Source organism: Anabaena sp. FACHB-1237 (assembly GCF_014696225.1).
Classification (GTDB): Bacteria; Cyanobacteriota; Cyanobacteriia; order Cyanobacteriales; family Nostocaceae; genus FACHB-1237.
Genome location: NZ_JACJPV010000009.1, coordinates 57,672 through 115,342, shown reverse-complemented (window position 1 = coordinate 115,342; position 57,671 = coordinate 57,672). Strand labels below are relative to the sequence as shown.

Here is a 57,671-nt window from a genome sequence, read left to right as displayed (position 1 = left end):
CCCATCCCCAAAAACCGGTTTGCGAATGAAAACTTTCTGCGATAATTTGAGCTACACTCATTAAATCATCAAGGGTAGCTCTACGAATTTCCATTTGTCCAGAATAGAAATTATGACGGTTTTGATGGTGAGATGTACGGTAATGACTAGGTTGAACTGAGTTAAACCTAAACAACCAAGTGCAAAAAGCTAATAATTGCTTCATAATTCTCATATACCTACTGTTGTTCTGTAAATGCTCAATTAGTAATTTACGTTATTCTTTGTAATTACTAATCAACTTTAAAGAAAGTACTTTTTTGATAGTATACTTACACTGTCAGTTATGGGACTTACGCAAGTGTCACACTAAAAAATCTGTTGAGTGGGTGTGTCAGATATCAACAATTTGGTTATTTACATGATATATACTGTCTGACGTGGTTGGTGAGCTTATTGAACCACACCCTACCAATGTGCCAGTTGCGTAAGTCCTGAGTTATTGTCATGTATTCTGGATAACGCTATGATAGCGATGTAAAATTAGATTATACTCAAGTTATTACCCAGTTGTAATAACTTCTGCGGTAATTCCAAAACCTGTAACCTGTAAAATAGGCATCAGAAAAGTCTGAAGTACGAGTGCGGAGTTTCAGGAGTTAAAAGAAGATGGAGAAAAAATTTTAATTTTCACCCTATACCTATTCCCTATATATTATGATTAGAGATCATAAATTAATTTCATCTTTAGATTTCAGGAAACATCATGATTCACCTTTTTTGTGGATTTTTGTTACTATCACTTCCTTATCTTTACATTTATTGGTATTTTGGTTAATTCAATCATATACTATTTTTTCATCTTCTTTATCTGGCTCAAAAAAAAATATTATCTCTGTTGATTTTATTGATATTTCTAATTCTCCAATATCTCAAAAATATGGCAATTTATCCATTGCTAATGATAAGAATAGTGGTAAATCTCCCAACTATACTGAAAAACTGGCTAAAAAACCATCTAGTTCTGCTAAAATTATTTCTGATCAAGACTTACAAAATTTGGAAAATAATGATTCAAGCATAACATCCTCATCTCCTATTCCATCTTCTCAAAAAAACCAAACTACAAATTCTCAACTTGATAAAAATCAACTTAGTAAATCTCCAACCACCAAATCTGAAAATAATCAATCTCGCAATTCACAATCTCTAGTACATCAAAATCCTAACCCTCAAACTACTACTAAACCGGAAAATAAGCAACATCAAAATTCACAATCTCCAGTACATCAAAACCCTAACTTTCCACCTGATAAAACTACTAAATCTGAAAATAATCAATCTCAAAATAATTTACCAGTTAAACAACAACCATATCCTGCATTTACAAATACTCCACAACCAAAAATTACAATTCCACCACAGGAAAAACCCTGGGAACGTCGTCAAGATGTTAAATTAGGAGAAGAGAAACCTTTACCCCAAGATATTAAGCCAGAACCTTCTAAAACAGATCAAAGAGAAGATAGGGGAGGAGCTATTGCTACTATTACACCTTTAATTAAAGATGAAGTTAATGAATTAATACGACAAAGAAAATTGCTTGTAGATGCTTTGCCAGATATATTCCCAGAATATAAAGGTAGTGAAACTCAAGATATAGATATTAGTTTGCTTGCTAATGATGTTATTTTACAACCAGCAAGTATATTTGCGAGTTTAATCATTGACAAGGATGGTAAATTTAGACAATCTGTAATTGTATCTATTGAACCTGATACATTGTACACTGATAAGAAAATATATGAAAATGCATTAAATCAAATATTTCAGCAAAGTAGTTTTACATCTGCTGTAAATAAAGACGGTTCAAAGCCTGAGTTAAGTAATCTATATGTACGGTTGAAAATTGATTTAACGAATTGATAAGCAGATGTGCAGCACTCACTGTATAACTAAAAAACCTAAAATTACTGTAGTGCAAGCATTTTCCTTGCATCCCACATTCGGCACCCTCAACTATCACACAACGAAAATCAGTCATTTAGAGATTGAGAATTGGCGAACTGCTTGCAGCAGTGCTTCGCTATCCCCACGTAAGATTTAGACTATGTTGTATGAAAATTATCCTCAAATGTATTCAATGTGACATGGGAGGGTGCGGAAGGTAGGTTGCATCTATTATCCAAATTAAAACCACAACAGCTTAATTGGTGATTGGTGATTGGTGATTGGTGATGGGTAAAATGTACTTTATTCCACTAATTCATATAATTTCATAACTTGACTCAAGGATAGCCGGGAATGAACGCCTAATGTGATAGGTGATATATGTCCCCGTGAAAAGTGTTCTGCTGCTGCACAGGCTATCATGGCGGCATTATCGGTACAATACTTCAGCGGTGGAAATAAAACTCTGATATTGTGTTCTGCTGCGGCTGTTTGTAATTGTTCTCGCAGTCCACTGTTCGCTGCTACACCTCCACCTATGGCAATTGTATCTAATCCATAATTACGGGCGCAGGCGATCGCTCTTTTAGTTAAAGCTCGTACTACTGTATATTGAAAACTAGCAGCTATATCCGGTAATGATATTTCTTGGCCATCTCTTTCTAATTGTTGTACCAGGCGCATTACCGCAGTTTTCACTCCACTAAAACTACAATCATAAGGATGATAACCGCCCTGGGGTAAGGAAATTTTACCTTCTGGGAAGACGAAAGCCTGGGGGTTGCCATTACGTGCTAATTTATCAATGATCGGTCCACCAGGATAACCTAATTTTAATAATCGTGCTACTTTATCAAAAGCCTCTCCTGCTGCATCATCACGAGTTTCTCCTAAAGTTTCATAGACACCACAATCTTTAACATAAATTAAACTTGTATGACCACCGGAAACAAGTAAACTCAAAAAAGGTGGATTTAAACTGGGTTCAGCTAAATAATTTGCATAAATATGACCTTCCAGGTGATGCACCCCCAAAAATGGCTTATGATGTACCATAGCCAAAGTTTTAGCCGCCATTAATCCCACTAATAAAGCACCTACCAAACCAGGCGCACAAGTGGCTGCGATCGCATCAATATCATTCCAACCCAAGCCACTAGACTCCATAGCTTGTGTTATTTCATAGTTGAGAGTTTCTAAATGTTGACGTGATGCTACTTCCGGCACTACTCCACCATACTGCTGATGAATAGGAATTTGAGAAGATATAATATTACTACACACTTGACGGTTGTTTCCAATCGCCACAGCAGTTTCATCACAACTAGTTTCAATGGCTAAAATAGTAGGCATGGCAAATGACCAGATTTTAAATTTATGGTGTATTGTAACTTTTTCTAACAATTAAACGCCTAATTTCACCCTGTTATTCTATATTTTCATTGCGAATCTTTAACTTTTGTGGACTGAAACTTTACTCAGTTCCCAGCAAGGGAGTATGATAATTCCCTAGTTATCTCAATAAACAGTGATGCACTAAATACTAAAAGCACTAGAGATCGCAAGATATCTATGGCATTTTGGTGCGATTTAGTTCACCTGAAACATTAATGAAGGCCGCCAAAAATAAATTGATCTTTCTTTATCCTTTTGGTATTGCCCAAACCGCAACAAAAAAGGTAAAAACAAGAAAGATATTAAAATTAGAATGGCAGTTGATTAATGAACTACAACGCAAGATATTGCCGGGATAGAACTAGGTTCTATAAGGTTCTATAACGCTATGTCCGGGGATATCCAAGGATAGTCCGGGCTTGAAATATCTGTACAAGCCGCTTCGTTTTGTACACAGAACTTGTTGTTTTGTAACGGAAGGAAATAAACTTCATGAAACGATTGTTTGCTTTGATCCTGGCGATTGGTCTTTTTTTCAGCTTTGCTCCTGATGCTAAAGCTCTAGGTGCAAATCTTGTACCTTGTAAAGACTCCCCAGCCTTTCAAGAGCTTGCTCAATCAGCCCGTAATACCACTGCCGATCCCGAATCAGGCAAAAAACGTTTTGAACGCTATTCTCAAGCACTCTGTGGTCCAGAAGGCTATCCTCACCTCATCGTAGATGGCCGCTTAGATCGTGCTGGTGATTTCTTAATTCCTAGCATTCTCTTTCTCTACATCGCTGGTTGGATAGGTTGGGTAGGCCGTGCTTACTTACAAGCAATCAAGAAAGAAGCTGATGCAGAACAAAAAGAAATTCAGATTGATTTAGGTATTGCTTTGCCTATTATCACATCTGGCTTTGCTTGGCCAGCCGCAGCACTCAAGGAATTTCTCTCTGGCGAATTAACCGCTAAAGATTCTGAAATTACTGTGTCTCCACGCTAATTGATCCACTTTCATTCACCTAATTTTGGAGAATAAAATCATGGCTGACAAAGAAGACCAAAAGTATTTGGTAAAATTTCTTACCACTGCACCCGTAGCGGCTACTATCTGGTTAAGCATCACTGCTGGAATTTTGATTGAATTTAACCGCTTTTTCCCTGACTTACTTTTCCACCCCTTACCATAATTGGCAAATTAGGTAATTATTAAGCAGTTAGGAATCAGAAACCAATATATACCCAAATAACAGGTATAACCTGAAAAGGCTAACTGCTAATTACTGGTATCTGAGTGCTTGCTCATCTTTACTCAGTATGAAACTCACTAGTTATTCAATTAAATGTATATCTGTTGAGTTTCATGCTGTCAAGCAGAAACGTAACCCATCCAAAAATCTATCCAAGGAATCGAGAAATAGTTATGGCAGCAGGACTTGACCCACAAAAAGGCGACCTAGTAACTCCTATTAATTCTGCTCCTTTGGTACAGTGGTTTATTAACAACTTACCAGCTTACCGTGTTGGTTTAACCCCTTTCAGACGCGGTTTAGAAGTAGGCATGGCTCATGGTTATTTGTTGTTTGGACCTTTCCACAAATTAGGACCATTACGCAATGCTGAAAATGCAAGTTTAGCAGGTTTATTAGGAACTATTGGTTTAGTTGTGATTTTAACAGCTTGCCTATCTCTTTATGCTAATAGCAATCCTAATAAAGCTCTGGCTAGTGTAACTGTACCTAATCCTCCTGTGGATGCTTTTAATTCTAAGGAAAGCTGGACAAACTTCGCTAGTGCTTTCTTGATTGGTGGTATTGGTGGTGCTGTTACCGCTTACTTTTTAACCCTTAATTCTGGTTTAATTCAAGGTTTAATAGGTTAATTAGCTATCATTTATCAGCTTTTAGCAATTAACTTAATAAATGGTAATAGGTAATATTGCTTTTACCTGTTACCATTTTTTTATTTAAACTCAGGACTTACGCAACTGGCACATTGGTAGGGTGTGGTTTGACAAGCTCACCAACCACGTCAGAAAGTATAAATCATGTAAATAACCAAATTATTGATACCTGACGCACCCACTCAACAGATTTTTTAGTGTGACACTTGCGTAAGCCCTAAACTGTTTTATCCGCCTAAATCCCAATCAAAATGGATAACTGACTGCTAACTCCTGAATCCTATTCCTTCAACAATAAATAGAACAGTGAACCATTACCACCCGTAATACCTGCGCGATCGCCCGCTAATTTACCCGTACCCATAAAATAATCTACTCTACCAGGTCCTTTAATAGCACTACCTGTATCTTGATCTAACACGAAACGTTGTACGCTGCGTCTTTCTAGCCCTCCTCTACCATTGGGATAGGGAAAAGCATTACTAATTAATGCTAACGCTCCTGGAGGCATTAAAGACTTATCTGTAGCAATAGAACGTTCTGGAGTCACAGGAACATTTATACTACCTGTAGCCTTTGTACCACCAGTTTCCTTAAAGAAAACAAATCTTTCCCACCGAGGTAAATAATTACTCAATTCCTGGGGATGTTTACGGAAGTAACTAATTAGTTTAGGCATAGTTAAACCTTCTAATGGTAACTTACCATCTTTAGCTAACTCCCTACCTATACTAGTCCAAGGATAATCTGTACCAGCATCATAACCTACAGAAGTTCTCTGTCCATTAGTTAATTTAATTTGCGCTGATCCTTGAATGTGAATCATATACGCATCTAGGCGATTTCTAAACCAGAGAATTTCTAAACCTTGTAACCTACTTTGATTACCTAATAACCCATCTCTACCTTCTAATTCTACCCGTTTAGGATGTGGTTTAGCCCATTTGTCAAAGTCCGGAGGTATACGATACAATGGGTATTTGTACACTGAAGTTCTGACACGACTGGCCACATATTCTGGTTCATAATAAGCGGTAAACTTTACAGTACCTTTACCATCATTACCAACAGATTGATAATAGACAAATTCCCGACTTACTGCCGCTTGTAATTCAGCTGGTGAGTTAGAATTAACCAATAATTGACGAAACCGGACCAAACTACGGTGTACCCGATTTAAAGTAATCTCTTTAATGGGATAATTCGCGTATATCATTGCCGCGTTATTTGTTTCTAAATAACGCAAACTATGATCTATAGAAGCTAATAAAGCATCTTTATCACCTTTTCGTCTCCCATTATTCCAAAGTTGTTCATCCCAACCTAGACAATTTCCAGGATTACAAGTTGCTGGTACTGTAATAGGTTGTAAAGCAGGTAATGGTTGTGGTTGTTCTGTTTCCACTGTAACAGGTATTGTGATGGGTTGAGAATTAGCATCTTGAGCAAACACTAGGGATAATGGGTTTACTAAAGTTATTCCCAAACTCAAAGACAGCAAAGCAACGGTTTTTCTGATCATTTATCTTTCAATACTAGAATTAAATACAGGTTCTACTCGAATACCCACTATTCGAGACGGCCTTACTACCATATATTCTCCCTGGATATTTTTAATCGGTACACTAATAAAATCTTCTGAAGCAGATTTAGGTACAAGCTCTCCACTATACCACTTCTGAAAGTCTTGAATCGTTGGAAAACGTACCTCTTCTCGATGACCAGTTTCTAACAGTAGAAAAACAGCATATTCATTAGGAGTTCTTGGCATAAGTTTACACCATTAAAATTTCTTTTCCTTATTTATAACAGGAAATGGTGACAGGTGATGGGTCTTTTTTACACTTCTGCTATTGTAAAATCTGTCAGATTTTTAAATCTAGCCAATCAGCAAGTTATTAATTTATCAAGCGTATTGAGAGACATTTTGTGCTGATTAAACTTGTATATGCATTAAATCGTTGTCGGGACAATTGATGAATTGCTAACAAATTTTTCCATATTTCATCCTCAAAATGCTTTATTTTGACACACTGACCTTCAAAAACTTTGCAGTTGTTTAACTCAAACAAGGACTGAAATTAATTTATCTAGGTCTTGGCTTTATTCACCATCCCCTAACTAGAAAATTCGCTTGACCACAACTTTTTTGCGATCGCTTAATTATTTCCTGACTACAAATACCCGCTTTTCCATCTTTAGAAAAACAGAAAAATACCTCTTTTAAAAATCTTCCAGAATCAGAACAATAGGGAGCTATACTATTAGGAGACAATTCACTATTAGCACTAATAAAAGCAGTTTTTAAATCTTTAATTGTAGTGCGAAAAGGCTGTTTTGGAAGATGATAAGCTGAAGGAATAGCTACAGAATCTTTTAATTTTTTACTAAATGATAAATATTCCTCGGGAGTTTTACCAGAACAAGTTCCATGTTTATTCCATTGATGATTATAAAGTTTATCACTGGGAAATAAACCAGGAAATTTTTGTTTTACAGCACTGGGTAATTTTTGAGTTGTACAATTAGCAGGATAACCTTTTTCATTTTGTGGCCATAAACCATGCAATACAAAACCTAATTTTTTACCTATTTTACACTGTTGTGGATCACGACTACCATTTTTAGCGCAGTAATCAGGCGACCAAGACAAACTTAAAACATAAAAGTCAAATTTTCCTGTAATATTTTGAGATAATACTGGACTATTTATAGTTAAACTAGCCAAAAATATAGAAGATGCGACTAATAACGTTTTAATTCTCATTTTTATGGTACTCATGTCAAACTCCCCTAATAACGTTTTACTTCTCATTTTTATCGCACTCATGATAACACTCAGATACCGGACTTCTTAAAGAAGTCCGGTATCTTTTTTGAGGATCTTTTTTGAATCTTTCTCGTTCTCACTACCTTATAGTTCGGAATACACACCAAAGAATAAATTGCAAGTTTTGTAAAGATAATGTTATATTTCTTTACATAAGGAAATAAATAAAGCGAGAGGATTAAAAATGACAGTCTTAGTTATATTATTGGTTGTGGGTTGGGTATCTGCTGCGGTTATAGGTTCTTTAGCATATTTTTTAGGCGAACAATCTAAGCCCATACATGAGCGTAATTGGAACTCTTCAGAGTTTGAAAAGTTAGCTAAATCTATTACGGGATTAGATACAGACTTTATGAATCGTGTCCCTGCCTATGCAATAGATATTTACGCTATTCGCAATTTAAGTAAATAGTCATATTTTCAAAGACACTTAAATAACAAATATCCCCTACTTCCTGAGGATGTGGGGGATATTTTTTGACTAAAGTAGTAGGTTGGGTTGAGGTATGAAACCTAACAAACCCAACCTAAAAATATCTACTCATCTATTTCTAAGTCCTCCTCTGTCAATTCTTGATGAGGCACAGCCGCAATAATCGCATCTATAACTTTAGAAACTGGTAATATATCTATCCCAATATCAGGAAATTTTGTCCCTTTAGGAACTATAGCCCGTTGAAATCCTAATTTAGCCGCTTCTTTTAATCTTAATTCCATTTGCGACACCGATCGCACTTGTCCTCCTAAACCCACTTCTCCAATTAATACCGTACCAGGATCAACTATTCTATCTCGGAAACTAGCCACAATTGCTACCGCCATTCCTAAATCTACCGCAGGTTCTTCTACGTTTAAACCCCCTGCTGATGCTACATAAGCATCTAACTTGGACATGGGTACACCCACTCGTTTTTCTAATACTGCCAAAATTTGTACTAACCTATTATAATCTATTCCTGTGGCAGCCCTTCTAGGTGATGGATAACTAGTAGGACTTACTAATGCTTGTAATTCTACTACTATAGGTCTTGTTCCTTCACAAGCTACTACTATAGCTGTACCTGGTGCGGGATCATCACGGTTACCTAAAAATAACTCTGAGGGGTTAGGTACTTCCCTTAATCCATTAGATACCATTTCAAATATACCAATTTCATGGGTAGCACCAAAACGATTTTTAACAGTTCTTAATAATCTGTGGGAAGCAAAGCGATCGCCCTCAAAATACAATACTGTATCTACTAAATGTTCTAATACCCTTGGTCCTGCAATAGTTCCTTCCTTAGTTACATGACCAACTATTAACATAGTAATATCTTCATGTTTAGCTACTTTCATTAAAGCGGCTGTACATTCTCTAACTTGAGCCACTGATCCCGGTGCAGATGTTAAAGATGGAAAAAATACAGTTTGAATACTATCTATTACTGCCAAATTTGGTTTAAGAGAATCTATCTCTTTTAATATTTCTTCTAAGTCAGTTTCAGGAAGTACATATAAATCTGCACTTAAATGATCAGTAGAAATAGGATGTTGGGAAATTTCTATAACAGGATCATCATCAGAATTTTGGGAATTTTTGGAACTTTCGGCAGTTTCAGGATTTTCGGAATTAACTAGATTAACAGACTTAGAGACACCTAAACGAGAAGCCCGTAACTTTACTTGTTGTCCAGATTCCTCACCAGTAACGTAAAGAATACGATATTTTTGAGCCAATTGATTAGATACTTGCAAAAGTAAAGTAGATTTACCGATACCAGGATCACCACCAATGAGAACCATAGAACCAGGAACCACACCACCACCCAAAACTCGATCTAACTCGCCATAACCAGAGTCCCAACGAGCGATTTGGCGATCGCTAATTTGGTCAAAAGTCAAAGCAGCCCTAGCTTTGGGAGGTTTTCCAGGAGATTTAGAAGTAGGTGAACCACTTTGCCAATTACCCACTCCACCCCGGCCAGGAACATCCACCGAAGATTGAATAGTAAACTGCTCCTCCAAAGAGTTATAAGTACCACAGGAGGGACATTTACCAAACCATTGGGAAGACTCCGATGCACAATTACTGCAAATAAAGAAAGTTTTTGGCTTTGCCATGCTGAAAATCTAGGTAATAATCTTAATTTTTTATTAATTTTTGGAAAAAACCGACAGCTAATAATAGTAATAGTTATAGCATTTTCCAGATCAATTAAAGAATGATATTCTAATAATTATGATAATAACAATTAAAGATGAAAAATTTTACTTAAGGAGCATGAAAAAACTTGGAAAGTCATAAAGAAAAAATCCTGGTAGTAGACGACGAAGCCAGCATTCGCCGGATTTTGGAAACACGCCTTTCCATGATAGGCTATGACGTGGTAACGGCTGGGGATGGCGAAGAGGCTTTAGAAACATTTCGTAAAGCAGAACCGGATCTAGTAGTATTGGATGTAATGATGCCCAAACTAGATGGTTATGGAGTTTGTCAGGAATTACGCAAAGAGTCCGACGTACCCATAATTATGCTTACAGCTTTAGGAGATGTGGCAGATCGCATCACCGGTTTAGAATTGGGTGCAGATGATTATGTCGTCAAACCATTTTCTCCCAAAGAACTAGAAGCGCGAATTCGTTCTGTACTGCGTAGAGTAGATAAAACAGGTGCAAATGGTATTCCTAGTTCCGGAGTGATTCATGTTAGCACCATCAGAATTGATACCAATAAACGGCAAGTTTATAAGGGTGATGAACGTATTAGGTTGACTGGCATGGAATTTAGCCTGCTAGAACTATTGGTAAGTCGTTCAGGAGAAGCATTTTCTCGGTCAGAAATTTTACAAGAGGTATGGGGATATACACCCGAACGTCATGTAGATACTCGTGTAGTTGATGTACATATTTCTCGGTTAAGGGCAAAATTAGAAGATGATCCTAGTAACCCAGAATTGATACTAACTGCTAGAGGTACTGGTTATCTGTTTCAAAGAATACTTGAGCCAGGAGAAGAGTAGTATTCAGGTATTCTTGCTTGCGTAGTTGCGCTTTAGCGCAATCTACCAAAACAGCGCAAATACCTTAAATCAAACAAGATAATAGTAACCCATATTATAAAATACATTGTTGAATTATACTTGAGATGTCAAAATCCGATTCTAGTCGCGTTTTGCGACTTTTACCATTAGTAGCTGGAAGTTTAGGAGCTACACTATTATTTATTAACCGTCTATTAACACCGGACATTACCGACTCTCAAGCACGAGGAGATGTCTTAGGAGTTATCTTAAGTGCAGTATTAATTTTAACGGGATTAATTTGGCAACAAGTACAACCGCGCTTACCAGAAACAGTAGAACTATTGGGAAAAGAAGGTTTTACCTTAGCTGATGATTTATCAGATTCAGTAAAAACCGAATTGGCTTGGGCATCACATTTACTATTAACTAATACGGTCACGCGATCGCTCATTGTCTATTATGAAGGTAAAGTTTTATTAAGAAGGGGAATTTTACCGGAAAAATCCGTTGTCACTCCTGGGGCGATCGTCAAAAGAGTATTAGACACACATAAACCCGTTTATTTAGTAGCATTAAAAGTCTATCCAGGGAGATTTGAATTTGACTATTTACCAGAAAACACACAAGGTGTAATTTGTCAACCTATAGGCACAAAAGGAGTTTTAATATTAGGTGCAAATGCTCCACGCAGTTATACTAGACAAGATGAAAATTGGATTAAAGGTATAGCAGATAAATTAGCTGTGACAATGGATAATTAACAGGAGTTAGGAGTCAGTGAGGAGATTTCACAGTTTATAGCATTTATTAAACTCGTTACATACAAATCTAAATGATAAAAATATTGTATTGCGGGCAAGATTACCGCTAAATATTTACCTCACTTCGATAAGATTCGCTGTATCACTATCAAACCTTTGATTTATCAACATTTTGCTTATTTGTGTAAACCCCAATTAATCAAAATTTTGATGTTGAAAGTTTCACCATTCGGAGGCGTTAGTCATAACCCGATAGCTGATAGCTAAACACTGTAAAAATAAATAGTCATGTTGATGATTTATGTTAATAACTTATTGGTTGCTAGTTGCTGTAATGATTGTAGGCGTAATTGGTGCTGTAGTTCCTGCAATTCCTGGTAGTAGTTTGATTTTAATAGCTATGATTATTTGGGGTATTGTTAGTGGTTCATTAGCAGCAATTAAAATTCCTTTAATCGTCACAATAATTGTTTTAATTCTAAGTATCGGAGTAGATTTTTTAGCGGGTTATTTAGGTGCAAAACAAGCTGGCGCGAGTAAATGGGGACAAATAGGGGCTTTTGTAGGTTTACTATTAGGATTTTTTGGATTATTACCCACCTTACCCTTTGGAGGTCCATTATTAGGTATTTTATTTGGTCCTTTACTCGGTGCAATTGTGGGAGAACTTTTGTATCAACGTCAATTATGGCCCGCGATAAAAGCTGGTATTGGTATTACGGTAGGTACTGTGCTTGGGAATGTAATTCAAGGTATTTTAGCGATTACTGCGCTAGTAGTATTTTTAATCACTACATGGCCATAGAATTGTTGTATCTTGTGTGATAGTGCATAATATCCCCTTTTCTGGAAGAAATTGGGGATATTATTTTTTATGTCAAAGCCTGCTTTGCTTCATTAGCAACAACTTCGACTTCATCCTTAGCTAACTGTTCTAATAAAGGTTTTGTTTGTGCATCTGCTAAATTCACTAATGCCTGAACTAGACGATAACGAATTTGCCAATCAGGATTACTGACATAAGGAGCTAAAATATTGAGAGCATCTTCATGTCCCAATTCTCCCAAAGAACTAATAGCCGCAGTTTGCACTAAGCCATTATCAGAATTTAATGCTTCCTTTAACAAGTCAAAGCCTCGCGGATCACCTAAAGATCCTAAAGTAGACAAAATACTAAATTGTACTAACCATTCCGGGGTAGTCTCATAAAGTTCCTTGATATCTTCAAAAGCAGCCTGTAACTTCAAAGCACCTAAACAGTCTGCGGCAGCGGCTTGTACATCCGGTTCAGGATCTTTGAGTAATTTCCGCAAGACATCCAAAGCTAAATCCAAATCTTGGGATCCGAGAGTATCAAATTGACTCACAGCAGAATAACGTACACGGGCGTTTTTATCAGAAATAGCGATTTGTACTAATTCTAAGGCAGTTTTGGGTTCTAATTCTCGAATTTGATTCACTGCACGTAAGCGATCGCCAAAATTTTCCGAACTTAATAATTCTCTCACAGAATCGGCCGAAACAGTCATTAAACTAGTCCTTTTAAAATAATTGATAATTGGTGATGGGTAATTGGTGATGGGTAATTGGTAAAATTTTGATCACCTGTCACCTATAACCTATTCAGCAGCCATAGCGCGGATAATATCACCACGAGTGAGAATGCCAATGACCTTACCAGTATTATCAATTACAGGTAAACGATGAACCTTATGGTCTTGGATGAACTTTGCCGCTTGTTTGATAGACTTATCAGGAGAAATAGTTAAAGGATTTTTGCTCATTACTTCCCCAACAGTTTGGCCTAACGCTTTATGTAGATCCCGCTCATAAGTAGCAGGATTTTGTAAATAAATCACGCTATCTAACAACATAATGTATGCTGGTGGAGTTACGCCAGTTTCTTGCCACATTAAGTCTGTTTCTGAGATAATGCCCACTAATTTACCCGTGTCATCAATGACAGGTAGACCACTAATATGTTTTTCTGCCAAAATTTTGATAGCTTCTTTTAACGGAGTTTGAGGAGCAACAGAGATAGGATCACTACTCATCACCTCAGCAACGGTTTTAAGCATTTTTTGTACCTACACCTTTTATAAGTCTTTTTCATTGTTGTTTATTATTCTAGGAAATTATCGCTCATAAATAAATTATCTGATAAATAACCGTCAACTTTCAGTTTTCTTATTCTTAGCTGAAAGCTGATATGGTAGCTGATATAGTGATAGTATTTGAATTTACAAAAAATTTAACTACTTGTAAGGTGTATTAGGCAGAGCCGTAATGCACCATTAATCAAGTTTAGTGTTATCCAAATTAAAAGCACAACAGCTTACTCATTAGTTAATAGACATCTTGTGATAATTAGATAAGCTAATGTGCAGCACTCACTGTATAATTAAAAAACCTGAAGTTACAGTAGCACAAGCATCTTGCTTGTATTAATTATTCAAGTTAAAGGCACAACAGCTTATGCGTTTCTTACAACCCTTGTAGAGACGTTCTATAGAACGTCCCTACATTAATTATCGGACAGGTCTAATATGGTGGATAAGCAAAATCATCATCATCTGCATAAACATAAGAATTAGTCAGACCAGACATTTCTGCTTTGGAAATATCTGGTTTAGTTGTCTCTTTGCCAAATTCTTTATATTCTTCAAAAGTCTTACAAATTATTTCTGATTCTGGAGAATCTGACGCAATCAAATAATCTGTTAAAGTAGAAACCGTAGGATGTTTATAATCTACAGTAGAGGCAATTAAAGCAATATTTGGTTGTATTCCCCTTTCTTCACATTCAATTATCGGACAAAAAATACCATGAGCGTGAAATAATGGACCTTTAGGAGTTACTGGTTTCTTTTGAAAACCAGCATAGGCTTTTTCTAATTCTCCTGCAAAACCTCCTGTAATTCTCCCTTGTTGATATTCCATATAACTCTTACCAAAACTTGCTCCTGCTGCACCGCTCAAGGTTAATTGTAATGGTAATTGATGTAAAAATTTCTTATCTTCTCCTACTAAAAAGATTAGATGTCGAGTAAAGGTTTTAAACTTCATTTTATCTGCTAAAAAAGCATCATAATTATCCTTAAACGTTCCTAATTTATTACCCGTTTCTCGATCTTTGACAGATAAAGGACCCCTACGCACAATCACTAGTCGGGGAGTGGTGCTAATAAACACTGGTTCTGTTTCCCCAGAATTAAATTCATGTTCTACTTGTTGCCAGTTATCATCTGGTTGAAAACCTACTGCTTGAGCATTTTCCACACGAATTGCTAAACCATAACTTTGCAAACCATCTGTACCATAACGAGGGTTGATCATTAAACCCCAAGGAATGACTTGAGATGGTGGGGCGTTAAATTTTTCATCTTCAAAATCAAATTTAGCAGATGCTTTTTCTTTCATAGTCTTCTATTTATCAATTAATCAATGTTTTTTGATTTACAAGTTTGACTTACAAGTTTTTGTAAATTTACCTTCGTTCGATAATTTTAACATGAGAAATAGGTGATTGGTAATTAAGTACGGAGTGCCGACTAGGGACCACGAACCAGGGAGAAAATTCTTCATTCTGACTCCCGGATCTCCTGACTCCTCAATTATGAGTCTAGTTATAAGAAATGTTAAGCATTGTGTAACAAGGTTGTTGGGGATCAACTGTTACCTGATAAGAATCTATAAGTCTATATTCCCAAAGGCTTATAGAATAAGGAATCTATATATCTTCAAGTATATTCCGCAGGAATTTCATAGTTAGCTGAGATGAAATGTAAATTTTAGTAAAGAAATGCTCATTTTTCTCAGAAGATTCTATATACTGGATTTCACTGAAAGAAAATACAGTTAGTTCGCACTATAGCGATAAATAACTGGAAAAACTGGAAAAAATCACATTAAAACTTGCTGTGTATTAGGAGAATAAACAAATGGTTTCGGCTCAAAGTGCTAGTCTGGGTAAAACCTACTCCTTGTTAATGATGAAAAGCTTTCTAATTTGGACTTTTACATTGGCAGTGTGCTTATTAGTTGTCGGTTTTCCATTGGTTGTATTAATGGCTACTGTTGGTTGTTTATTATCTATTGTGTTACAGTCTGTAATGCCTACTACTGCTGTATTAGTAGTGGCTGGTGGTTTGGTCATGTTTAATGTAATGGCAGTATTAATTGGTGCTGGTGTATTAACTGCTAAGGGTATTCATCCTACGCAGATTAAATGGTTAAGTTGGTTACATGGTGAAGAGGAAAAAGCGCACACTGCTGTTTATGCGGCTTGTCCTTTAACTTGTAGTCTTGATAAATAATCAATAAGTAATGGTTAATTTGTAATTAATTTGTGATTAATTTCTGTTCTTTAAAACTCGACAAACAGTACATCTGCCCGGTTAGTCCGGGTTTTTTCATGTATGTAGGCTTGATAATAGCCAGGAGTCAGGGGTTGGGAGTCTTGCTCCCGCACCCTACCTATTATTTTTGCAGTTTGTTGGGAATATCTGCACAACCTCCGGGAATGGTTTTACGGGTTTTTTCTCCACCCCAACAACAGCAGTAATAACGGGCAGATTCAGACATTCTTTGGACGTTGGTAAAGTCAGCATTTTCCACTACTGCACCAGTATATTCTCCAGTTTCATAGTTAGGTACTTCCGTGCGACTACGAGGTGATGCTTGTTCCACAGTACCGTAAAATAGGCGTGTGCCATTTAAGTCTGCTGCCCTGAGATTAGCTTCATAAAGAATACTACGGGCGAGGTTAGCTTTGACGAGTTTACAATTACTTAGGTTGGCACGAACTAGGTTAGCTTCACTTAATTCTGTCCAACGGAGATCGGTTTCTGAAAGGTCTGCTGCTGCTAACATTACTCCTAAGTCTATGACTCTCACTCCTTCAAGTCTATCTTCAGCATAACCTCCTGTACCATCAAGTATAGCTCTACCTAAACGGCGATCGCGCTGTAGGGGTGTTAATAATTTAGAACGAGAGAGAAACCGCAGTATTTTAGCTTTACCACTGGCATCTACACTACTAAATATAGCGGCTGTGCGTCCTTCGGCGATCGCTCGTTCCTGTGGCCAGTCTTCTAATAATCCTTCTTCATCTAACACTAGATCGGAAACTCCTTGAAAGTAGGAGTCTATGGTTTGCTGTTGGGTGATAATATTTTGTTGGGCTGTGAGTTGGTTTTGTTGAATTGTCAGGTCTTTGGAAATTATATATTGTCGCCAAGCTACATAAACTGCTACAACGGCTATAGATATTTGTCCTAACGCGCCAAACCATTCTGCTAATGTTCCTGAAGCGTCCCAGTTTACTTTTCTTTCTAAGAGTAATAAGCGATCGCCTAAATCAGTAAATTGAAATAAACCGATAATGCCAATTATAGCTCCCACTAAACCAATAAATATAATTTTCTCTTCTGGTGAAAACCATTTTTGCACCGCATCTTTGAGCGAGGGATATAAGATGATACTTGATAATACTAAAGTTGCTAAACTGCCCAAAATTCCTAAAAGTGAGCTATTAATCAGTATAGCCACCAAAGTAATAATAATAGCTATGCTCAGTAAAGATATACTATTAAGTGTAAATTTGATTTGAAAACTAGGATTGTTTTCTCCTAGAATTTTCAGCCGAGGTTTTTTCTCATTGACCACTACTGGGGTGTTTTCACTATCGGTATACTGAGTATGATCATTAATTGGTAAATTGTCTTCCTGGTGGACTTCTGGATTGGATGAATGGGAAGATTCTGGTGGAATACTCATGTTATCTAATAAAATACCTTAATTTTACTTGTTTTTTAATATTGATATTTCTACTGGTAGATTTTACTAGATTTTACATTTTTTGCCAAGATGCCAAAATTTCTGCTAACAAATATAAATTTCTCTGATATTGCTATAACTAATTGCTATAATTAGCAATTATCTGGGGTAAAGTTCGCTTATTATGATGTCAACCTATTTGTAGGTGTAATAAATCTCTAATTCTCTATATCAGATCATTTGATTTATTGACCCTTAATATGGTATAGTATGTGAAATTTATGTTCGAGAAAAATTTTCATAAACTTTATGTAGACTTTAAATAATCAAAAAACAATTAGTAAAAAAAGGGTTGTTTTAGATACGAATTGCCTATCTCAATTTGTTCTATGATCAACATCTAATAAAAATCTAAAATTTGTCAAAATTTGTAGGTGCAATATGGTAATTTGGCGGTGCTTAATTGCCTGCGGATTAATTAGTTTTCTCACAGTTGGTTGTAATGGTTGGGTCAATTCTTCTGAAGAAAATGCCCAAGAAATTGTACAACAAAATAATGTAAATCAGTTATTAACAGAAGCACAAGACAGTCAAAAAGCAGAGAACTTATTAATCCAGGGTAATACATTATTAGATACCCATCGTTATCAGGAAGCTTTATTAGTTTATGATCAAGTCATAGCTATTAAAAATGATAGTGAAGAAACTTGGGTAAATCGAGGAAATGCCTTAATAGCTTTACGGAAATATGCAGAGGCTTTGGAGTCTTATAATAAGGCGATCGCTCTCAAACCAAATAAAGATGAAGCCTGGTATAATAAAGGTAATGCGTTAACAGCTTTACGGCGTTATCAAGAAGCAGTAAAATCATATCAACAAGCGATCGCTATTGAACCAAATAAATCGGAGGCTTGGATTAATAAAGGAATTGCTTTAACCAGATTACAACGTTATCAAGAAGCGTTAGCATCCTATAATCAAGCCTTAGTTATTACACCTAATTTACATCAAGCCTATTATAATAAGGCTTGTAATTATGCTCTACAAAATAATGTAGAATTAGCGATAGAAAACTTAAAACAAGCTATTGAACTTCTGCCAAAAAAATACAAAAAACTAGCAAGAACAGACTCAGATTTTGATAAAATTAGAAATGAAAAACAGTTTCAGGAACTATTACAATAAATTCAGCGTAATATGAAAAAACTCTTAGTTACAGGTGTAAGTGGATTTTTAGGGTGGCACCTCTGCCAGATAATCAACCGAGAAGAATGGGAAATTTACGGTACTTATGCCCATAAATTAATAGACATTTGTGGAACTAAAATCATTAAAAATGATTTAACAAACTTGGCACAATTAACAACATTATTTCAGGAGATACAACCTGATGCAGTGATTCATTTAGCAGCCAAATCTCAACCTAATTACTGTCAACTAAACCGCGAAGAATCTTATAAAATTAATGTTACTGCATCTTGTAATATAGCAGGACTTTGTGCAGATAATTCTATACCACTAGTATTTACATCAACAGATTTAGTATTTGATGGTTTAAACCCACCTTATCAAGAAACAGATAAAGTATCACCTGTAAATATTTATGGAGAACAAAAAGTAGCGGCAGAAATAGGAATATTAAATATATACCCTTCAGCCACAATTTGTAGAATGCCGTTAATGTTTGGCAATCAAACACCCACAGCAAAAAGTTTTATTCAGCCATTTATAGAGATATTAAAAAATGGACAAGAACTGAATTTATTTACAGATGAATTTCGCACTCCAGTTAGTGCCAATACAGCAGCAAAAGGGTTATTATTAGCACTAGAAAAAGTGCAGGGAATAATTCATTTAGGAGGAAAAGAACGTATTTCGCGTTATGATTTTGGGAAAATATTAGTCGAAGTATTGCAACTTCCTGGAGATAAATTAAAATCCTGTTTACAGTCAGAGGTAAAAATGGCAGCGCCAAGGCCAAAAGATGTTTCCTTGCATAGTGAAAAAGCCTTTAATTTAGGATATGAACCATTATCTATCAGAGAAGAATTAGAGATATTTGTTAAAGAATAAATCTTTAATTATGTACATAAAGTAGTGGAAGCAGGCGATTTTTAAGTTGTAGGAATATTGATTCCTATAATTGATGCTTCTGCTAATATTATATTTTTAATTATTACTCTGATGTGATTAAGATTTGATTTCATGGTTGTTGACAAAGGGGTAAGTTAATGTTATAATTCTATCTGATAAATACAAAATTTATTATCATAAAATGAACAAAAATCTTGTGGGAAAAATTGCCTTAGTCACAGGTGCTACTAGAGGAATTGGTAAAGGAATTGCCATAGCTTTGGGAGAAGCTGGGGCTACGGTATATATTACAGGACGGACTTTAGTAGCTAATAATAATGATGCTATTGGTGGTAGTTTACAAGAAACTGAAACGGCAATTATAGAAGCGGGTGGAGTTTGTATTTCTGTACAGGTTGATCATAGTAATGATGAGGAAATAAAAGAACTTTTTGCACGTATTGAGAGAGAACAAAATGGTCAATTAGATATTTTAGTTAATAATGTCTATGGTGGAGTGCAAAGGTTAAGAAATGAATTTGGTAAACGATTTTGGGAATGTGAACCTAATTTTTGGGATGCTGCTAATAATGTGGGTTTAAGAAGTCATTATGTAGCTAGTGTTTATGCCGCAAGAATGATGACAAAACGCCAAGAGGGGATAATTTTTACTATTTCTTCCTGGGGTGGAATGTCCTATATTTTTAATGTACCTTATGGTGTGGGAAAAAGTGCTTGTGACAGATTAGCAGCAGATATGGCCATAGAATTAAAACCTTATGGTGTCAGTTCTTTAGCTATTTATCCTGGTATTGTAGGTACAGAACATATTACAAATTTTGCCCAGGAACAGAGTTTAGAAAATGGTAATTCCTCATTATTTGGTGATGGTTATAATTGGGAAACACCGTTATTTACTGGGAGAGCGATCGCTGCATTAGCATCTGATCCTGATATTATCAAATATACAGGTAAAATACAAGTTGTAGCAGAAGTTGCTAAGAAATATCACATAGTAGATGAAAATGGTAATTGTCCAGTTTCATTGCGTTCTTTACGGTTTATTTTCACTATGGCAATACCTTTTTTAAGAAAATATAGTTGGTTAATTCCTGATGTAATTATTCCCGGTTGGTTATTTTCATTTTTACGTGGTTTGGTGTGAGTTATATAAGAGTGAGATTCCTGATTTATTGAAGAAGTCGGGGATTTAATTTTGTTATCAGGTTCATACAGCAGTTTCCGTTATTATGAGGTACAGATGTTAATGATAAAACCCTTGTAACACAGGCATCTTGCTGTGTTCATAGTGTACTTTATGTAGATGGAATGTGCTGTATCAATTAAATTTTGAGATTACAAATCATACAAATCCTTAAACCATTTAACAAATATTTGTGCTTTAGGATGTTGTGGATTTAGAATTTCCTCCTGAATAGCATTATGTAATTGTCTTCCTGGGGGTTTTTGCCAAGCTAACCAGGAATAAATATAGGCTTTATCAATATGTTCATCTATAAATTCTGCACCTTTAATCTTTGCTTCTGTTACTACTTCCTGTGCATATTGCCAAAGAGGTTCACTTTCGTCTTTAATCATGTAAGCTAAAAATGTTTCTAACATTCCTCTATTTTGATTATCTGGCATCATCCAAACACCGAATTTTTGCTGATTAATCATATTAATAATTAGTCCTGTTTCTGGCATTTCTTCAGGAAAATTATCTATGCTTTTTTGTATTATTTCTACCTTTAAACAAGCATTTCTGATACTTTGCCAACGATCTTGAGGATTTTCATCTGCATCTATTATTAAACCTAAGTGAGTTAATCCGCTTTCTTTCAATCTTGTAGATATTTTTTTATGATCAATAAATCCATCACTTCCATAAGATTGAATATAGACTGGTTCTTTACCTTGTAGCCAAGGAACTCCATTAGCTTCCATAAGTTCTGGAATAACTCTTTTATCTTGTTCACCTTCAACAATTAGTTTTTTATTAACAATAAGAACTTTAGATTTATCATTATTTGCCATTACTACCGCACCTCAATATTTTCTTCCGCCGCAATGACAATTTCAGATTCATCAAAGATAATACTGTTTTTTTGATCTTTCTCAATTCTGTGAATCCTAATACCATCATCAGTTACATTCTCTGTTTTTGCAATGTCAGCTAAACTCTGCCAACAATCATTACTATGTGTAGTTGCAAAAACTTGGACATTTAATCTTTTGGCTGTATCCCAAATCATTTTCCACATACCAGACATTGTAGTAAAATGAAGTCCAGTATCTATTTCATCTACAAATAAATAACCATCTTTAGCTGATACTATTGCTAATGCGAGTCCTAAAATTCGCCAAATACCATCTCCCATACTGCTAATAGGTACACGCTGTTTTTTATCACTAAGACGCACAAAAAAACCAGTATGTGAATCAGCAGCAGAGCGTAATCTCGCCATCTGACTAGTTTTTTGAACATTTGCTGGAGCAATACGTTCAATTTTTGGATCAATAATTTTAAGAGCTTCTGTTGCCAGTTCTTCTTCAGGAGTTAATACAACTTCTTCAAATAATTCTTTCATACTTGTGGTAGTTAAAGAAAAAGAATTGACAAATATAGTCCTAGAGAATTGATTTTTTTTGTCTCGACTAGAACGTTTAATAAATCTTAAAGATAAGCAATTATTATCTAATAAAGGCATATTTACAATTTCTTTAGCTTCATTTTCTCTATTCCAAACTACTCTGAAGTTCAGGCTTTTTAGATTACTGGATAATCCTTCAATCAGTTCTCTTTTAACTTCTTCATCCAAATCATCTAGTTCTTCTAAATCAGCATCAATATGTAACTTTCGGTTTCCTATATTCACAGAAAACTCTTCTTTAATATTGTCGTTAATTCCTGAAATAGAAAATTGACTATCTATATTAAATTGATGATCATAAAATAAATGAGAAATATTAAGTTCACGTTCTTCTCTTGGATCATCACTCCAAAAATACTCACCTCGGTTAATCATTATTTCGCCGAGAGGTTCAAGATTAGTTCGTGAACATAAAAGTTGAATAGCTTCTAGTATGGAAGTTTTACCGCTATTATTTTCACCAACTAGTAAGTTAATTCTGCCTAATTGCTGAATTTCAAAGGATTTGAAACCTCGAAAGTTCTCTATTTTTACACTTTTTAGCATGGTTTGTTAAATGAAGATAACAGAGAAATAATGACTAAATTTATTATATCAGATACCGTGTGAAGTTCCGTAGAATTGATCTAGGAACCCAATGCTGATTATATTTTTTCATCATGTACCTTTTATGTCACATTCTACAGTAGTAATTAAATAAATCCCCGACTTCTGTTAAAAAATCGGGGATCTAAATCCTATTTCAACGCTGCTAATAAATCATTTTTCGCAGTCTCCAAAGCCTCCGGTAACTTACTTGCATCTCTACCCCCAGCTTGGGCTAAATTCGGTCTTCCTCCACCTCCTCCACCACAAATTTTCGCTACATTACCTACAAATTTTCCAGCTTGTAAACCTTTCTGATTCACTTCCGCACTAAAAGCAGCAACTATACTCACTTTTCCTGCTTCGGGAATTGAACCTAAAACCACTGCACCATTACTAATTTTTTGCAGTAATCTTTCTGCGGCATTTTTTAATGATTCTGCATCTACATCTTCCATTTGTGCCACAATTATTCTATGTTCTCCTATCATTTCCACAGTCTGTAATAAGCTGTCAGATTTCACTATTGCTAACTGGGATTTTAGGCTTTCAATTGTTTTTTCATTGTTGCGAAGTTCGGTTTGTAATGTGGTAATTCTGTCCGGTATTTCTTCCGGTTTAACTTTAAAGCGATCGCTCAAATCTTTTACTACTTTATCACGCACATTCAAATAATCTAAAACCGCCGCACCAGATACCGCTTCTATTCTTCTGACTCCTGATGCAACTCCCGCTTCAGCTATAATTTTGAAAACGCCAATTTCCGCAGTATTATTAACATGAGTTCCCCCACATAATTCCATAGAAACACCAGGAAAATCTATCACGCGCACTTCATCACCATATTTTTCTCCAAACATGGCCACCGCACCTTTAGCTTTTGCTTCCGCTATGGGTAACACTTCAATTGTGGCAGAATGCGCTTCCGAAATCCAAGTATTTACTAAATCTTCCACCGCTTGAACTTCTTCCATAGTTAATGCACGAGGACAGTTAAAATCAAATCTCAATCTTTCAAAAGAAACTAATGAACCTGCTTGAGAAATTCCTTCATCAACCACTTTTTTCAATGCTGCTTGTAATAAATGTGTGGCGGAATGGTTAGCTTGGGAACGACGACGACAACCCCGATCAATTTGGGCGTTAATATTGTCACCAATTCTAATTGTACCCCGTTCCACATATCCGAAATGAATAAAGAAATCAGATTCTTTTTTCACATCTTCAATTCTGATTAAAACCCCATCTCCCGCAATATATCCTTTATCTCCTATTTGTCCTCCAGATTCAGCATAAAATGGCGTTTTATCTAAGACAATTTGTACTGCTGTTCCTGCTTCTGCTGTTTCTTGGGAAATACCATTAACTAACAATACTTCAACCTTTGCTGTGGTTGCTAATTCATGATAACCAATAAATTGGGTAGAATGAATATGTTCTGCTAATTTATCTAATGAACCTTGGACTGTTAAATCAATAGTTTCGTGTGCTGCTTTTGCCCGTTCTACCTGTTTTTGCATTTCCACATTAAAACCATCAACATCCACAGTTAAATGATTTTCTTCGGCCACTTCTTGAGTTAATTCTAAGGGAAAACCAAAGGTATCATATAAGGTAAATGCACTTTCTCCATTAATGACAGTTTCACCTGTTTCCTTGACATTTGCCATGATTTCTGCTAATAGTTTTTCACCTCTATCTAAGGTTTTTAAGAAGTTACTTTCTTCTCTTTGTAATTCAGCTTTAATTACTGTTTCTCTAGTACGTAAATTTGGATAAACATTTTCAGAAAGAGAAATGGCAGTTTCTGCAACTTGGTTGATAAATTCTCCGCTAATTCCTATTAGTCTTCCATGTCTAACTACCCGACGAATTAAACGCCGTAAAACGTAACCTCTACCCACATTAGAAGCGCGAATTTCATCCGCTATCATGTGAACTACAGAACGTACATGATCACCAATTACTTTTAAGGAAACTTTGGTATTTTCATCACTTTCATGATAATTAATATTAGCAATTTTGGCCGCAGTTTCTATGATGGGAAAAATCAAATCTGTTTCATAATTGTTAGGTTTATTTTGTAGAATTTGTGCCATTCTTTCTAAACCCATTCCTGTGTCAATGTTCTTATTTTGTAATGGGGTTAAATTTCCTGACGCATCCCGATTATATTGCATAAATACTAAGTTATAAAACTCAATAAACCGGTTATCATCTTCTAAATCTATATGATCTTCGCCTTGTTCTGGATGAAAGTCATAATAAATTTCTGAACAAGGACCACAAGGACCAGTGGGACCAGAAACCCAGAAGTTATCATCTTCCCCCATGCGTTTGATGCGTTTTTCGCTGACACCGATTTTATCGCGCCAAATTGTGTAAGCCTCATCATCTTCTTCAAAGACGCTAACAACGAGATTTTGCGGAGAAAAACCGAATACTTTCGTAGATAGTTCCCATCCCCAAGCGATCGCCTGTTCTTTGAAATAATCACCAAAGCTAAAGTTACCCAACATCTCAAAAAATGTATGATGTCTCTTAGTACGTCCTACATTCTCAATATCGTTTGTTCTAATACATTTCTGCGAAGTTGTAGCACGTTTATACTCTGGTGTCCGTTGTCCTAAAAATATGGGTTTAAATGGTAACATTCCCGCAATGGTTAATAATACTGTGGGATCTTCAGGAACTAAGGAAGCACTGGGAAGAATTTGATGTTGTCGTTGTGAGTAAAAGTCGAGAAAAATTTGACGGATATCGTTACCGCTTAGGTATTTGAGATTGGAAGACATGAGAGTTTACAAAAAAATAATAGTATCTATTGCTATTTTCCCACTGCTTTAGCCGGAAATTTGCAAAATCATCAAATCATCTCCTTTCTAGTATTGCAGATGAGTGAAGCAACTGGGACATTACTAGAGCGCGTTAGATATAAACAATCCGTGTATTCACATAATTTATTCATTTTGATGCACTTTGTATATTTATTAAAAAATAATGTCTATCTTTATCTAGGTTTTATATAGCACTTACCATTTATAAAAAAACCTAACTCTCTCCTAAGAAGAGAGGGAAGCGGAAAAACTTTTTTTAGCTGGAATCGGAGTTTAAAAACCTCTCCCCAACACGGGAGAGGTTTACCAAAGAGGTTTATTCATAGATTAAAAACTTTTAAAAAATCCTCTTACTCAAGATAGTTTGCAAACATTCTGATACCGTAGCACCTTGTTTCATAGCTATCACTAAATCTTGATAACTCAACCAATTTGCCTGGATGAGATTTTTAGCTTGGAGAAAATGAAAACGTTGTTTTTGCTGATAAGATGTTTCTGAAAATCCTAAAACTTGGAGAATTTCCCTTAATTTAGTTTGATCATCATTTCCACCTTCTGCAGAGTTAAAAACTAAAATTTCCGCAGCAATACCAGCCATCCAAATAGTACAATAACAATCTACAACGTGAGCAGAAATTTTACCAGTTTGGATTTGTTTTTCTATTTCTTGATCTACTAAAATAACACCACCCTGCCCTGGTTGCCCTTTTTTCCAAGCATCCCAAGCAGTTAACGTATAATCACTAATAGTAAATCCTAACAAATGAGCGACTAGAAAATGGCCAGCTTCGTGATGTATAATGCGTTCTTGATAGTTAGGAGAAAACCTAGATAACCAATCTAAAATTATTGTTCCTCCCTTACCTTGAAAGCTAAAACTATCTAAAGTTGCTATTCCTAAAAATGTCACAGTTGCTAAAGCTGGAATCGTAGGAGAAAGATGTATTAATGGTCCTAATAACGTGGAAATTGTCATTAAAAAAATAGAAATAGCGATGACATTGATAGCAGTTTGGTTCATATTTGTATATTCAGATACCTGATTTTTGAAAAAAGTCCGGTATCTAGTTCCTGGATAGTATGGCGATCGCCAAATTATAACATAAACTAATGTCACTTATAACTATTTCCACAAACTCTGGCGAATTTTATCAGTAAATTTCTCCTTTTTGGGCGCAAACTCACAACAATTTATAGCTTCTTCTGTTAAGACAATTTTAGGATTAACAGCACATTTTAAATAATGATTATTTGTGAAAAACAGACATTTTTTGCATGGTAATTTATGGTAAATATCATTTTTAACACAGTTTTTATTGTCATGATTATTCCGGAATCTTTGCAAAATTATTAATACAATAGTCCAGAGAATAACTACACCTAAAGGACTTAAATATAATGTCAATTCTGGTAGATTAATATCATAATTTCCCACTTCTTCTTGTTGATAATTTTGTTGATCATGTTCTTCATTGCTGACATTAATGTTTTTTGTGCTATTTTGCAATATCAAGATGTTTTTGCATACCTGCAATCTATACATATTATTTTCCTTACTTATATAATGGTTATCAATCTAATCAGCGACAGAAGCAGGTTTTCATCCCTAACAGGATGTTGGTAAAGTCTAAGTATTAGATATCTGCTGGTAATTCAATGTCCGTGATTTGAAACCTAAGATTCACTTGAATTGTGACAACTGATCATCAAATTAGAAACTATATTTAGAGACTATATACTTATAAACTCTTCCTTCTGATAATTTAGTTACCAATTAATTATATATTTAACAAAATCAAAAGTTGCTTATCTCTGTCAGGAGTTTTAGTTGCTAAAATATGAATATATATCTAAAGTAGTAATTTTTCATATTATTCACATATTTAAAGTATAAAAAACCAAGATTCTCCATATTTAAAAGACTTAAAAAAGGTTGAGAATCTTGGATAAAAGTAATAAGTTCTTATTCTTAATTTAGTCTAGCTTTAACGTCAGCAGCAAAATCTTCGTATTTTCTTAAAGGAGTGACTTCTACATGAACATTTTGGCCATTTTTCTTCATAATTGGTAAATCCAGAAGAATTTGATCAAGAGTATCAGGGGTAGGAACATCAACAATAACTATTACCCGACGAGTACCAATACATTTCCATAAGTCTACTACAATTCCCGCTTGTTTAGCTGCTATTGCAGTATCAGCTTCTTCACTCCAAATAGTAAATAGTTCTTGCTGGTTCATATTATCAGGGTATTCGACAAGAAAGTCTAAATGATATAGCATTTTTGATCCTCTCAAAGGTGTATTCTGCCATAATTATTTTAGATAATTTTAGATATTATAGACAAGTACCTAGTACCGCAGGGCGGAAGTCAAAAGTCATGCCTTCAAAAGTCAAAACGAAGACAGTATAGACTTTTGGAGGATTTAGAAGGGTTGCTTTATTGATGCCAAGCTGTACTAGTGGAAACAAAAACCATAGATGTGTATAGGTTAAAAACTAGCAACATAAAGTACATAACCAATGGCTTACTGTGTAGCCAGCGTAGCTGATACATTAGGTTAATTACGTATATTTTGTATATTATATTATATTTAGCACTGAGGATAGAATAGGTAGACCTGGGCATTCTCTAGTTTTTCGTATATTGAAATTGATATGGCATAATTTAATCATAAACTAATCACAATATCAGGAGATAAAACTACGCTGTACGCACGTCCTCTAGCTAGATTAATAGAACAATTGCAACGTTTACCAGGAGTAGGTCCCAAAACCGCCCAAAGGTTAGCTTTATATATTTTAAAGCGTCCAGAATCAGAAGTGGAAGCATTAGCCCAGGCTTTAATAGAAGCAAAACAACAAGTGGGTTTATGTCAAGTGTGCTTTCATCTGTCCTCTGAACCAGTATGTGAAATTTGCCGTCATCCCCAACGGGATAATACAACTATTTGCGTAGTGGCTGATTCTCGTGATGTGATTGCCTTAGAAAAAACCCGCGAATATAAGGGTAAATATCACGTTTTAGGCGGTGTTATTTCGCCGATGGATGGTATTGGTCCAGAACAGCTAAATGTTCAAGCATTGGTAAGAAGAGTGAGTCATCAAAAACCATTGGAAGTCATTTTAGCAATTAGTCCTAGTGTAGAAGGTGAAACCACAACATTGTATATTAGTCAATTACTAAAACCTTTTACTAAAGTAACTCGTATTGCTTTTGGTTTACCAGTGGGTGGTGACTTAGAATATGCTGATGAATTAACTTTAGCAAGGGCTTTAGAAGGTAGAAGAGAAATTAATTGATAGCAATTAGCTAATAAATATGAAGACTGAATAGTTGCTATATAGTTTTTATAGCATTTTCTATATATAGCAGTAGCCACAATTGTCAGGACATTTTTCTATTGTCTGTTCCCTGTTATCTTTGAATTAAAATACAATGTCTTATACGTCTGTTGCTATAATTTCTGTATTTTAATAATTAATAATTTTTTAATATTACTATAATTTACTATAATTTATAATCTTATTAATAATTTTATTGATAACTTTTCTGTATCTATTCATTGTGAGTTGGTTAAAAGGAATCATAGATTATGTCTGAGACGAATAAAAGTAGTTGTTTTGTAGTTGGTATCGGTGCTTCCGCAGGTGGTTTAAGAGCACTGGAAGAATTTTTTGATAATATGCCAGCAGATAGTGGTGCTGCTTTTGTAGTAGTACAACATTTATCTCCAGACTTTAAAAGTTTGATGAAAGAATTATTAGAAAGACGGACTCGGATGACTGTAAAACGAGTCCAAAATGGTATGGAAATTGAGTCTAATATAGTATATTTGATTACGCCGCAAAATAATTTAATTGTCAAAGATGGAACTTTAGAATTAATTCAGCAAAGTGAATCTCCGCGACAACAACCGAATTTTCCCATTGATATTTTTCTGGATTCCCTAGCTAAAGAAAAAGGGGAACAAGGGATGGGTATAATCCTATCTGGGACAGGAAGTGATGGTACAAGAGGTTTACAAAGTATTAGCGAAGCAGGAGGTTTAACCTTTGTACAGTCTCCTGGCACAGCAGAATTTGATGGAATGCCCCAAAGTGCGATCGCTACTGGTATAGTAGACCAAGTATTGCCCCCGGCGGAAATGGCTAGAACCATTTATGAAATTATCCAAATGCAGCGTCAAGGTGCTACCCAAAATGAATCTTTATTACCAGAATTAGAATCAGAAAAATTAAGAACTATTATTTCCATTCTTAACCAATATGAAAAACTAGATTTCTCCTATTATAAGCCTAGTACATTAAGTCGTCGTATTTACCGTCGCTGTTCTTTAAGTGGTTATAACCTTTTAGAAGATTATATTCAACATTTGACAGTTTCCCATGAAGAAAGAGCATTATTAAGAGATGATTTGATGATTGGTGTTACGAGATTTTTTCGTGATTCCGAAGCATGGGAATATTTAGATTTAGAGGTGTTACCAGAATTAATTAGTCCTTTAGAAAATGGTCAACAATTGCGGGTTTGGGTAACAGCTTGTGCTACTGGGGAAGAAGCCTATTCCATGGCCATTTTAATTGATGAGGTAATTAAACGTTTGGGAAAACATTTGAGTGTGAAAATTTTTGCTACAGATATTGATGCTGCTGCATTAACAAAAGCATCCGAAGGTATTTATCCCGAAAGTATAGCTATTGATATTTCTCGGCAAAGGTTAGAACAATATTTTACATTCCGTAATCGCAATTTTCACGTTTCCAGAGCATTACGAGAAATGATTATTTTTGCCCCCCATAATTTAGCTAAAAATGCTGGTTTTACCAGGATGCACTTAATTAGTTGTCGCAATGTTTTAATTTATATGCAGCCCATTTTACAACAGCACGTGATGAGAATGTTACATTTTTCATTAATGCACAAAGGGATTTTATTTTTAGGTGCTGCGGAAACTCCAGGAGAATTAATTGAAGAATTTAGTCCTATTTATGAAAAGAATAAAATTTATCAGAAACGTCGCAATATTCGTTTACCAATTGCTAATCAAAATTTAGATTATATTACTCCTGTGGTTTCTCGTCCCAGTCAACAAGTTAGACGCGGCACTTCTCAATTTGATCCGGTGTTAAGTGCTGCTTTTAGTATGTTTGCACGTCGGCGTTTTTGTACTTGTTTATTAGTAAATGATGATTTGGAATTATTCCATGTTGTCACAGATGCGGCAGAAATTATGCAGGTTTCTGAAGGACAAATGACTAGGGCAATTGAAGATTTAGTTCCTAATGCTTTAAAATTACCTATTAATACTGCTCTACATCGGGCAAAAAGAGAACGGAAACAGGTTCTCTATGGTAATATTCATTTGTATCAAGGCGATCGCATTCGTAATGTAAATTTAGAAGTTAGCTATCACACTGGTGATACTCGTATGGCTGACTTTTTTATGTTAATCATAGAAAATGAAGAGCGTCAAGTTCCCCCTAGTCGGCCAGAAGTGTTTGAACAGGATGCAGAAGCCACACAACGTATTCTTGATTTAGAATATGAATTACAACAAACCCGGGAAAATTTACAAGCTACTATTGAAGAATTAGAAACTACTAATGAGGAACAACAAGCTACTAATGAAGAATTATTAGCTTCCAATGAAGAATTACAAAGTACCAATGAAGAATTACATTCAGTAAATGAAGAACTCTATACAGTTAATACTGAATATCAAACGAAAATTAGACAATTATTAGAATTATCTAATGATGTGGATAATTTATTAAGAAGTAGTGAAATAGGTGTAATTTTCTTAGATAGAGAATTGCGAATTAGAAAATTTACTCCCGCAGCAACTCCGGCTATTAATTTATTAGAAACTGATGTAGAAAGACCTATTCAACATATTACTCATAACATGAATTGTTCTAATTTACTACCACTATTAAAACAGGTGGTAGAAACAGAACGTCCCATTGAACAGGAAGTACAATTAAATCATACTGGACATCATTTGTTGATGCGTTTGTACCCTTACTTGAGGGATGATGGACAAGCGGATGGTGTTGTAATTACTTTTGTAAATATTGATGAAATTAAACAAGTACAACAGGCATTACAAAGACGTACAGAAGAATTAGAAAAACTATATAACACTAATCCTGTGGGTTTGGTACTCCATGATCATGATTTGCGATTTGTCAGAGTTAATCAGGCTATGTCAGAAATCAATGGTCTGTCAGTGGAAAAACATTTAGGTAAAAGTGTACGCGAAGTATTGCCAAACTTAGCTGATGAAATTGAACCAATTTTACGACAAGTCCTCAAAACAGGAAAGCCAGTCAGCAATAAGGAGATTTCTGGTATTACTCCGGCTCATGCTAATGTAGTTAGAGATTGGATTGTGAGTTATTATCCAGTAGAACAGCCAGATGGTTATCGGGCTATTAGCGGTGTCATTGTCGAAATCACTGAATTAAAACAAGCTCAAATGGCTTTGCGTAAAACTGAAGAACGCTTGCGGTCAATAATGCACTCTAGCCAGACGATTTTATTTAGTTGTGAACCTCATGGTAATTATCAGGCTACTTTTATTAGTGATAATGTAGAACTTATTTTAGGTTATCCACCTCAAACATTTTTAGAAGCAGATAAGTTTTGGCATGATTATATTCATCCCGAAGATCGGGAAAAAGTTGTATCAGGATTACAAAACTTGCAAAATGATAATAGTTATTCTTATGAGTATCGTCTACGTTGTGCAAATGGTGACTATCGCTGGTTTTTCGCTCAATTGCGATTAATGCGAGATAAACAACAACAACCAGTGGAATGTGTAGGTTATTTAGTGGATATTAGCGATCGCAAAAATACAGAACGTTTCCTAGAACAACAGGTACAAAGAGAACGTTTATTTAAACAAATTAGCGATGAAATTAGACAAAGTTTAGAACCAAGTAAGATATTTACAACTTCAGCAAATCGTATTGGTGAAGCATTTGCTGTGAATCGTTGTTTGTTACATACCTATGAAGCCCAAGCAGAAAAAGTTTTACCTGTAGTAGCAGAATATTTAAGTGGTGGGTTTCCATCTATTAAAGAACTATTAGGACCTATTGCTGGTCATCCTCAACTAGAGGAGATTATACAACAGGATACAGCGATCGCTATAGATGATGTTTTTAATCATCCTCTATTAGTACCCACAATCAATGTTTCTCATCAAAGTCAACTAAAATCAATTTTAGCAATTAGAACATCATACCAAGGAAAATTAAATGGATTAATCTGTTTACATCAATGTGATCGCCAAAGAAACTGGACAAGTGAAGATATAGTGATGTTAGAATCGGTAGCTGCTCAAGTAGGAATAGCGATCGCCCATGCTAAACTATTACATCAAGCAGAGAAAAGACAAATAGAACTTGCACAACAAAACCTGGCCTTAGAAACAGCTACAGAAAAAGCAACAGCCGCAAGTCGTACCAAGAGCGAATTTCTAGCAAATATGAGTCATGAAATTCGTACCCCCATGAATGCAATTTTGGGATTTTCTGAACTTTTGCAAAGTCTTGTTAAAGATGATCTAGCTCAAAGTTATTTACAAGCAATTCAAACTAATGGTAGAACCTTATTAACCTTAATTAATGACATATTAGATTTATCAAAGGTAGAAGCAGGTAAACTGAAACTGAATTATGAATCAGTTAATTTACCCTTGCTTTTACAAGATATTCAACAAATGTTTATACATAGAGCAAAAGAAAAAGGACTCTTTTTAAACTTACATATTAATCCTAATATACCCAGTGATATTTATATAGATGAAGTCAGATTGAGACAGATACTAGTTAATGTAGTTGGTAATGCCATTAAATTCACCGAAAAAGGTGGTGTTACCATCAGAGTCAACAGCCAAACGCATCTACAAATTGAAAACCAAGCACATTTAGAAATTGCCATTGTAGATACAGGTATAGGAATTAGCAAAAATGATCAAATGTTAATATTTGATGCTTTTCGTCAAAGTCAAGGACAAAGTAATAGAAAATATGGGGGTACAGGATTAGGCTTAACTATTACGCGTCGACTGATGCAAATGATGGGAGGAAAAGTAGAAGTCATCAGTGAATTAGGAAAAGGTAGCACATTTAACCTCATTTTCCCAGAAATTACAGTAACAAAAAACAACCCAATTAGTTTATTAAACAGTATTGCCAGCTATAACTTTAGCCAAGTACCATCATTAAAAATACTGATAGTGGATGATGTACAATCTAACCGAGATTTACTTCATGCCTATTTCAACTCCACACCGCACCAAATCATGATGGTAGATAATGGAGTAAGCGCAGTACAATTAGCAATAGAACATCATCCAGACTTGATTTTACTAGATTTAGTCATGCCGCAGATGGACGGACAAACAGTATTAAAAAAATTACACGCAAATGATAAAACTAAAAATATACCTGTAATTATGGTGACAGCATCCATACAAGAGCAGGATTTTGAAGAATTGCAAACATTAGCACAAGGATTTTTACGTAAACCTGTAAGTAGAATAGAACTAATGAAAGAATTACAGCGAATTTTCCCCTCGCAAATTACCTTACCTAATCAGGATATACAAAGTTGTGAAACAGTCATGACAGAGGAAGCGCTAAAGAAGTTACCAAAACTGATAGAATTACTTGAGCAGGAAGAAGTAAATGTATGGCAAACTCTCCATCAAACTTTATTAATAGATCAATTGCGAAATTTTGCAATAAGATTACAAGATTGGGGAACCCAATATCACTGTCCTGATTTACAAGAGTATGCAACTACTCTTAAAAATCAAATTGATACTTTTGATCTCGCGTATTTATCAGATACCGTAGCTAGTTTTCCCAAAATTAGTAAAAGATTGGAAAAAATGCTCCATGAAAAAAATAATGATATAGTTGATTAATAATGGAAAAAGATATTTTTAATCCCCAAAATTACACAGTTTTAATTGTTGATGATCTGATTCAAAATATTCAGGTATTAGCAACAACCTTAGAAGCTAAAGGTTATTCTATTACTTATGCTTTAAGTGGAAAAGAAGCCTTACAAAGATTAAAAGCTATTCAGCCAGATTTAATTTTATTAGATTTATTAATGCCAGAAATGAGTGGTTTGGAGGTATGTGAAGAAATTAGAAGAAATTCTGATTATTCCCATATACCAATTTTGTTTTTAACTGCTAGTCATGAAGAAGAACATTTATTAGAAGCATTTGAAAAAGGTGCTGCTGATTATATAACAAAACCCTTTAGAACAGCAGAGTTATTAGCAAGGGTACAAACTCATATTCAATTAAAATATCAAACTAAGAAATTGCGGGAAAGTGAGAATAAATTGAATACTATTGTCACTTATATTAAAGATGGAATTTTAATAGTTGATCATGATGGTGTAGTGCAATTTGTCAATCCGGCCGCCTTACAAATGTTTGATAAATCTTTTGATGATTTGTTATATCATGAATTAGGGATTCCTGTGGTAGTTGGTAAAGTAGCGGAATTGGATATTATTCGTGCTAATGGGGTGTTAGGAAAAGCAGAAATTACGGTTGGGGACGCAGAATGGTTAGATAAAAAAGTTTCTATTGTTTCTTTAAGAGATGTGAGTGAACGAAATCAAATTGAGAGAAAATTAAGGATAGCGTTAAATAAACAAAAAGTCCTGAGCCAAAAACTCAAAAAAATTGCTAATACAGATCCATTAACTGGCATTTTTAATCGTCGTCATATTTTATCAATACTGCAAGAAGAATTTAAAAGAAATAAACTTTATGATCAAACTTTTTCGTTATTATTGGTGGATATTGATCACTTTAAGTCAGTGAATCGTAGCTATGGAAATCCAGTAGGGGATCAGGTATTACAAGAAATAACGATATTTTTGGGAAATTGTTTACGCAGTGTGGATATGATTGGGCGTTGCGGGGGAGAGGAATTTTTAGCAGTGTTACCTGGAACAACTTTAGATGGTGCACTAGAACTAGGGGAAAGTTTATGTAGTAGAATTCGCAATTTAAAGATAGAAACTCGTGCAGGTTTTGTGCAAGTTACTGTGAGTATTGGTGTGACTGTGTATAGTTCTGAGGATAGTAATGATGAAGTGATGTTAAAAAGGGTTGATGATGCTTTGTATAAAGCTAAGGAATTGGGACGCAATCGCTGCGTGTTTAATTAAAAATAAATCCTGAGCAAAATTAACTTTTAATCCTGATGAAAAGACTTTTTTAGCAAACCCTAAATAGTTTAATATATCAAAAAATATCAAACTCAACTTGTTGATCCTTGTAGCAAGAAAACTGATAGCTACTAGCTAATATCTTCTATAATACCTGTGTTTTCAACCCATGCTCTGCCTGAATTTGGCCATTGATCGTTTAGTTAATACTGGAACTAATAACTTTGCCATTTGGGTAGTCAAAGCTCCCTACCCCAGTGGCTATGTTTTGCGCGACTGTGTATTTCCTGCTCAACTTAATCAAGTTTGGCAAGAATGGCAACAGCTATTTGCAACTACAACCGCTAAAGGAATTGCTTCCTTAGCATCAACATCTACATCAACAATGTTAACAGCTAGTAACAATACTAGTCCTTATAGTAGTAGGCTGATGCAATCTTTGGGAATTAGTCTATGGAATTGGGTATTTGAGGGTGTAATTCTCAGTATTTGGGAGCGTAGTTGCGGTATAGCAATTGGCAAACATACAAAACTACACTTGCGCTTAGAAATTAGAGATCCAGATTTAATCGCTTTACCTTGGGAAATTATGCAAAGGGAACCAGGAACATCAGCTATATCTCTTTCTCAGGAAATTCTCTTTAGCCGTACCACTAGTCAAGTTGAACCGTTACCAACATTACGCACAGAAAAAACTTTAAAGATTCTGCTGGTATTGGGTGATGATCATAAATTACAACTGGATCAAGAAGCTCAATTACTGGAGAAAACCTTGCTAGTTGCTAAGAGTGAAAATACTGCTAATTATGCACCTTGCACGGTGAAAACCTTAGTTAAACCTACGCCCCAAGAATTAACTCAGGAATTAGAAAAGGGCATATATAATGTATTTTTCTATGCTGGCCACGGACTACAGGCACCAGATGGAGGGTTATTGTTTTTAGGTAATCAGCGTAACATTAGTGGCCTAGAATTAGCACAGGTGTTGACTCGTGCAGGTGTAAAATTAGCAGTGTTTAATGCTTGTTGGGGAGCGCGACCAGCAGAAAACAATGATCGGGCTATTACTGGGAGTAGTTTAGCAGAGGTTTTGATTCGTCATGGTGTGCCTGCTGTGTTAGGAATGCGTGATGAAATCGCTGATAAGGAAAGTTATAGTTTTATTCAGAGTTTTGCTCAATCTTTGCGATCGCATAAATCCATAGATCAAGCAGTAGCCGCCGCTAGACAAGAACTATTAACATTGTATAAGTTCAATCAACCTGCTTGGACTTTACCCGTACTTTATCTTCATCCCGACTTTGATGCAGAACTGATTAAAAGTGTGGAGGAAGGTATTACAGAACTCCCAGATGCCGACATTTCTAGTCTCATTACTCCAGGGACAACGGCATATTTGCGATGCTTGGGGCGGGGAAAATCATCCCTAAATTTGGGAGGCAAAACTTGTTTATTGCGTTCTGGCGTGACTCGTATCGGTCGCACCAAAGATAATGATATTGTCATCCCTGAAAATTATATTTCCAAACGTCACGCAGAAATTTTATGCCGCAATATGGTGAATAATTATCAAACTACTTCTACCTATTATCTACAAGATTGCTCTACCTACGGTACAACCTGGTATTTAGCCGGCAATGGTTGGCAACAAGTCTTCCGGGAAGAAGTACCATTAAAATCAGGAATGCAATTAATGTTTGGTAGTAGTAGTAGAGGTGAAATTTGGGAGTTTATTCTCGAAGAACATTAAATCTATACCTGCTATCAAAATCAGATGTTGTCACAGTAATGATTTTGCGGAAACCTGATTTTTCAACTTGTATCTCAGAACAAGACCAATAAGTAAATTGTGAGAAAAAAAATGATCACTAATATTCAACAATTACATCCTTTACAACTTATGCCATCTTCCGTAGATTTAGAGTTATTAGCAACCCTCCTAGAACCAGAAGATGAAACCTATCCTTGGAATATATATGATGAATCAGCAGAAGAATATTTTGAAAATTTAGAACAACAAATAGAACTACAATGTAACTGGGAAGATATATCAGAAATAGGTTTAGAATCAAGGTCAATATCGTTTTATGAAACTTTAGATTCTCTATGGGATCAATTTAGCAATGAAGCACAGCAAGAACATATAATTTATGAAAAAACAGTTAATTATTTGCAAGAAGTTATCAAAACAATTTTAACTATTTCTGTGCCTGGTAATTTAATTAATAATATTGCGAAAAAAGTCACACAAGTATTTTCCCTGGAAAAGGCTACTCATGAAAAATTTAATTACGGAAAATCTAATTATGAAAAATCCACTAGCGAGAAGTTGGTAGAATGTGTGCAAAGTTTACTACCTAATTTAGATACAGATGATTTATTAGTTTTAGCTCGTCCTTTTGCTTATTCTATGCGTAGTCAAGAATCTTCTATATTAATAACCATGATGAATAATTTAGAAAATAACCATCGAGATTGGGTCACTTTATCAGAAATTGAACAGGCTAGATTAACTTTAGCTTTAACTGATTATGCCGTACAGCATCTTCAAAATATTGGTGATTGATAATTGGTAATTACACCTGTTGGATAATTAATGTAGAAACGTTCTATATAACGTCTCTACATTAATTATCAGCAATAGCTAAATTTGTGGGCATTAAGGTACAAATTGTGGAGGAAAGCCACACATCAAAATGTAGTTTTCTGGATTTTGAACCAATTAAAAATTACTGTAGTGCAAGCATCTTGCTTGCATCCATTATCCAAATTAAAAGCAGAACAGCTTAGTTAGTCCACTAAGGTGTAGCACCTTACCAAGCTAGAAATATTTGATTATCTTTTTAGTAACTATGGTTACATCAAAGGTATGGGTTTAGCAATGCTCCCCGCACTTCGCACCCTAGTTGATGGTACACTCAACTTAACAAGCTGTTGAATAAACCTACAATCCCAAATCCAGTGTTAAAATTGTCTCAAAATGGTTGTTCTGTATGGGTTGCTTCGTCATCCAACGAAGAACTATTAACACCCACTGCTGTAGCCCTTGGTAAGTTTGATGGTGTTCATCTTGGTCATCAAAGAGTCATTCAACCCATATTACACTCAGGATGCAGTCAAGAAACTCAACAAACTAATATATACACAAATACGTTGCAACGACTATACTCTACGGTTGTTACTTTTGATCCTCATCCCCATGAGTTTTTTACAGGTCAACCCCGTGCTTTGTTAACGCCTCTAGATGAAAAAGTAGCTGCACTGCGATCGCTAGGAGTACAACAATTAGTATTATTACCGTTTGATAGAGAATTATCTGCCCTTTCTCCCCAAGAATTTGTAGATAATATTCTCATTCAACAACTACAATGTCAAAAAATCAGTGTGGGAGAAGATTTTTGTTTTGGTAAAAAGCGTCAAGGTACAGCCCAGGATTTAAAAATACTTGCTGCTCAATATAATATACCAGTTACTATTGTTCCTATTAAAACAGATACAGACAGTTTAAATGTCTGTCCCGATGCTCCTATCAGTACCTCTTTAATTCGTGAAAATTTAGAAGCAGGCAATATTGAAAAAGCCAATCGTCTTTTGGGTAGACCATATACTCTTAATGGCATAGTAGTAGAAGGACAAAAACTAGGTAGAACTATTGGTTTTCCCACCGCTAACCTACAATTACCCAAGGATAAATTTCTCCCGCATTATGGAGTTTATGCCATTAAAGTTCTGATTCCTCAAAAAAGATCAGATATTTCCCATCAGGAAAAATTAGGTGTGATGAACATTGGTAAACGTCCCACTGTTAATGGTATAAACACAAGTATAGAAGTTCATTTGTTCAATTGGCATGGTGATTTATATAGACAGGAATTAATAGTACAACTAGTACAATTTCTGCGTCCTGAACAAAAATTTTCTTCTCTAGAAGCCTTAAAAAACCAAATTCAACAAGACTGTACCATTGCTCAACAAATTTTAAAAGTGTGATTAAATAATACTTTGAATGTTTCAGGAATGTTATCAAATCATAAATTAGCCCAAGCAATAGCTGATTGTGGGTTTTATGAGTTTAAGCGTCAACTAGAATACAAGGCTAAAAAGTTTGGTTGTCAAATCATAATTGCCGATAGATTTTATCCATCCAGTAAAACTTGTTCTCACTGTGGATATAAAAAAGAAAATCTTTCTTTATCTGAAAGAATTTATCACTGTGAGAACTGCGGTTTTGAGATGGATAGGGATCTAAATGCCGCAATTAAATTAATTTATCGCGTCTGGCTAAGGCGTGTAAGTCTACTGAGGGATAACCGCTCCCATGCTCCCATTGAAGTAGAAAGTAAAGTCTAGTTTTGTCTAGGTTTTATATAGCAGATAAGTATAAGAATATAATAAGGACTACGCGACGCTGCGCTATCGCTACTATACAGGCAAAGTCCACACTTCGACAGCCTCAGTGACTACCTGCGTGGACTAGGTAAAAACCAAGGATTTTTAACCTGCGTAGACGCGATTTCTAATCTTTACAAACATCCTCTCAGGGGGCGATCGCTACAAATGATTGAGAAAGAGCAAAAAGTGGCAAAAAATATCTCAAGAAAAAAAAGAGGGTTAATTAACATTAACTGAAAAGCTAACAATTACTAACAATTACCTAAGGGTTGCTGACTGTGCAAAGTCACACCTCTATGGTAACAATATTGGAACTTTGTGGTAAAATATCCTTGAAGTACAATATTAAGCTAATGTGCAGCACTCACTGTATAATTAAAAAACCTGAAGTTACAGTAGCACAAGCATCTTGCTTGTATTAATTATTCAAGTTAAAGGCACAACAGCTTAGTAGGCAATATGCCCATACTACCAGAATTTTGTTATGAATCAGAAAAACTATGATCTCTAAATAATTTTTGCGCCCAATCTATATCATAAGGTAAAGGAGGTTTAATGGGACGATAATCTTTTTCATTAGTTTGTCCATGATGTAAAACAGCATTCACAATTAGACAGGGTTCTTCACTTAAATTAATTGCACCATGTAATACTCCTGGAGGAATGGTAATAATTTTTGGTTCTCTTTCACTCAAAAATATATATTGATATTCACGTTTGTGTAAACTAGTTATTAAAATTTGTCCTTTTACTACTAATAATTGATCTGTTTGATGTCTATGGACAAACATATTATCTATGAAATTACCAGCAATATGTACTAGAGTAGTTTGATTACTATTAGCTAAAGAGTAGAAAGAAACCATTCCGACTTTCATGGATTCTAATTTTTGAATGTTAATGCTTTTACTGCAAGTCATTTTCATACCTCGTGATTATCCTAATGTGGTTAAATCTAGCGAGCGTTTCATGAGAAGCAAGTAGTACAAAATCTCCGTTTATAGTATAGGAGAATGTGAAGAAAATCTTGATTATTTTATTCTATTTTGACTGTGACTTTAAACACATTAGTTTGATTTAGTCCTAGATTATTTCATGAAAATTAATAATAAAAAGTATATTTGGTAACAGTAATGATAATTTTGATAGATTTAATTAGGGTTTGCTGATAGCCAAGCGTGGCCTAAGCCATATCTGATCTGAATAGGAATTACGCAAGATTAATTAATGGTAAGTAAATATATGCCCAAATTATCACAGCATAAATCATCTCATAGGAAACTTAAACGTCAACTTTTTATCGTCATGTTGATAATTTTTGCTTCGAGTGTTGCTATGGGATTTATATTAGGTTTGGCAAGTAATGTTCATGCTGTAGTGCCTACTAATATTGGTACTTAGGAGAAAAATTGAAACATCCCCAACTTGTTCAAGAAGTGGGGGATCTTGTTGTGGAATATTGATTTTTTTAGTCATCAAAAACACTAGCAAAGAAGTCCAGAGTATCTTTTAAAGCATTAATAAACACATCAATTTCCGCATGATTATTGTAAAAAGATAGACTAACTCTTGCTGTTCCTGCTAACCCTAAATAACGGTGTAAAGGTTGGGTACAATGATGGCCAGAGCGGATAGCTACACCTTCTTGATCTAACAAAGTTGCTAAATCATTAGCATGAACACCCTGGGCTGTAAAAGCTGCTAAAGCGGCTCTACCTTCGCCATGAGCATCGGGTTTGGGTCCGTAGATTCTAATTTGAGGTATTTGGGTTAATTGCTCGAATAAATAAGCTGTTAATTGGGCTTCATAGGCATGAATTTGATCCATACCTATATTAGTAAGATAATCTATAGCGGCACCAAGAGCGATCGCTTCGCCAATTGCGGGAGTACCGGCTTCAAATTTATGGGGTAATTCAGCATAAGTGGAATGATCTAAATACACTTCAGAAATCATTTCTCCACCGCCCAAAAATGGGGGCATTTCCTCTAGTAATTGTAACTTACCATATAGAAAACCGATGCCAGTAGGAGCGCACATTTTATGGCCAGAAGCCACCAACCAATCACAATTTAATGCTTGAACATCAATAGGAGTATGGGGAACACTTTGACAAGCATCCAATAAAAATTTAGCGCCATATTCATGGGCAATTTCTGCTATTTCTTTAACTGGGTTAATGCAACCCAAAGTATTAGAAATATGCACAATGGAAACTAACTTTGTTTGATGAGAAATCAGTTTTTTGAACTGTTCTAAATCAAAAGTTTCATCAGGAGTTAATTCAACGAATTTTAAAACTGCGCCAGTTTTTTTAGCCACAAACTGCCAAGGAACAATATTACTATGATGTTCCATTACAGACAGGATAATTTCATCTCCTGCTTGTAAATTATTCATACCCCAACTATAAGCCACTAAATTAATAGCTTCAGAAGCGTTGCGAGTGTAAACAATTTCCTGACGAGAATTAGCATTAATAAACTTAGCGATTTTATCTCGTGCAGCTTCATAAGCATCAGTAGCTTTTGCACTTAAAAAATGTGCGCCGCGATGAACATTTGAGTTATATTGTTCATAATAATCACGCCAAGCATTTAATACAGATAAAGGCTTTTGAGAAGTAGCAGCATTATCGAGATAAACTAACGGTTTACCGTGAACTTCCTGATGTAAAATAGGGAAATCAGAACGGACGATATCAGCAAGAGATTTAGTAGAAGTCAAAGTCATAATTAATAAATCAAGTAGTTGCGCTTTAGCGCGAAATTTTGAAAATTCGTAGTTCAGATAAGGAATGCAAGCAGGATGCTTGCACTACTTTAATTACAGGAAAAATTCAACCTTATTTATCTGTGAGACTAACAACTTTATTTAATAGTTTATCTCGCAAAGAAGCAACAGGAATAAAGTTAATAATTTCCGATGCGAAAGCATTAACTAATAACTTGCGTGCATTATGTTCATCAATACCACGACTTTGTAAATAAAAGATTTCATCATCTTCCAATTGACTTACCGTAGCACCATGAGCACATTTAACATTATCAGCAGTAATTTCTAATTGAGGTTTAGTATCAATTCTCGATTTAGATGATAACAATAAATTGCGATTTAATTGGGCAGCATCCGTTAATTGTGCAGGTTTAGGGACGAATATTTTACCATTAAATACACCATGTGCGCGATCGCTTATAATGCATTTATGCAATTGTTTACTCACACCATAAGGATGATTTAAAGATAAAGCACTGTGAGTATCAGCCAATTGTTTATCAGCGATAACCGTCAAACCATTTAAAGTAGTTTCAGTTTGTTCACCAGTTTGTAAAATCTCCAAATTGTGACGAGAAATCTTACCACCAATAGTTACAGAATTACAGCTATAACGACTATATCGAGCTTGAGTTACAGCAGTTTTACCAATATGAAAACCAGCATCACTTTCTAAAACAACGCGAGAATGATGTACTTGAGCATTTTCATTTACCCAAACTTCAGTAACGCTATTTTTCAGATAAACTTCTTGTGCAGAAGACGCTACATACTCCTCAATTAAAGTTACCTGAGAATTAGATTCAGCTATTACCAAACAACGAGGTTGAGAAATAGTAGCAGCATTAGCAGAAACGGAAATAAATAATAGATGAATGGGATTTTCCACTATCACATTTTTACCAACCCATACCACAGCCACATCATTTAAACCAGCAGTATTGAGAGCGGTAAAAACTTCCTTTTCCCCCTCAGCTTGGGCTAAATATTCCTGAGCCACTTGAGTAGGTAAAACATCCAAATTACCAATTTTCACCCCAGTAGGTAAATTAGAAACTTCCGATAAACTAGCAGCAAAAACACCATTAATAAAAACTAAACGATGTCCAACATCAGGTAAAACAAAATCATCTTGTAGGGACAATTCATCAATTGTCCCTACATTCTTGAATGTTACCTTCTTTAAAGGAGACAAATCAGTAAAACGCCATTCTTCATCGCGGGTATTGGGAATGACAGAATGGCGAACCCAACTAATAGCACCATCCCGCAAATTTTGTAACGAACTATCATTTTTATTGGTAGTTACCTGACTTAATAAACCAGTCAAAAATGCATCTCTATCTAACAAGAGATTAGCTTCATTTAACATTTCTACATTGATAGGAATAGTCATTATACAGCCACTCCTAAAACTTCTTCTAAAACCCAATCATAACCACGAGATTCTAACTGTAGTGCCAACTCCTTACCACCACTCTTAATAATTTGTCCCTTAGCCATAACATGGACAAAATCAGGGACAATATAATCAAGTAGACGTTGATAATGAGTAATCATAATTGTGGCATTGTTTTCATTAGTTAATTGATTAACACCATTAGCCACAATTTTCAAAGCATCAATATCCAAACCCGAATCAGTTTCATCCAAAATAGCTAAAGTAGGTTCTAAAATAGCCATTTGTAAAATTTCATTGCGCTTCTTTTCACCACCAGAAAAACCCTCATTCACACTGCGGCCAAGAAAAGAAGAATTCATTTTTACAACTTCCAACTTTTTCTCAACCAAATCATCAAAATCGAAAGCGTCAACTTCCTCCAAACCCCTAGCTTTCTGACGAGAATTATAAGCAACCCTTAAAAAGTCCAAATTACTCACCCCAGGAATTTCCAAAGGATATTGAAAAGCCAAAAACACACCACTTCTAGCCCTTTCTTCCGCTTCCATTTCCAGTAAATTTTCACCTTGGAAAATAATTTCGCCACCAGTCACAGAATAAGCAGGATGTCCAGCTAAAACCTTAGAAAACGTACTCTTACCAGAACCATTAGGACCCATAATCGCATGAATTTCACCAGCGCGAACCTGCAAATTTAAACCCTTTAAAATTTGAGTTCCATCAACATCAGCCGTCAAATTCTTCACCGACAAAATCAAATCACTATTCTCAACAATCATCTTCTCTTCCTCTCTTTCTTTGCGTCTTTGCTTCTTTGCGACTTTGCGCGAAACTTCCTTACCCAACACTACCTTCCAACTTCAAACTCAACAACTTATCAGCTTCCACAGCAAATTCCATAGGTAACTGATTAAAAACATCCTTACAGAAACCACTAATCATCATAGAAATAGCATCTTCTGAAGAAATACCACGTTGAGCAAAAAAGAACAATTGATCCTCACCAATTTTAGAAGTAGATGCTTCATGTTCAACCTTTCCAGTATTATTTTGAACTTGAATATAAGGAAAAGTATTAGCTTGAGCATTATCTCCTATTAACATAGAATCACATTGAGAGTAATTTCTCGCGCCTTTTGCTGTGGGATTAATTTTCACCAAACCGCGATAACTATTACTAGAATTACCAGCAGAAATACCTTTAGAAATGATGGTACTGCGGGTATTTTTACCAACGTGAATCATCTTAGTTCCAGTATCAGCTTGTTGCTTATGATTTGTTAATGCAACGGAGTAAAATTCACCCACAGAATTATCACCAACTAACACACAACTGGGATATTTCCAAGTAATAGCTGAACCAGTTTCTACTTGAGTCCAAGAAATTTTAGAATTGACACCTTGACATAAACCCCGCTTAGTTACGAAATTGTAAATTCCACCTTTACCATTTTCATCACCAGCGTACCAATTTTGCACAGTGGAATATTTAATTTCCGCATTATCTAAAGCCACCAATTCTACCACAGCAGCGTGTAATTGATTGGTGTCGTACATGGGTGCAGTACAACCTTCTAAATAAGAAACATAACTACCTTCATCGGCCACAATTAATGTCCTTTCAAATTGTCCTGTTTCTCCGGTATTAATGCGGAAATAGGTGGACAATTCCATGGGACATTTTAAGCCCTTGGGAATATAAACGAAAGAACCATCACTAAATACAGCTGCATTTAAAGCAGCAAAATAATTATCAGCAATAGGAACTACGCTACCCAAATATTTTTTAATAAGTTCTGGATATTCTTGTAATGCTTCAGAAAAAGAGCAGAAAACTACGCCATCTTTAGCGAGTTTTTCTTTAAATGTAGTGGCTACAGAAACGCTATCAAAAATCGCATCAACAGCAACATTACTTAATCGCTTTTGTTCATTTAAAGGAATACCTAATTTCTCGAAGGTTTCCAATAAAGTAGGGTCAACTTCATCTAAACTTTTGAGTTTTTCTTTCTTTTGTTTTGGTGCAGAATAATAAATGATATCTTGATAATTAATTGGCGGATAATTGACATGAGGCCAAGTTGGTTCTGTCATTTTCAGCCATTGATGATAAGCACGAAGACGGTACTCTAACATAAATTCTGGTTCGTTTTTCTTCGCAGAAATTAGGCGAATAACGTCTTCATTTAGTCCACGGGGGATAGTATCGGTTTCGATATCAGTGACAAAACCGTATTTGTAAGGTTGGTTAACTAAGGTTTTAACAGATGCGCTCATCGGTTTGTGTGTTCTCTAGTGTTCTCTTTCAAGGATAGGCAACGGAATAGGTTCAGCTTTTTCCCGTTGTTGTGAGCGATTTCTCACAATGCTGCTAAAATAGTGGAAAAGACTAAAGCAACTCGGTTGTTGTTTAATCTATTTTTTCATTGTACGCTAGATTAGCAACAACTATGTTGTTTAAGTCAAATTTTTCGGAAATTTTTTGGAACTTTGTTAGAAAGTATTAGGACGAACATGGCTACTACCCAGCAGTCCTCCACCAAGCAGGATATTTTAGAGTATTTATTAAAACAAGTACAAGCTACGGCTTTGGAACTTGCGGATGTGTTAGATGTTAGCCCCCAGGCTATTCGTCGTCATTTGAAGGATTTGGAAGCGGATGATTTAGTGATATATTTGATACCAGAAAATCCTGGTATGGGTCGGCCGCAACATCTTTATCAACTAAGTCAGCGAGGAAGGAAGCAATTACAGAAGAATGTCACCGGTTTAAGTGATAGTTATGGAGATTTTGCGGTTTCGCTACTAGACACTTTAGCGGAAACTGTGGGAAGTGAGCAGGTTAAGACGATTTTACAAAAGCAGTGGGAGCGTAAAGCGTTGGAATATCGCGCAAAGGTGGGTACTGGTTGTTTGCGGGAAAGGGTAGAAAATTTGGTGGAGTTGCGAAAGTCTGAGGGTTTTATGGCGGAGTTTCATCCAGTAGATAATAATATTAATAATGGTGAAAAGTTGGTTGAGAAATATATTTTTATGGAACATACTTGTGCTATTTCTAATGTGGCGGAGTCGTTTCCTAGTGTGTGTGGTTTGGAGTTAGAAATGTTTGCGGCTATTTTACCTGATTGTAAGGTGGAAAGGACTCATTGGTTGATTAATGGGGAACATCGTTGTGGTTATTTGGTGGAGAAAAGTTAGGTATATTTGTAGCTTATATACCCATTCAAAAACAATTTCCATCCTGCTGCTTTGTGGGAATAAGTAAGTTTAAAACCACAGGATAATCAGAAAATAAAACTATATGTTAACGGAATTTCACCTGAGCAATTTCAAAAGTTACAAAACTAGTAGTTTACCATTGGGTCCATTAACTGTACTCATAGGAGCTAATGCAGCAGGTAAAAGTAATGCTATAGAAGGATTACGTCTTTTATCATGGTTAGCACAAGGACATAAACTCTCTAGCATTCAATATGAAATAAATAACACAGAAGGATTAATACGCGGTCGCATCAATGATTTATGTTATCAGGGTGAATCAAATTTTACTTTGGGTTGTAAATTAGATATACCGGAATAGAATGAATTAAACATTACTCTCAATATCAGAGATGGAGAATTACACATTATTGGGGAAAAAATTATTGATGCTAATAATACTGTACCTTTGTATGAATCAGAACAACCATCCCAAGGCATAAATACAGATGTTAGTGTAAATTATAATAACTTTACTAGGGGTAAAAATAAGCCCAAAATTACTTGTAATGACCAAATGACTATATTTGTACCACTAGATAGCCCTGCACGCTTTGATAGTAAATATGAAACATCACAAAATAAAATACCTGAGATTGTACAAGAATACCAAAGGGTGTTAAATAACATCTTGTTTTTAGATCCTGTTCCTGCAAAGATGCGTGAATACAGCTTTAAATCAGAAAAAAAATTACAGGAAAATGGTACAAATCTTTCCAGTGTTTTATATCGTTTGTGGCATGATCAACCAACAAATCAAGATATTATCTTAAATTTTATTCAAAGCCTACCAGAACAAGCCATAGATGGGCTAGATTTTCTCCTTGGTCCAAGGGATGAAGTGATGGTCAAACTGGGAGAAACTTTTGGAGATCAACATCGTTACTGTGAAGCTGCGTTACTATCAGATGGTACTTTAAGAGTATTAGCGATCGCTGCTGCTATGTTATCAGCCACCGAAGGTAGTTTAGTAGTGATTGAAGAGATTGATAATGGAGTTCATCCCAACCGCGCTAAACATCTACTGAGTAATATCAGAGAAATTGCGGAGAAACGTAAATTAAGGGTATTACTTTCTACCCATAATCCTGCGTTAATGGATGCTTTACCAGATGAGGCTTTAGGAGATGTAGTATTCTGTTTTAGAGATACCCAAGAAAGTAATAAAGGTAACAGTAGTTTAATTAAATTAGGAGATAGGTTAGATTTTCCCAGTCTCATTTCCCAAGGAGAACTAGGACATTTAGTAACTGCTGGTATAATAGACAAGTAACGATTGATGTTTATACTCTTGCTGCTTCTTTATATTATGCAGTTACAGGTAAACGTCCTGAAAGTTCGCTGGATAGAAAATTATATAATAAGCCGTTAATTTCTCCTAATAAATATGTTGTTGGTATTAGTAATGAGTTGAATCGGGCAATACTTAAAGGTATGAATTTAGAAGCGGAAAATCGTCCGCAATCTATGAGAGAATGGTTAAAGTTATTACCTGATGTTAGTAATCAGGTTTATCAGGTTAGTCAAAAAATAGAACATCAAACAATTAGGACTGAGAAAACATTTCCTGTTATTGTAGGTGCTAATAATTCTCCTGATGTTAAGTTAAATAGTAAGAATATTCCTTCAGTTTGGTTAAAATTCATGAGCTTACATTTGACGATAGTTTTTTTACTATATCATCATTCAAATTATGATTATATTGTTCATCAAAATTTAGGCTTTGCTTTCTTTACTACTTCCTTTACTAATTTAATTATAGCTTTAGCTTCAACTTTGCCTTTACCTTTGGTACTTGCTTCAACTTTACCTGTAGCTGTGGGCTTTACTTTTATAATTTGTTCGTCCTTGATCGCTAATTATACTATATCTTATACTGTTGTATCTTTATGTATTGTCATATTTTTCATTATTCAACTTTATTTGGTCAACATTTATCGTCAAATCCATAAGCATTTAAGCCAATATCCTAGCAAAGATTATAAATTTTTAGTTCTAATGGGTGTATCTTCATTAGGCTTATTTTTAGGCTGGCTAATTTATCAATTATTCCCCATATTTGGACATCGTTAAACCCTTGAATTTCTTATGCTCTTATGATACAATATAATCGAGTTACCAAAATATAACTACATAAATACAAGGAATATGAACAACCTATCAATTCCAGTGACAACATTACAAGAAGCATGGGAACAAGGTTTACAGCAAGGTTTAACCCAAGTTGCTGTAAATATGTTACGAGAAGGTATTGATTTAGATTTTATCGTCAAACTAACTGGACTGCCATTAGAAGTAGTTACAAATTTACAAACTGTTGATATAGATGATGATAAAATATTAGTTAAAAATTTTTTAGAAATGAGTGAATCATCATTAAATAAAATTTGGCTTAATCCAGAGGAAGACGAAGCATGGAAGGATCTATAGAACATTTAATTAAAGGTGATGTGATATCTGTTCCTTTTCCTTTTTCTGATACATCTACCACTAAGAAACGTCCAGCTTTAGTTATAACTGAATCGGACAATAATAATATTATAATTTGTCCCATTACTAGTAAACCCGGACGAGATTATGAAATTAAGTTAGAAGATCAGGATTTTAGACTTGGTAAATTAAATTTAAGTCCTTGCTATATTTTTTAAAATTTATACGGTTTTGCACAATACTCGTGTTATTTCGGAAAATATTATGGTTGGTATGATATTAAATAGCTTCTCCCTCTTTTTAATTACACCTTATGTAACTTGGAGTTGGCCATCAAATTTGTGTATATTTATATTTTTATTATGTGCTGGACTACTAGGGCTTTTTTATAGTTGGGTTTCTGCTTTTGTATACATTGGATTTGTTATTATTCATCTTTTAATTTCCTTTGTTTATGTTGCTATTCATGAAGAGTTAAGCAAGTCTTTCAAAAAATGGCATCAAGAAATAATGATACTTTGCACATCTTGGTTAGGTATATTTTTAGGCTGGTTAATTTATCAAATCTTCCCAATATTTACAAATCGCTAAACCTGTAATTTAGATCCCCAACTTCTTTTAAAATCACTATATATTGAAGAGAGGAGAAAAAAGTAAATTATTATGAAAGTTCAAAACATTAAACTCAAACATTTTAAAAAATTTCGAGATCAAGAATTAGATTTTACTGATCCTGAAACTGGTTTAGCAGAGGATTTAATAGTTCTCATCGGTGTAAATGGTGCAGGAAAAACCAGCATTTTACAAGCTATTGCATCCACACTAGGTACAGCTACCAAAAGATTAAACAAACCTGCTGATTTAGATTGGCCAGGATTTAACTATCAATTATTAGGTAGTAATTGGCGTGGTTCTCCCACCAATGTTACTATTAATGTACAATTTTCTAAATCAGAACTGCAAGCTATCAGCGAATTTCACCAAAAATTACAAGAAATGGGACGCGATTTACCAGTTCCTCCTGCTCAACAACATTTTGTTACTTTAAAATGGCAAAGTGAGAATGTTACAGCTAATAGTGCAGCAGAATTGTTTCAATTTAAAGGACGAGAATATGCTAAACAATTATCTCGTTCAGAAGGATTTTCAGTGTTTGAAAAAGTGGGAACAGTTTTTTGGTACACAGAACAAAGAACAGCAACCAGTTTAACTCCTGAAGATCCAAAAAATCAATTAGAAATTACAGAAGATATTTTACGCGATCGCCTAGCAAAATGGCAAATGATTCATGAGAAATATAGAAAAAATGGTAAAAGTTTTCGTCCAGAAGCAAAAGATTTATACGCAGAAATAGCCAGAATTTATCAAACTGTTTTTCCAGGACGTGAATTTGCAGGTTTAGAAATGCGAGATAATATTGATGATCTTCTTACTGAACCTTGGTTTTATCTTTACAACAGTAGAAATAAAACTCACTATGAATTTTCTGAAATGTCTGGAGGAGAACGTGCTACATTTCCTATACTTCTGGATTTTATGAATTGGAATATTCATAATTCAGTGATTTTAATTGATGAAATAGAATTACATTTACATCCACCAATGCAACAGGCTTTACTCAGAAATTTACCCAAATTAGGTAAAAATAATCAGTTTATTATTACAACTCATTCTGATTATGTAGCGCAATTAGTACCTGAATCATCTATCAGAATTATAGAGGAGTAAAATGGATAGAAGACGCTGCAATTATTTTACAAGATTATCAAGCTGTGCGATGGGCTTTAGGTAATTTATGTCAACTTAGTGCTAGTAGAAAACATTTAATAACACAATGGACTAAAGATACAATTCCAAATTCTCTGAGTTTATCTGATTGTAAAAGTCAGGCTTTATCTTTAATTAATGACTTTAAAAATGCAGTTGCGGAAGTGACAATAGATAAGTTTGAAGAGACGCTGGAACAGTATTTACAGCTTTTTCATCAACAGGAATTTTGGCAACAAAAGCAGTATTTAGTTTGGTTTAATGGTAAAGATATTTACAAAGCAATGCACAAAATTAGTGAAGATAAAAAAAGACCATATAAATCATATATTTCTATGGATCAATTTTCCGAAAAATGGGCAATTAATAATATTGATATTTATCAATATCCTGATTTAATTGAGTTACAAAATAAAATAGAACAGCTTTAGAAAAAATATTAAAAAAAAGTATCTATAGAACATTTAATTAAAGGTAATGCGATATATCTTCCCTATAAAAATAAAACTCTGCGTCCTCCGCGTCTCTGCGTGAGAAAAAATAATCCTCATAACTCAACAATTACCATAATATGATTTAATATCATAAACACAACTTACAATAAACACACTTTTAAACCTTATGGATATTATACCCAATCAATCCTCCACCGAATTTTTAACCCCTGATGAATCTGCACAAGTTGACGCAGCTTTATTATCTTCCCCTGAAAAATTCTTAACCAGATTAACCATTTCCTCCTTACGGATTTTACAACATATTGCCAAAGAATATGATGTTTCTATTGAAGAATTGACAGCAAAACAAATCATTACTTGGTTTGAAGTTGATGGAAAAATTAGAAGAGAAAGAGGTATAGAAGAAGCATTTTTAAAATGGTAGAGAATATCATTCTCCTAATATTTTGCTTGTTATTATAGCCTTTTCCCATGTCAAGAAGTACAGAATTATCCACTTTAACTCTGACTTCTTGTACCTTATTTATAGATTACTGATAAGTAAAAATTATCTAATATTAGAAATACTTTTAAAATTTATAATTTACAAATATTTACAAATATTTTTATTAACCTTCCCTTAAATTTATCTTAATCTCTTATTGAGAAGAATTTCTATTTATTAACGATCTTGCAATACTTTCAGCGATTTGGTATAATTTAGCAAAATTTTTAGAATGGGTTATTATTGTCAATTTATCAACCTGCTGCATAGATAATTCTGAAAGTCATTATTCATAAGCATTTGAGAAATAGAGTATGGAAAAAATAGCCAGGAGATTTTCCCCGTAAAAAGGGGTTTTTCCCATAAATTTCACAAAACAATTATTAAGTTTTATAACAACAAAAAAAGCACATTTGACAAATCAGATATTTTATAGTATTATTTCTATCTCCTATCAGTAAAGATGAGATAAGCTGCACCAGAAAGTAACATTGCTGCTAAGAAATAATTACGAGTAACAGGTATTTTCATATACCAGACACTAAACCCAGCAAATACAAGCATAGTAATAATCTCTTGTAAAACCTTTAATTGCGGTAAACTAAAATATTGAGAACCTATACGGTTTGCAGGTACTTGAAAGCAGTATTCTAAAAGAGCTATTGCCCAACTTGTAATAATTGCTACCCAAATTGGCGCGGAACGTAAATCTTTTAAATGTCCGTACCAAGCAAATGTCATGAAAATATTAGAAATCAGCAATAAAATTATGGGTTTAAACATAGTGGGGTAATTAATCAAAGATTAATATAACTTATCATTTTTATTTCTGACAATTTGTATAAATTTGTATAGTTGATTTGATTTAATCACCTTTTCGGATGTAGAATATTTCCAAATATTCATCATATTCATCAAAAATATCAAAAGTTAGGTTAATTTTTCTCACAACCAATATCACAACTAGTCTATGTCATACCAACCAGCACAGCATCCTACTATTTTAAACAGTAATCCTTATCTTGAATTAAATAATCAAGGTAAAATTTTACAGTTAAATTTGCATAAACCTCAACACACTTTAGGACGGGATCCTAGTGCTGCTGATTTAGTTACTCCCCAAGATTGGAATTTGGTTTCTCGTATTCAAGCTGTATTGCGTCAAGAAGGTACAGAATATCGCATTTATGATGGAGATGGTCAAAAACCTAGTAGTAATAAATTATATGTTAATCATTCTTTAATTACTGCTACTCAAGGTTATTTATTAACCAATGGCACAGAAGTTCAAATTTCTCAAAATCCTCATAAATTAATTGTTATTAGATACATTAATCCTAATAATATTCAGGGTATTTCCATACCAACTAAAAAGAGTGTTTCTTTAAAACAAAAATCTGTTTTAATTGGACGAGATCCTACAGCAAATTTATGTTTAGATGCTCCGACAATTTCCCGTCGTCATGCCACTATTGATAGTGATAATAGGGGACGTTATGTATTACAAGATTATAGCACTAATGGGGTTTTTATTGATGGTCAACAAGTCAAAGGTAAGGCAATTTTAAATAATGGGGCAAAAATTAGAATTGGACCGTATACCTTAGTTATACGTGATGACAATTTAGAGATTTTAGATCAAGGTACTCACATTAGATTAGAAGCACAAAATTTGATTTTAACAACTAATGGTAAAGTGAGAATAGATGATTTATCTTTTGCTATTGAACCGGGACAATTTGTGGCTTTAGTGGGAGGAAGTGGTGCTGGAAAATCTACTTTAATGCGGACGCTTTTAGGCATTGAAAAAATTACTCAAGGTATGGTTTATTTGAATGGGGAAGATTTAGAAAAAAACTTTAATTTGTATCGGAATCAAATTGGTTATGTTCCCCAAGATGATATTATTCATCGAGAATTAACTGTTGCAGAAGTTCTCACTTATGCTGCTAAATTGCGTTTACCTCCTGATATTAATTTACAGGAAATTGTGGAACAAGCATTAACAGCAATTAAAATGAATCATCGTCGTAATGCGTTAATTAGTGATCTTAGTGGTGGTCAAAGAAAACGAGTAAGTATTGGTGTGGAATTATTAGCTGATCCTAAATTATTCTTTTTGGATGAACCAACTTCAGGACTTGATCCTGGTTTAGATAAACAGATGATGCAATTATTAAAAGAATTAGCTCATCAAGGAGGAAGAACGATTATTTTAGTAACTCATGCCACGGCAAATATTACAGAATGTGATAGAATTGTCTTTTTAGGCATAGGGGGTAAATTATGTTATTTTGGTGATCCTCAAGATGCTTTAAATTTCTTCCAAGTTAAAGATTTTGCAGATATTTATATTAAGTTAGAAGATGAACAGGAAGCGATTAAGTGGGTGCAAAAGTTTCGCCAATCTCATTATTATCAATTATATGTTGCTAGTCAATTAAATTCAGGGATGAAAGCACAGTCAAGTATTCCTCCCCAACAGAAAAAAGTCTCATTTTGGCAACAATGGTTTTTATTAACACAACGTTCTGGATTATTAATTTTTAGGGATAAAATCAATCTCTTTTTATCGCTTGTAACTGCTCCCATTGGTATTGGTTTAATTACTTTAGCAATGAAAGATAAAACTCCTTTTGTTGCAGATGGTGAACCAGAAGCGGGTTTAGCGTCTTTAGCTTTGCGGGTTTTATTTGTATTTACTTGTGCTGGTTTATGGGTAGGTTTTTCTAGTTCTTTACAGGAAATAGTGAAGGAGTCAGCTATTTATTTACGAGAAAGATTAGTTAATTTAGGATTATTTGCTTATTTGGGTTCTAAAATTACGATTTTATCAAGTTTAGCACTAGTACAAACTTTGTTAATTGTGATGATGATTCTGATGGGTTTTAAATCTCCTAGCCCATCATTAATTTCTTGGAATATGGGATTATTTATCACTAGTTTTTTAACATTATTTGCTAGTTTTAGTTTGGGGTTATTGGTATCAGCTATTGTCAAAAATAGTAGTCAAGCAAATAGCACTTTACCACTGTTAATTTTACCGCAAATTATTTTTTCAGGGGTGTTATTTAAAACTGAGGGAGTTGTGAGTAAAATTCTGTCATGGTTAATGATTAGTCGTTGGTCTGTTGGTGCTTATGGAACAATATTAGATGTTAATGCTTTAGTTCCAGAAGCGGTTAAATTACCTGATGGGAGTTTAGTTCCTCAGCCTTTTGAACCGACACCCATTTATGATCCTACCTGGGGAAATTTAAGTTTAAATTGGGGAATTTTGTTGTTACACGCGACGGTTTATTTATTGATAACTTTGGGTTTACAAAAGCGGAAAGATATTTTTTAGTATTAGCAAAAAGATCCCCGACTTCTTTAAGAAGTCGGGGATCTGAAATACACTATTTAACATTAGTAACTATCCATTGATTATTTACTGTATTAAATACTAAATAAAAACTTACTCTACTCACGATGATGCGACCATTTTTTAAAACATATCTTAACTGAGTAGAAACTATAGCGGTGTTTCCAGTATCTTCTAATAAACTGGTTTGATTAACATCCACACTTTGAACCTTTCCACCCCACCAGTCTATATAAGATGAATAACCCTTTGGATGTAAACGTTGATTATTTTGTAAACTAGGAGATAATAAACTCCAAGAAGTTTGATATTGACCTTGATTAATATAACTATAGTAATTGATTACAGCTTCTTCTGGTGATGGTCTGTTAATTGTGGTTTGATTTTCTACTTGTAATTCAGGAGATGGACTGGCACTAGGAATGTTATTATCTGTATTTACAGAAGGTGTTTTTATTGAATTTGCTTGATTGCTAGAATTAGAGGTAAATTCGTTATTTGCAGACTTTACAGGTTCAACATTTTGGGATGATTTGTTAATCACAGAACTAACAATAATAGAAGCACCAATTAAACCACTAGCAATAATAGCAGGAATTATCATTCCTCCTTTATTACTATTATTATTAATATTATTGTTATTCTGATTAACAGATTGATAATTATTTTGATAATTATTTCCTGGACTAACTGCAACTGTTTGTGGTAAAGGATCTGCAACTTTTGTATTACTAATTGATGTGGGAGGTAATGTCACAAATTGCTGTTGTAAAGCATTCAACATTTCCCTAGCAGAAGCAAACCTTTCTCTAGGATGATAAGCGATCGCTTGATCAATTACTCTTGCTAAATTAGGATTAATATTACTAGCAAAATGTCGCCAAACTATTTCCGCAGTTTGAGAATCTGTATCTAATTCCTGTGGTCTTTTTCCTGTTAGTAAATAAATTGCAGTTAATCCCAAACTATACAAATCACTAGAATAAACTGGTCTTCCTGCTGCTTGTTCGCTGGGCATAAATCCCGGAGTACCAATAATAATTGAACTAGTGGCGTTTCCTTGAGAATTAACCACTGTTCCCATAGATTCTCGCACAGCGCCAAAATCAATTAATACTGGTTTATGATCAAGATTTCTGATAATAATATTGTCAGGTTTGATATCACGATGAATAATATGTTTTGAGTGAACATAATCTAAAACTGGCAGTATATTAATTAGTAATTCTTCCACTGCACTGTTAGTAAATAACCCTTGTTTTTCGATTTTTCCTGTTAAAGTATCCCCCTCTATCCACTCTTGTACTAAATAAAATTGTCCCCCATCAATGAAATAAGCGTATAGACTGGGAATTTGTTCAGATGCACCACCAAGTGCTTCTAAAATTGCT

Annotated in this window: 54 protein-coding genes and 1 pseudogene (2 of these 55 cut by a window edge); 32 read left to right on the top strand and 23 right to left on the bottom strand. The window is 34.7% G+C overall.

Annotated elements, in window-relative coordinates; genetic code table 11:
- Positions 1-205 carry the 5' portion of a GNAT family N-acetyltransferase gene (locus H6F32_RS06990; RefSeq protein WP_190368610.1) on the bottom strand. 476 nt of this gene lie to the left of the window's left edge, so the window shows 205 of its 681 coding nt (coding positions 1-205); its start codon is at positions 203-205; its stop codon lies off the left edge, out of view.
- Positions 206-696: 491 nt separating this feature from the next.
- On the opposite strand from H6F32_RS06990, the gene H6F32_RS06985 reads away from it, so the two are divergent.
- Positions 697-1,905, top strand: coding sequence for a hypothetical protein (locus H6F32_RS06985; RefSeq protein ID WP_190368609.1), 1,209 nt, complete (start codon positions 697-699; stop codon positions 1,903-1,905).
- Positions 1,906-2,232: 327 nt separating this feature from the next.
- Here H6F32_RS06985 and tsaD read toward each other — a convergent pair whose 3' ends face one another.
- Complete coding sequence (gene tsaD / locus H6F32_RS06980; protein WP_190368608.1) at positions 2,233-3,282, bottom strand: tRNA (adenosine(37)-N6)-threonylcarbamoyltransferase complex transferase subunit TsaD; 1,050 nt, start codon at positions 3,280-3,282, stop codon at positions 2,233-2,235.
- A gap of 257 nt (positions 3,283-3,539) precedes the next feature.
- Here tsaD and H6F32_RS06975 point away from each other — a divergent pair, with 257 nt between their 5' ends.
- The 4 genes from H6F32_RS06975 to H6F32_RS06960 all read left to right on the top strand — a co-directional run bounded on the left by H6F32_RS06975 (position 3,540) and on the right by H6F32_RS06960 (position 5,190).
- Positions 3,540-3,683 (top strand): hypothetical protein, encoded by a 144-nt coding sequence (locus H6F32_RS06975; protein WP_190368607.1) that lies wholly within the window; start codon positions 3,540-3,542, stop codon positions 3,681-3,683.
- Positions 3,684-3,816: 133 nt separating this feature from the next.
- Complete coding sequence (locus H6F32_RS06970; protein WP_190368606.1) at positions 3,817-4,311, top strand: Photosystem I reaction center subunit III; 495 nt, start codon at positions 3,817-3,819, stop codon at positions 4,309-4,311.
- 40 nt (positions 4,312-4,351) lie between these two features.
- Positions 4,352-4,498, top strand: a complete 147-nt coding sequence (gene psaJ / locus H6F32_RS06965) for a photosystem I reaction center subunit IX (protein WP_190368605.1) — start codon at positions 4,352-4,354, stop codon at positions 4,496-4,498.
- Between the two features lie 173 nt (positions 4,499-4,671).
- A complete protein-coding gene (locus H6F32_RS06960) occupies positions 4,672-5,190 on the top strand; it encodes a photosystem I reaction center subunit XI (RefSeq protein WP_277875056.1) in 519 nt (172 codons plus the stop codon).
- Positions 5,191-5,491: 301 nt separating this feature from the next.
- On the opposite strand, the gene H6F32_RS06955 is transcribed toward H6F32_RS06960, so the two are convergent.
- The 3 genes from H6F32_RS06955 to H6F32_RS06945 form a co-directional block, all read right to left on the bottom strand.
- Positions 5,492-6,730 (bottom strand): MltA domain-containing protein, encoded by a 1,239-nt coding sequence (locus tag H6F32_RS06955; protein ID WP_190368642.1) that lies wholly within the window; start codon positions 6,728-6,730, stop codon positions 5,492-5,494.
- A gap of 3 nt (positions 6,731-6,733) precedes the next feature.
- Positions 6,734-6,982, bottom strand: a complete 249-nt coding sequence (locus tag H6F32_RS06950) for a hypothetical protein (RefSeq protein ID WP_190368603.1) — start codon at positions 6,980-6,982, stop codon at positions 6,734-6,736.
- A gap of 336 nt (positions 6,983-7,318) precedes the next feature.
- Positions 7,319-7,993: a ribonuclease T2 family protein gene (locus H6F32_RS06945; protein WP_242031071.1), complete on the bottom strand. Its 675-nt coding sequence runs from the start codon at positions 7,991-7,993 to the stop codon at positions 7,319-7,321.
- Positions 7,994-8,225: 232 nt separating this feature from the next.
- Between H6F32_RS06945 and H6F32_RS06940 the strand changes: the two genes are divergently transcribed.
- Entirely contained in the window at positions 8,226-8,453 is a 228-nt protein-coding gene (locus H6F32_RS06940) for a photosystem II protein, Psb35-related (protein ID WP_190368602.1), read from the top strand.
- Positions 8,454-8,578: 125 nt separating this feature from the next.
- On the opposite strand, the gene radA is transcribed toward H6F32_RS06940, so the two are convergent.
- Positions 8,579-10,144: a DNA repair protein RadA gene (gene radA, locus H6F32_RS06935; RefSeq protein WP_190368601.1), complete on the bottom strand. Its 1,566-nt coding sequence runs from the start codon at positions 10,142-10,144 to the stop codon at positions 8,579-8,581.
- 170 nt (positions 10,145-10,314) lie between these two features.
- On the opposite strand from radA, the gene rpaB reads away from it, so the two are divergent.
- The 3 genes from rpaB (at position 10,315) to H6F32_RS06920 (ending at position 12,612) form a co-directional block, all read left to right on the top strand.
- The gene (gene rpaB, locus H6F32_RS06930) at positions 10,315-11,043 is read left to right on the top strand and encodes a response regulator transcription factor RpaB (RefSeq protein WP_190368600.1); all 729 of its coding nucleotides are present in this window, start codon (positions 10,315-10,317) and stop codon (positions 11,041-11,043) included.
- Positions 11,044-11,168: 125 nt separating this feature from the next.
- Positions 11,169-11,807 carry a cofactor assembly of complex C subunit B gene (locus H6F32_RS06925; protein WP_190368599.1) on the top strand — a complete coding sequence of 213 codons (639 nt, stop codon included), beginning with the start codon at positions 11,169-11,171 and terminating at the stop codon, positions 11,805-11,807.
- A 301-nt stretch (positions 11,808-12,108) separates the two neighbouring features.
- The gene (locus H6F32_RS06920; RefSeq protein WP_190368598.1) at positions 12,109-12,612 is read left to right on the top strand and encodes a DUF456 domain-containing protein; all 504 of its coding nucleotides are present in this window, start codon (positions 12,109-12,111) and stop codon (positions 12,610-12,612) included.
- A gap of 67 nt (positions 12,613-12,679) precedes the next feature.
- Here the strand turns inward: H6F32_RS06920 and nblB are convergent, their stop codons facing one another.
- From nblB to H6F32_RS06905, 3 genes are all read right to left on the bottom strand, one after another.
- Positions 12,680-13,336, bottom strand: a complete 657-nt coding sequence (gene nblB / locus H6F32_RS06915; protein ID WP_190368597.1) for a phycobilisome degradation protein NblB — start codon at positions 13,334-13,336, stop codon at positions 12,680-12,682.
- A gap of 90 nt (positions 13,337-13,426) precedes the next feature.
- On the bottom strand, positions 13,427-13,885 hold the full coding sequence (locus H6F32_RS06910) for a CBS domain-containing protein (protein WP_190368596.1): 459 nt from the start codon (positions 13,883-13,885) through the stop codon (positions 13,427-13,429).
- A 463-nt stretch (positions 13,886-14,348) separates the two neighbouring features.
- Positions 14,349-15,227 (bottom strand): DUF5895 domain-containing protein, encoded by an 879-nt coding sequence (locus H6F32_RS06905; RefSeq protein WP_190368595.1) that lies wholly within the window; start codon positions 15,225-15,227, stop codon positions 14,349-14,351.
- 521 nt (positions 15,228-15,748) lie between these two features.
- On the opposite strand from H6F32_RS06905, the gene H6F32_RS06900 reads away from it, so the two are divergent.
- Positions 15,749-16,123, top strand: a complete 375-nt coding sequence (locus H6F32_RS06900) for a hypothetical protein (RefSeq protein WP_190368594.1) — start codon at positions 15,749-15,751, stop codon at positions 16,121-16,123.
- Positions 16,124-16,286: 163 nt separating this feature from the next.
- On the opposite strand, the gene H6F32_RS06895 is transcribed toward H6F32_RS06900, so the two are convergent.
- A complete protein-coding gene (locus H6F32_RS06895; protein WP_190368593.1) occupies positions 16,287-17,585 on the bottom strand; it encodes a pentapeptide repeat-containing protein in 1,299 nt (432 codons plus the stop codon).
- Between the two features lie 441 nt (positions 17,586-18,026).
- Between H6F32_RS06895 and H6F32_RS06890 the strand changes: the two genes are divergently transcribed.
- The 3 genes from H6F32_RS06890 (at position 18,027) to H6F32_RS06880 (ending at position 20,823) form a co-directional block, all read left to right on the top strand.
- On the top strand, positions 18,027-18,770 hold the full coding sequence (locus tag H6F32_RS06890) for a tetratricopeptide repeat protein (RefSeq protein WP_190368592.1): 744 nt from the start codon (positions 18,027-18,029) through the stop codon (positions 18,768-18,770).
- Between the two features lie 12 nt (positions 18,771-18,782).
- Complete coding sequence (locus tag H6F32_RS06885; RefSeq protein WP_190368591.1) at positions 18,783-19,658, top strand: NAD(P)-dependent oxidoreductase; 876 nt, start codon at positions 18,783-18,785, stop codon at positions 19,656-19,658.
- 202 nt (positions 19,659-19,860) lie between these two features.
- Positions 19,861-20,823, top strand: a complete 963-nt coding sequence (locus H6F32_RS06880; RefSeq protein ID WP_190368590.1) for an SDR family NAD(P)-dependent oxidoreductase — start codon at positions 19,861-19,863, stop codon at positions 20,821-20,823.
- Positions 20,824-21,014: 191 nt separating this feature from the next.
- On the opposite strand, the gene H6F32_RS06875 is transcribed toward H6F32_RS06880, so the two are convergent.
- From H6F32_RS06875 to H6F32_RS06850, 6 genes are all read right to left on the bottom strand, one after another.
- Entirely contained in the window at positions 21,015-21,695 is a 681-nt protein-coding gene (locus tag H6F32_RS06875) for a DUF3226 domain-containing protein (RefSeq protein WP_190368589.1), read from the bottom strand.
- A 2-nt stretch (positions 21,696-21,697) separates the two neighbouring features.
- Positions 21,698-22,858 carry an ATP/GTP-binding protein gene (locus H6F32_RS06870; RefSeq protein ID WP_190368588.1) on the bottom strand — a complete coding sequence of 387 codons (1,161 nt, stop codon included), beginning with the start codon at positions 22,856-22,858 and terminating at the stop codon, positions 21,698-21,700.
- A 191-nt stretch (positions 22,859-23,049) separates the two neighbouring features.
- Entirely contained in the window at positions 23,050-25,692 is a 2,643-nt protein-coding gene (alaS, locus tag H6F32_RS06865) for an alanine--tRNA ligase (RefSeq protein ID WP_190368587.1), read from the bottom strand.
- Between the two features lie 379 nt (positions 25,693-26,071).
- Positions 26,072-26,755: an ATP-dependent Zn protease gene (locus H6F32_RS06860; protein ID WP_190368640.1), complete on the bottom strand. Its 684-nt coding sequence runs from the start codon at positions 26,753-26,755 to the stop codon at positions 26,072-26,074.
- A 102-nt stretch (positions 26,756-26,857) separates the two neighbouring features.
- A complete protein-coding gene (locus tag H6F32_RS06855; RefSeq protein ID WP_190368586.1) occupies positions 26,858-27,277 on the bottom strand; it encodes a hypothetical protein in 420 nt (139 codons plus the stop codon).
- A 426-nt stretch (positions 27,278-27,703) separates the two neighbouring features.
- Complete coding sequence (locus H6F32_RS06850) at positions 27,704-28,015, bottom strand: muconolactone Delta-isomerase (RefSeq protein WP_190368585.1); 312 nt, start codon at positions 28,013-28,015, stop codon at positions 27,704-27,706.
- Between the two features lie 427 nt (positions 28,016-28,442).
- On the opposite strand from H6F32_RS06850, the gene recR reads away from it, so the two are divergent.
- The 7 genes and pseudogenes from recR to H6F32_RS06815 form a co-directional block, all read left to right on the top strand.
- Complete coding sequence (recR, locus tag H6F32_RS06845) at positions 28,443-29,036, top strand: recombination mediator RecR (protein ID WP_199294504.1); 594 nt, start codon at positions 28,443-28,445, stop codon at positions 29,034-29,036.
- Between the two features lie 293 nt (positions 29,037-29,329).
- Positions 29,330-34,678 (top strand): chemotaxis protein CheB, encoded by a 5,349-nt coding sequence (locus H6F32_RS06840; RefSeq protein WP_190368584.1) that lies wholly within the window; start codon positions 29,330-29,332, stop codon positions 34,676-34,678.
- A gap of 2 nt (positions 34,679-34,680) precedes the next feature.
- A complete protein-coding gene (locus H6F32_RS06835; RefSeq protein WP_190368583.1) occupies positions 34,681-35,949 on the top strand; it encodes a diguanylate cyclase in 1,269 nt (422 codons plus the stop codon).
- A gap of 169 nt (positions 35,950-36,118) precedes the next feature.
- A complete protein-coding gene (locus H6F32_RS06830) occupies positions 36,119-37,699 on the top strand; it encodes a CHAT domain-containing protein (RefSeq protein WP_190368582.1) in 1,581 nt (526 codons plus the stop codon).
- A 111-nt stretch (positions 37,700-37,810) separates the two neighbouring features.
- On the top strand, positions 37,811-38,515 hold the full coding sequence (locus H6F32_RS06825) for a hypothetical protein (RefSeq protein ID WP_190368581.1): 705 nt from the start codon (positions 37,811-37,813) through the stop codon (positions 38,513-38,515).
- Positions 38,516-38,910: 395 nt separating this feature from the next.
- Entirely contained in the window at positions 38,911-39,939 is a 1,029-nt protein-coding gene (locus tag H6F32_RS06820; protein ID WP_190368580.1) for a bifunctional riboflavin kinase/FAD synthetase, read from the top strand.
- 12 nt (positions 39,940-39,951) lie between these two features.
- Positions 39,952-40,299 (top strand): annotated as a pseudogene (locus tag H6F32_RS06815) (RNA-guided endonuclease InsQ/TnpB family protein); the annotation flags it as partial.
- Positions 40,300-40,823: 524 nt separating this feature from the next.
- Here the strand turns inward: H6F32_RS06815 and H6F32_RS06810 are convergent.
- On the bottom strand, positions 40,824-41,261 hold the full coding sequence (locus H6F32_RS06810; RefSeq protein WP_190368579.1) for a cupin: 438 nt from the start codon (positions 41,259-41,261) through the stop codon (positions 40,824-40,826).
- Between the two features lie 322 nt (positions 41,262-41,583).
- Between H6F32_RS06810 and H6F32_RS06805 the strand changes: the two genes are divergently transcribed.
- A complete protein-coding gene (locus tag H6F32_RS06805; protein WP_190368578.1) occupies positions 41,584-41,742 on the top strand; it encodes a hypothetical protein in 159 nt (52 codons plus the stop codon).
- Between the two features lie 67 nt (positions 41,743-41,809).
- Here H6F32_RS06805 and H6F32_RS06800 read toward each other — a convergent pair whose 3' ends face one another.
- The 4 genes from H6F32_RS06800 to sufB all read right to left on the bottom strand — a co-directional run bounded on the left by H6F32_RS06800 (position 41,810) and on the right by sufB (position 46,796).
- Positions 41,810-43,075, bottom strand: coding sequence for a cysteine desulfurase (locus tag H6F32_RS06800; protein WP_190368577.1), 1,266 nt, complete (start codon positions 43,073-43,075; stop codon positions 41,810-41,812).
- Between the two features lie 112 nt (positions 43,076-43,187).
- Positions 43,188-44,513, bottom strand: coding sequence for a Fe-S cluster assembly protein SufD (sufD, locus tag H6F32_RS06795; RefSeq protein ID WP_190368576.1), 1,326 nt, complete (start codon positions 44,511-44,513; stop codon positions 43,188-43,190).
- Positions 44,513-45,298, bottom strand: coding sequence for a Fe-S cluster assembly ATPase SufC (gene sufC, locus H6F32_RS06790; RefSeq protein WP_190368575.1), 786 nt, complete (start codon positions 45,296-45,298; stop codon positions 44,513-44,515). Before sufC ends, sufD begins: the two co-directional genes overlap by 1 nt.
- 58 nt (positions 45,299-45,356) lie before the next feature.
- Entirely contained in the window at positions 45,357-46,796 is a 1,440-nt protein-coding gene (gene sufB, locus H6F32_RS06785) for a Fe-S cluster assembly protein SufB (protein WP_190368574.1), read from the bottom strand.
- Positions 46,797-47,033: 237 nt separating this feature from the next.
- On the opposite strand from sufB, the gene sufR reads away from it, so the two are divergent.
- The 10 genes from sufR to H6F32_RS06740 all read left to right on the top strand — a co-directional run bounded on the left by sufR (position 47,034) and on the right by H6F32_RS06740 (position 52,856).
- A complete protein-coding gene (sufR, locus tag H6F32_RS06780) occupies positions 47,034-47,717 on the top strand; it encodes an iron-sulfur cluster biosynthesis transcriptional regulator SufR (RefSeq protein ID WP_190368573.1) in 684 nt (227 codons plus the stop codon).
- A 103-nt stretch (positions 47,718-47,820) separates the two neighbouring features.
- Positions 47,821-48,099, top strand: coding sequence for an AAA family ATPase (locus H6F32_RS20460; protein ID WP_242031069.1), 279 nt, complete (start codon positions 47,821-47,823; stop codon positions 48,097-48,099).
- Positions 48,100-48,186: 87 nt separating this feature from the next.
- On the top strand, positions 48,187-49,050 hold the full coding sequence (locus tag H6F32_RS06775; protein ID WP_242031068.1) for an AAA family ATPase: 864 nt from the start codon (positions 48,187-48,189) through the stop codon (positions 49,048-49,050).
- 161 nt (positions 49,051-49,211) lie between these two features.
- The gene (locus H6F32_RS06770) at positions 49,212-49,850 is read left to right on the top strand and encodes a hypothetical protein (RefSeq protein ID WP_190368572.1); all 639 of its coding nucleotides are present in this window, start codon (positions 49,212-49,214) and stop codon (positions 49,848-49,850) included.
- 75 nt (positions 49,851-49,925) lie between these two features.
- Positions 49,926-50,207 carry a hypothetical protein gene (locus tag H6F32_RS06765; protein ID WP_190368571.1) on the top strand — a complete coding sequence of 94 codons (282 nt, stop codon included), beginning with the start codon at positions 49,926-49,928 and terminating at the stop codon, positions 50,205-50,207.
- Positions 50,192-50,425: a type II toxin-antitoxin system PemK/MazF family toxin gene (locus H6F32_RS06760; RefSeq protein WP_242031067.1), complete on the top strand. Its 234-nt coding sequence runs from the start codon at positions 50,192-50,194 to the stop codon at positions 50,423-50,425. The genes H6F32_RS06765 and H6F32_RS06760 overlap by 16 nt, the downstream gene beginning before the upstream one ends.
- Before the next feature lie 13 nt (positions 50,426-50,438).
- The gene (locus tag H6F32_RS06755) at positions 50,439-50,798 is read left to right on the top strand and encodes a hypothetical protein (RefSeq protein WP_190368570.1); all 360 of its coding nucleotides are present in this window, start codon (positions 50,439-50,441) and stop codon (positions 50,796-50,798) included.
- Positions 50,799-50,870: 72 nt separating this feature from the next.
- Positions 50,871-51,935 carry an AAA family ATPase gene (locus H6F32_RS06750; protein WP_190368569.1) on the top strand — a complete coding sequence of 355 codons (1,065 nt, stop codon included), beginning with the start codon at positions 50,871-50,873 and terminating at the stop codon, positions 51,933-51,935.
- A gap of 44 nt (positions 51,936-51,979) precedes the next feature.
- Positions 51,980-52,405, top strand: coding sequence for a hypothetical protein (locus H6F32_RS06745; protein ID WP_190368568.1), 426 nt, complete (start codon positions 51,980-51,982; stop codon positions 52,403-52,405).
- Between the two features lie 190 nt (positions 52,406-52,595).
- Entirely contained in the window at positions 52,596-52,856 is a 261-nt protein-coding gene (locus H6F32_RS06740; RefSeq protein ID WP_190368567.1) for a hypothetical protein, read from the top strand.
- Between the two features lie 504 nt (positions 52,857-53,360).
- Here the strand turns inward: H6F32_RS06740 and H6F32_RS06735 are convergent.
- The gene (locus tag H6F32_RS06735) at positions 53,361-53,699 is read right to left on the bottom strand and encodes a DMT family protein (protein ID WP_190368566.1); all 339 of its coding nucleotides are present in this window, start codon (positions 53,697-53,699) and stop codon (positions 53,361-53,363) included.
- Between the two features lie 187 nt (positions 53,700-53,886).
- Between H6F32_RS06735 and H6F32_RS06730 the strand changes: the two genes are divergently transcribed.
- Positions 53,887-56,262, top strand: a complete 2,376-nt coding sequence (locus H6F32_RS06730) for an ATP-binding cassette domain-containing protein (protein ID WP_190368565.1) — start codon at positions 53,887-53,889, stop codon at positions 56,260-56,262.
- Between the two features lie 52 nt (positions 56,263-56,314).
- Here H6F32_RS06730 and H6F32_RS06725 read toward each other — a convergent pair whose 3' ends face one another.
- On the bottom strand, positions 56,315-57,671 hold the 3' portion of the coding sequence (locus H6F32_RS06725; protein WP_190368564.1) for a serine/threonine-protein kinase. Its footprint extends 182 nt past the window's final position; 1,357 of the gene's 1,539 nt are visible here — the last part of the coding sequence; its start codon lies beyond the right edge, outside the window; it ends in the stop codon at positions 56,315-56,317.

What these genes read in the sequence shown, in the direction of transcription:
- nblB (WP_190368597.1), bottom strand. Translation starts at nt 13,336, where the DNA reads ATGACTGTTTCGGCCGATTCTGTGAGAGAATTATTAAGTTCGGAAAAT.
- H6F32_RS06905 (WP_190368595.1), bottom strand. Translation starts at nt 15,227, where the DNA reads ATGAAAGAAAAAGCATCTGCTAAATTTGATTTTGAAGATGAAAAATTT.
- H6F32_RS06960 (WP_277875056.1), top strand. Translation starts at nt 4,672, where the DNA reads ATGCTGTCAAGCAGAAACGTAACCCATCCAAAAATCTATCCAAGGAAT.
- H6F32_RS06805 (WP_190368578.1), top strand. Translation starts at nt 41,584, where the DNA reads ATGCCCAAATTATCACAGCATAAATCATCTCATAGGAAACTTAAACGT.
- psaJ (WP_190368605.1), top strand. Translation starts at nt 4,352, where the DNA reads ATGGCTGACAAAGAAGACCAAAAGTATTTGGTAAAATTTCTTACCACT.
- sufB (WP_190368574.1), bottom strand. Translation starts at nt 46,796, where the DNA reads ATGAGCGCATCTGTTAAAACCTTAGTTAACCAACCTTACAAATACGGT.
- H6F32_RS06925 (WP_190368599.1), top strand. Translation starts at nt 11,169, where the DNA reads ATGTCAAAATCCGATTCTAGTCGCGTTTTGCGACTTTTACCATTAGTA.
- H6F32_RS06890 (WP_190368592.1), top strand. Translation starts at nt 18,027, where the DNA reads ATGGTAATTTGGCGGTGCTTAATTGCCTGCGGATTAATTAGTTTTCTC.
- H6F32_RS06800 (WP_190368577.1), bottom strand. Translation starts at nt 43,075, where the DNA reads ATGACTTTGACTTCTACTAAATCTCTTGCTGATATCGTCCGTTCTGAT.
- H6F32_RS06855 (WP_190368586.1), bottom strand. Translation starts at nt 27,277, where the DNA reads ATGTATAGATTGCAGGTATGCAAAAACATCTTGATATTGCAAAATAGC.
- H6F32_RS06835 (WP_190368583.1), top strand. Translation starts at nt 34,681, where the DNA reads ATGGAAAAAGATATTTTTAATCCCCAAAATTACACAGTTTTAATTGTT.
- H6F32_RS06770 (WP_190368572.1), top strand. Translation starts at nt 49,212, where the DNA reads ATGAATTTAGAAGCGGAAAATCGTCCGCAATCTATGAGAGAATGGTTA.
- H6F32_RS06985 (WP_190368609.1), top strand. Translation starts at nt 697, where the DNA reads ATGATTAGAGATCATAAATTAATTTCATCTTTAGATTTCAGGAAACAT.
- H6F32_RS06950 (WP_190368603.1), bottom strand. Translation starts at nt 6,982, where the DNA reads ATGCCAAGAACTCCTAATGAATATGCTGTTTTTCTACTGTTAGAAACT.
- H6F32_RS06760 (WP_242031067.1), top strand. Translation starts at nt 50,192, where the DNA reads ATGGAAGGATCTATAGAACATTTAATTAAAGGTGATGTGATATCTGTT.
- H6F32_RS06880 (WP_190368590.1), top strand. Translation starts at nt 19,861, where the DNA reads ATGAACAAAAATCTTGTGGGAAAAATTGCCTTAGTCACAGGTGCTACT.
- sufD (WP_190368576.1), bottom strand. Translation starts at nt 44,513, where the DNA reads ATGACTATTCCTATCAATGTAGAAATGTTAAATGAAGCTAATCTCTTG.
- H6F32_RS06825 (WP_190368581.1), top strand. Translation starts at nt 37,811, where the DNA reads ATGATCACTAATATTCAACAATTACATCCTTTACAACTTATGCCATCT.
- sufC (WP_190368575.1), bottom strand. Translation starts at nt 45,298, where the DNA reads ATGATTGTTGAGAATAGTGATTTGATTTTGTCGGTGAAGAATTTGACG.
- H6F32_RS06735 (WP_190368566.1), bottom strand. Translation starts at nt 53,699, where the DNA reads ATGTTTAAACCCATAATTTTATTGCTGATTTCTAATATTTTCATGACA.
- H6F32_RS06945 (WP_242031071.1), bottom strand. Translation starts at nt 7,993, where the DNA reads ATGAGTACCATAAAAATGAGAATTAAAACGTTATTAGTCGCATCTTCT.
- H6F32_RS06970 (WP_190368606.1), top strand. Translation starts at nt 3,817, where the DNA reads ATGAAACGATTGTTTGCTTTGATCCTGGCGATTGGTCTTTTTTTCAGC.
- radA (WP_190368601.1), bottom strand. Translation starts at nt 10,144, where the DNA reads ATGGCAAAGCCAAAAACTTTCTTTATTTGCAGTAATTGTGCATCGGAG.
- H6F32_RS06910 (WP_190368596.1), bottom strand. Translation starts at nt 13,885, where the DNA reads ATGCTTAAAACCGTTGCTGAGGTGATGAGTAGTGATCCTATCTCTGTT.
- tsaD (WP_190368608.1), bottom strand. Translation starts at nt 3,282, where the DNA reads ATGCCTACTATTTTAGCCATTGAAACTAGTTGTGATGAAACTGCTGTG.
- sufR (WP_190368573.1), top strand. Translation starts at nt 47,034, where the DNA reads ATGGCTACTACCCAGCAGTCCTCCACCAAGCAGGATATTTTAGAGTAT.
- H6F32_RS06875 (WP_190368589.1), bottom strand. Translation starts at nt 21,695, where the DNA reads ATGGCAAATAATGATAAATCTAAAGTTCTTATTGTTAATAAAAAACTA.
- H6F32_RS06920 (WP_190368598.1), top strand. Translation starts at nt 12,109, where the DNA reads ATGTTAATAACTTATTGGTTGCTAGTTGCTGTAATGATTGTAGGCGTA.
- H6F32_RS06810 (WP_190368579.1), bottom strand. Translation starts at nt 41,261, where the DNA reads ATGACTTGCAGTAAAAGCATTAACATTCAAAAATTAGAATCCATGAAA.
- H6F32_RS06870 (WP_190368588.1), bottom strand. Translation starts at nt 22,858, where the DNA reads ATGCTAAAAAGTGTAAAAATAGAGAACTTTCGAGGTTTCAAATCCTTT.
- H6F32_RS06885 (WP_190368591.1), top strand. Translation starts at nt 18,783, where the DNA reads ATGAAAAAACTCTTAGTTACAGGTGTAAGTGGATTTTTAGGGTGGCAC.
- H6F32_RS06740 (WP_190368567.1), top strand. Translation starts at nt 52,596, where the DNA reads ATGGATATTATACCCAATCAATCCTCCACCGAATTTTTAACCCCTGAT.
- H6F32_RS20460 (WP_242031069.1), top strand. Translation starts at nt 47,821, where the DNA reads ATGTTAACGGAATTTCACCTGAGCAATTTCAAAAGTTACAAAACTAGT.
- H6F32_RS06975 (WP_190368607.1), top strand. Translation starts at nt 3,540, where the DNA reads ATGAAGGCCGCCAAAAATAAATTGATCTTTCTTTATCCTTTTGGTATT.
- H6F32_RS06900 (WP_190368594.1), top strand. Translation starts at nt 15,749, where the DNA reads ATGGTTTCGGCTCAAAGTGCTAGTCTGGGTAAAACCTACTCCTTGTTA.
- H6F32_RS06730 (WP_190368565.1), top strand. Translation starts at nt 53,887, where the DNA reads ATGTCATACCAACCAGCACAGCATCCTACTATTTTAAACAGTAATCCT.
- alaS (WP_190368587.1), bottom strand. Translation starts at nt 25,692, where the DNA reads ATGTCTTCCAATCTCAAATACCTAAGCGGTAACGATATCCGTCAAATT.
- H6F32_RS06895 (WP_190368593.1), bottom strand. Translation starts at nt 17,585, where the DNA reads ATGAGTATTCCACCAGAATCTTCCCATTCATCCAATCCAGAAGTCCAC.
- H6F32_RS06850 (WP_190368585.1), bottom strand. Translation starts at nt 28,015, where the DNA reads ATGCTATATCATTTAGACTTTCTTGTCGAATACCCTGATAATATGAAC.
- H6F32_RS06830 (WP_190368582.1), top strand. Translation starts at nt 36,119, where the DNA reads ATGCTCTGCCTGAATTTGGCCATTGATCGTTTAGTTAATACTGGAACT.
- H6F32_RS06860 (WP_190368640.1), bottom strand. Translation starts at nt 26,755, where the DNA reads ATGAACCAAACTGCTATCAATGTCATCGCTATTTCTATTTTTTTAATG.
- H6F32_RS06940 (WP_190368602.1), top strand. Translation starts at nt 8,226, where the DNA reads ATGACAGTCTTAGTTATATTATTGGTTGTGGGTTGGGTATCTGCTGCG.
- H6F32_RS06765 (WP_190368571.1), top strand. Translation starts at nt 49,926, where the DNA reads ATGAACAACCTATCAATTCCAGTGACAACATTACAAGAAGCATGGGAA.
- H6F32_RS06840 (WP_190368584.1), top strand. Translation starts at nt 29,330, where the DNA reads ATGTCTGAGACGAATAAAAGTAGTTGTTTTGTAGTTGGTATCGGTGCT.
- H6F32_RS06750 (WP_190368569.1), top strand. Translation starts at nt 50,871, where the DNA reads ATGAAAGTTCAAAACATTAAACTCAAACATTTTAAAAAATTTCGAGAT.